56 protein-coding genes, 1 tRNA gene and 1 riboswitch (2 of these 58 cut by a window edge) are annotated in these 56,144 nt (G+C 58.3%); of the genes, 24 read left to right on the top strand and 33 right to left on the bottom strand.

All coding sequences use genetic code 11. From position 1 onward, the window contains the following. The 3 genes from LC334_RS14885 to guaB all read right to left on the bottom strand — a co-directional run. On the bottom strand, positions 1–1,035 hold the 5' end (the start) of the coding sequence (locus tag LC334_RS14885; protein ID WP_442475978.1) for a hybrid sensor histidine kinase/response regulator. The gene continues 1,260 nt to the left of window position 1, outside the view; 1,035 of the gene's 2,295 nt are visible here — the first part of the coding sequence; its start codon is at positions 1,033–1,035; its stop codon lies off the left edge, out of view. Positions 1,036–1,140: 105 nt separating this feature from the next. Then, entirely contained in the window at positions 1,141–2,310 is a 1,170-nt protein-coding gene (locus LC334_RS14880; protein ID WP_085799585.1) for an RsmB/NOP family class I SAM-dependent RNA methyltransferase, read from the bottom strand. A 45-nt stretch (positions 2,311–2,355) separates the two neighbouring features. Then, positions 2,356–3,804, bottom strand: coding sequence for an IMP dehydrogenase (gene guaB, locus LC334_RS14875; protein WP_085799586.1), 1,449 nt, complete (start codon positions 3,802–3,804; stop codon positions 2,356–2,358). A 253-nt stretch (positions 3,805–4,057) separates the two neighbouring features. Here guaB and LC334_RS14870 point away from each other — a divergent pair, with 253 nt between their 5' ends. After that, positions 4,058–6,112, top strand: a complete 2,055-nt coding sequence (locus tag LC334_RS14870) for an ASKHA domain-containing protein (RefSeq protein ID WP_085799587.1) — start codon at positions 4,058–4,060, stop codon at positions 6,110–6,112. A 70-nt stretch (positions 6,113–6,182) separates the two neighbouring features. Here the strand turns inward: LC334_RS14870 and LC334_RS14865 are convergent, their stop codons facing one another. Further along, complete coding sequence (locus LC334_RS14865; RefSeq protein WP_085799792.1) at positions 6,183–6,905, bottom strand: GntR family transcriptional regulator; 723 nt, start codon at positions 6,903–6,905, stop codon at positions 6,183–6,185. 218 nt (positions 6,906–7,123) lie between these two features. Here LC334_RS14865 and LC334_RS14860 point away from each other — a divergent pair, with 218 nt between their 5' ends. From LC334_RS14860 to LC334_RS14835, 6 genes are all read left to right on the top strand, one after another. Then, positions 7,124–8,311 (top strand): ABC transporter substrate-binding protein, encoded by a 1,188-nt coding sequence (locus LC334_RS14860; RefSeq protein WP_085799588.1) that lies wholly within the window; start codon positions 7,124–7,126, stop codon positions 8,309–8,311. A gap of 87 nt (positions 8,312–8,398) precedes the next feature. Beyond that, the gene (locus tag LC334_RS14855; RefSeq protein WP_085799589.1) at positions 8,399–9,268 is read left to right on the top strand and encodes a branched-chain amino acid ABC transporter permease; all 870 of its coding nucleotides are present in this window, start codon (positions 8,399–8,401) and stop codon (positions 9,266–9,268) included. A gap of 7 nt (positions 9,269–9,275) precedes the next feature. Beyond that, the gene (locus tag LC334_RS14850) at positions 9,276–10,253 is read left to right on the top strand and encodes a branched-chain amino acid ABC transporter permease (RefSeq protein WP_085799590.1); all 978 of its coding nucleotides are present in this window, start codon (positions 9,276–9,278) and stop codon (positions 10,251–10,253) included. Next, a complete protein-coding gene (locus LC334_RS14845) occupies positions 10,250–11,032 on the top strand; it encodes an ABC transporter ATP-binding protein (protein ID WP_085799591.1) in 783 nt (260 codons plus the stop codon). Before LC334_RS14850 ends, LC334_RS14845 begins: the two co-directional genes overlap by 4 nt. 3 nt (positions 11,033–11,035) lie before the next feature. Beyond that, complete coding sequence (locus LC334_RS14840; protein WP_085799592.1) at positions 11,036–11,758, top strand: ABC transporter ATP-binding protein; 723 nt, start codon at positions 11,036–11,038, stop codon at positions 11,756–11,758. Positions 11,759–11,764: 6 nt separating this feature from the next. Beyond that, on the top strand, positions 11,765–12,448 hold the full coding sequence (locus LC334_RS14835) for an aspartate/glutamate racemase family protein (protein WP_085799593.1): 684 nt from the start codon (positions 11,765–11,767) through the stop codon (positions 12,446–12,448). A 149-nt stretch (positions 12,449–12,597) separates the two neighbouring features. Here LC334_RS14835 and LC334_RS14830 read toward each other — a convergent pair whose 3' ends face one another. The 4 genes from LC334_RS14830 to LC334_RS14815 form a co-directional block, all read right to left on the bottom strand. Continuing rightward, entirely contained in the window at positions 12,598–13,197 is a 600-nt protein-coding gene (locus tag LC334_RS14830; RefSeq protein WP_085799594.1) for a helix-turn-helix domain-containing protein, read from the bottom strand. A gap of 8 nt (positions 13,198–13,205) precedes the next feature. Continuing rightward, positions 13,206–14,183 carry an isopenicillin N synthase family dioxygenase gene (locus LC334_RS14825; RefSeq protein ID WP_085799595.1) on the bottom strand — a complete coding sequence of 326 codons (978 nt, stop codon included), beginning with the start codon at positions 14,181–14,183 and terminating at the stop codon, positions 13,206–13,208. Between the two features lie 46 nt (positions 14,184–14,229). Continuing rightward, positions 14,230–14,805 (bottom strand): carboxymuconolactone decarboxylase family protein, encoded by a 576-nt coding sequence (locus LC334_RS14820; RefSeq protein WP_085799596.1) that lies wholly within the window; start codon positions 14,803–14,805, stop codon positions 14,230–14,232. A 206-nt stretch (positions 14,806–15,011) separates the two neighbouring features. After that, a complete protein-coding gene (locus LC334_RS14815) occupies positions 15,012–15,638 on the bottom strand; it encodes a response regulator transcription factor (RefSeq protein ID WP_085799597.1) in 627 nt (208 codons plus the stop codon). A gap of 244 nt (positions 15,639–15,882) precedes the next feature. Between LC334_RS14815 and LC334_RS14810 the strand changes: the two genes are divergently transcribed. From LC334_RS14810 to sucD, 6 genes are all read left to right on the top strand, one after another. Then, complete coding sequence (locus LC334_RS14810; protein WP_085799598.1) at positions 15,883–17,055, top strand: aminotransferase class V-fold PLP-dependent enzyme; 1,173 nt, start codon at positions 15,883–15,885, stop codon at positions 17,053–17,055. Positions 17,056–17,065: 10 nt separating this feature from the next. Beyond that, positions 17,066–18,040 carry a 2-hydroxyacid dehydrogenase gene (locus LC334_RS14805; protein ID WP_085799793.1) on the top strand — a complete coding sequence of 325 codons (975 nt, stop codon included), beginning with the start codon at positions 17,066–17,068 and terminating at the stop codon, positions 18,038–18,040. Between the two features lie 133 nt (positions 18,041–18,173). After that, complete coding sequence (ggt, locus tag LC334_RS14800) at positions 18,174–19,919, top strand: gamma-glutamyltransferase (RefSeq protein WP_085799599.1); 1,746 nt, start codon at positions 18,174–18,176, stop codon at positions 19,917–19,919. 258 nt (positions 19,920–20,177) lie between these two features. Then, complete coding sequence (locus LC334_RS14795; protein WP_085799600.1) at positions 20,178–21,119, top strand: HpcH/HpaI aldolase/citrate lyase family protein; 942 nt, start codon at positions 20,178–20,180, stop codon at positions 21,117–21,119. An 11-nt stretch (positions 21,120–21,130) separates the two neighbouring features. After that, entirely contained in the window at positions 21,131–22,321 is a 1,191-nt protein-coding gene (locus LC334_RS14790) for a malate--CoA ligase subunit beta (RefSeq protein ID WP_085799601.1), read from the top strand. Then, on the top strand, positions 22,321–23,202 hold the full coding sequence (gene sucD, locus LC334_RS14785; protein ID WP_139836331.1) for a succinate--CoA ligase subunit alpha: 882 nt from the start codon (positions 22,321–22,323) through the stop codon (positions 23,200–23,202). Before LC334_RS14790 ends, sucD begins: the two co-directional genes overlap by 1 nt. Positions 23,203–23,270: 68 nt before the next feature. Here sucD and LC334_RS14780 read toward each other — a convergent pair whose 3' ends face one another. The 4 genes from LC334_RS14780 to LC334_RS14765 all read right to left on the bottom strand — a co-directional run bounded on the left by LC334_RS14780 (position 23,271) and on the right by LC334_RS14765 (position 27,118). Then, positions 23,271–25,010, bottom strand: a complete 1,740-nt coding sequence (locus LC334_RS14780) for an ankyrin repeat domain-containing protein (protein WP_085799603.1) — start codon at positions 25,008–25,010, stop codon at positions 23,271–23,273. A 207-nt stretch (positions 25,011–25,217) separates the two neighbouring features. Continuing rightward, positions 25,218–26,051, bottom strand: coding sequence for a lysophospholipid acyltransferase family protein (locus LC334_RS14775; protein ID WP_085799604.1), 834 nt, complete (start codon positions 26,049–26,051; stop codon positions 25,218–25,220). Beyond that, entirely contained in the window at positions 26,048–26,815 is a 768-nt protein-coding gene (locus tag LC334_RS14770; protein WP_085799605.1) for a GNAT family N-acetyltransferase, read from the bottom strand. The genes LC334_RS14775 and LC334_RS14770 overlap by 4 nt, the downstream gene beginning before the upstream one ends. A gap of 99 nt (positions 26,816–26,914) precedes the next feature. Next, complete coding sequence (locus tag LC334_RS14765) at positions 26,915–27,118, bottom strand: DUF3553 domain-containing protein (RefSeq protein WP_085799606.1); 204 nt, start codon at positions 27,116–27,118, stop codon at positions 26,915–26,917. Between the two features lie 27 nt (positions 27,119–27,145). Here LC334_RS14765 and LC334_RS14760 point away from each other — a divergent pair, with 27 nt between their 5' ends. After that, positions 27,146–27,745, top strand: coding sequence for a histidine phosphotransferase family protein (locus tag LC334_RS14760; RefSeq protein ID WP_085799607.1), 600 nt, complete (start codon positions 27,146–27,148; stop codon positions 27,743–27,745). On the opposite strand, the gene LC334_RS14755 is transcribed toward LC334_RS14760, so the two are convergent. From LC334_RS14755 to LC334_RS14705, 11 genes are all read right to left on the bottom strand, one after another. Beyond that, positions 27,742–29,007, bottom strand: a complete 1,266-nt coding sequence (locus LC334_RS14755; protein WP_085799608.1) for a glutamate-5-semialdehyde dehydrogenase — start codon at positions 29,005–29,007, stop codon at positions 27,742–27,744. The genes LC334_RS14760 and LC334_RS14755 overlap by 4 nt on opposite strands. Before the next feature lie 48 nt (positions 29,008–29,055). Beyond that, the gene (gene proB, locus LC334_RS14750) at positions 29,056–30,162 is read right to left on the bottom strand and encodes a glutamate 5-kinase (protein ID WP_085799609.1); all 1,107 of its coding nucleotides are present in this window, start codon (positions 30,160–30,162) and stop codon (positions 29,056–29,058) included. Next, positions 30,150–31,187: a GTPase ObgE gene (obgE, locus tag LC334_RS14745; RefSeq protein WP_085799610.1), complete on the bottom strand. Its 1,038-nt coding sequence runs from the start codon at positions 31,185–31,187 to the stop codon at positions 30,150–30,152. Before obgE ends, proB begins: the two co-directional genes overlap by 13 nt. 53 nt (positions 31,188–31,240) lie before the next feature. Next, on the bottom strand, positions 31,241–31,747 hold the full coding sequence (locus LC334_RS14740) for a GNAT family N-acetyltransferase (protein WP_176237647.1): 507 nt from the start codon (positions 31,745–31,747) through the stop codon (positions 31,241–31,243). A gap of 4 nt (positions 31,748–31,751) precedes the next feature. Then, positions 31,752–32,291: a GNAT family N-acetyltransferase gene (locus LC334_RS14735; RefSeq protein WP_085799612.1), complete on the bottom strand. Its 540-nt coding sequence runs from the start codon at positions 32,289–32,291 to the stop codon at positions 31,752–31,754. Further along, the gene (locus LC334_RS14730; protein ID WP_085799613.1) at positions 32,288–32,893 is read right to left on the bottom strand and encodes a LysE family translocator; all 606 of its coding nucleotides are present in this window, start codon (positions 32,891–32,893) and stop codon (positions 32,288–32,290) included. Before LC334_RS14730 ends, LC334_RS14735 begins: the two co-directional genes overlap by 4 nt. Beyond that, the gene (locus LC334_RS14725; RefSeq protein WP_085799614.1) at positions 32,890–33,393 is read right to left on the bottom strand and encodes a GNAT family N-acetyltransferase; all 504 of its coding nucleotides are present in this window, start codon (positions 33,391–33,393) and stop codon (positions 32,890–32,892) included. The genes LC334_RS14730 and LC334_RS14725 overlap by 4 nt, the downstream gene beginning before the upstream one ends. Before the next feature lie 77 nt (positions 33,394–33,470). Further along, positions 33,471–33,740 carry a 50S ribosomal protein L27 gene (gene rpmA, locus LC334_RS14720; RefSeq protein WP_085799615.1) on the bottom strand — a complete coding sequence of 90 codons (270 nt, stop codon included), beginning with the start codon at positions 33,738–33,740 and terminating at the stop codon, positions 33,471–33,473. 11 nt (positions 33,741–33,751) lie between these two features. Next, positions 33,752–34,453, bottom strand: coding sequence for a 50S ribosomal protein L21 (locus tag LC334_RS14715; protein ID WP_085799794.1), 702 nt, complete (start codon positions 34,451–34,453; stop codon positions 33,752–33,754). A 212-nt stretch (positions 34,454–34,665) separates the two neighbouring features. Continuing rightward, positions 34,666–35,496, bottom strand: a complete 831-nt coding sequence (locus LC334_RS14710; RefSeq protein ID WP_085799616.1) for a hypothetical protein — start codon at positions 35,494–35,496, stop codon at positions 34,666–34,668. Then, positions 35,493–36,332: a DUF2059 domain-containing protein gene (locus LC334_RS14705; RefSeq protein ID WP_085799617.1), complete on the bottom strand. Its 840-nt coding sequence runs from the start codon at positions 36,330–36,332 to the stop codon at positions 35,493–35,495. Before LC334_RS14705 ends, LC334_RS14710 begins: the two co-directional genes overlap by 4 nt. A gap of 119 nt (positions 36,333–36,451) precedes the next feature. On the opposite strand from LC334_RS14705, the gene LC334_RS14700 reads away from it, so the two are divergent. Further along, positions 36,452–36,541 (top strand) — tRNA-Ser (locus LC334_RS14700). A 194-nt stretch (positions 36,542–36,735) separates the two neighbouring features. Here the strand turns inward: LC334_RS14700 and LC334_RS14695 are convergent. The 3 genes from LC334_RS14695 to LC334_RS14685 all read right to left on the bottom strand — a co-directional run bounded on the left by LC334_RS14695 (position 36,736) and on the right by LC334_RS14685 (position 41,078). Continuing rightward, entirely contained in the window at positions 36,736–38,136 is a 1,401-nt protein-coding gene (locus LC334_RS14695) for an FAD-binding oxidoreductase (protein ID WP_085799618.1), read from the bottom strand. A 337-nt stretch (positions 38,137–38,473) separates the two neighbouring features. Continuing rightward, a complete protein-coding gene (locus tag LC334_RS14690; RefSeq protein WP_223413017.1) occupies positions 38,474–40,006 on the bottom strand; it encodes an ABC transporter substrate-binding protein in 1,533 nt (510 codons plus the stop codon). Positions 40,007–40,184: 178 nt separating this feature from the next. Continuing rightward, entirely contained in the window at positions 40,185–41,078 is an 894-nt protein-coding gene (locus LC334_RS14685; RefSeq protein ID WP_223413016.1) for a dimethylarginine dimethylaminohydrolase family protein, read from the bottom strand. 104 nt (positions 41,079–41,182) lie between these two features. Between LC334_RS14685 and LC334_RS14680 the strand changes: the two genes are divergently transcribed. Continuing rightward, on the top strand, positions 41,183–42,130 hold the full coding sequence (locus LC334_RS14680) for a LysR family transcriptional regulator (RefSeq protein WP_085799621.1): 948 nt from the start codon (positions 41,183–41,185) through the stop codon (positions 42,128–42,130). A 130-nt stretch (positions 42,131–42,260) separates the two neighbouring features. Here LC334_RS14680 and LC334_RS14675 read toward each other — a convergent pair whose 3' ends face one another. The 5 genes from LC334_RS14675 to LC334_RS14655 form a co-directional block, all read right to left on the bottom strand. Next, the gene (locus tag LC334_RS14675; protein ID WP_085799622.1) at positions 42,261–43,085 is read right to left on the bottom strand and encodes an ABC transporter permease; all 825 of its coding nucleotides are present in this window, start codon (positions 43,083–43,085) and stop codon (positions 42,261–42,263) included. Beyond that, on the bottom strand, positions 43,085–43,954 hold the full coding sequence (locus LC334_RS14670) for an ABC transporter permease (RefSeq protein WP_085799623.1): 870 nt from the start codon (positions 43,952–43,954) through the stop codon (positions 43,085–43,087). Before LC334_RS14670 ends, LC334_RS14675 begins: the two co-directional genes overlap by 1 nt. 11 nt (positions 43,955–43,965) lie before the next feature. Continuing rightward, complete coding sequence (locus LC334_RS14665) at positions 43,966–45,054, bottom strand: ABC transporter ATP-binding protein (protein ID WP_085799624.1); 1,089 nt, start codon at positions 45,052–45,054, stop codon at positions 43,966–43,968. Positions 45,055–45,124: 70 nt separating this feature from the next. Then, a complete protein-coding gene (locus LC334_RS14660; protein WP_085799625.1) occupies positions 45,125–46,165 on the bottom strand; it encodes a polyamine ABC transporter substrate-binding protein in 1,041 nt (346 codons plus the stop codon). A 101-nt stretch (positions 46,166–46,266) separates the two neighbouring features. After that, entirely contained in the window at positions 46,267–47,610 is a 1,344-nt protein-coding gene (locus LC334_RS14655; protein ID WP_223413015.1) for an NAD(P)/FAD-dependent oxidoreductase, read from the bottom strand. 160 nt (positions 47,611–47,770) lie between these two features. Between LC334_RS14655 and LC334_RS14650 the strand changes: the two genes are divergently transcribed. The 8 genes from LC334_RS14650 to thiD all read left to right on the top strand — a co-directional run bounded on the left by LC334_RS14650 (position 47,771) and on the right by thiD (position 55,173). Next, positions 47,771–48,697: a LysR family transcriptional regulator gene (locus tag LC334_RS14650; protein WP_085799626.1), complete on the top strand. Its 927-nt coding sequence runs from the start codon at positions 47,771–47,773 to the stop codon at positions 48,695–48,697. 244 nt (positions 48,698–48,941) lie between these two features. Continuing rightward, a riboswitch (TPP riboswitch) is annotated at positions 48,942–49,063 on the top strand. A gap of 107 nt (positions 49,064–49,170) precedes the next feature. Then, positions 49,171–50,982: a phosphomethylpyrimidine synthase ThiC gene (gene thiC / locus LC334_RS14645; RefSeq protein WP_085799627.1), complete on the top strand. Its 1,812-nt coding sequence runs from the start codon at positions 49,171–49,173 to the stop codon at positions 50,980–50,982. Further along, on the top strand, positions 50,979–51,947 hold the full coding sequence (locus LC334_RS14640; protein WP_085799628.1) for an FAD-dependent oxidoreductase: 969 nt from the start codon (positions 50,979–50,981) through the stop codon (positions 51,945–51,947). Before thiC ends, LC334_RS14640 begins: the two co-directional genes overlap by 4 nt. Beyond that, on the top strand, positions 51,916–52,113 hold the full coding sequence (gene thiS / locus LC334_RS14635) for a sulfur carrier protein ThiS (RefSeq protein WP_085799629.1): 198 nt from the start codon (positions 51,916–51,918) through the stop codon (positions 52,111–52,113). Before LC334_RS14640 ends, thiS begins: the two co-directional genes overlap by 32 nt. A 3-nt stretch (positions 52,114–52,116) precedes the next feature. Further along, positions 52,117–52,884, top strand: coding sequence for a thiazole synthase (locus LC334_RS14630; RefSeq protein ID WP_085799630.1), 768 nt, complete (start codon positions 52,117–52,119; stop codon positions 52,882–52,884). Next, complete coding sequence (locus LC334_RS14625) at positions 52,884–53,477, top strand: thiamine phosphate synthase (RefSeq protein WP_085799631.1); 594 nt, start codon at positions 52,884–52,886, stop codon at positions 53,475–53,477. The genes LC334_RS14630 and LC334_RS14625 overlap by 1 nt, the downstream gene beginning before the upstream one ends. After that, positions 53,474–54,445, top strand: coding sequence for a HesA/MoeB/ThiF family protein (locus LC334_RS14620; protein ID WP_085799796.1), 972 nt, complete (start codon positions 53,474–53,476; stop codon positions 54,443–54,445). The genes LC334_RS14625 and LC334_RS14620 overlap by 4 nt, the downstream gene beginning before the upstream one ends. After that, on the top strand, positions 54,442–55,173 hold the full coding sequence (gene thiD, locus LC334_RS14615; protein ID WP_085799632.1) for a bifunctional hydroxymethylpyrimidine kinase/phosphomethylpyrimidine kinase: 732 nt from the start codon (positions 54,442–54,444) through the stop codon (positions 55,171–55,173). The genes LC334_RS14620 and thiD overlap by 4 nt, the downstream gene beginning before the upstream one ends. A gap of 24 nt (positions 55,174–55,197) precedes the next feature. Here thiD and LC334_RS14610 read toward each other — a convergent pair whose 3' ends face one another. Then, a complete protein-coding gene (locus LC334_RS14610) occupies positions 55,198–55,827 on the bottom strand; it encodes a pyridoxamine 5'-phosphate oxidase family protein (protein WP_085799633.1) in 630 nt (209 codons plus the stop codon). A 9-nt stretch (positions 55,828–55,836) separates the two neighbouring features. Beyond that, positions 55,837–56,144: the 3' portion of a nuclear transport factor 2 family protein gene (locus LC334_RS14605; protein ID WP_085799634.1), read on the bottom strand. Its footprint extends 157 nt past the window's final position; the window shows 308 of its 465 coding nt (coding positions 158–465); its start codon lies beyond the right edge, outside the window — the gene reads right to left on this strand; its stop codon occupies positions 55,837–55,839.

Raw genomic sequence — 56,144 nt, 5'->3', positions numbered from 1 at the left:
ACGCAGAAACTCAGAATGTATCATGCCGCGACCCTCGGCGGCATCTTCAAGCCAGTCCGCGATCGAACGCCCCAGGCCCTCCATCAAATCGCCAAGAACCTTGTCGTCGCAGTTTTCGACGCCCAGCAACTCGCGCGCCAACCGGTTCGACAACTGAACCTCACCACCGCGTGTCAACTTCAACAGCGGTACCGGCATCTCATCAAAGAACGCCCATCCGTCCAGTGGACGCTCGGTATCAGTTACACTTGGCAGCAGGAATATCTCGCGCCGCCCGGCAGTACCCTCTAGCTCGACCATGAGGCAGGACATCTTCCCGGTCGATGTATTGATATCGTTGAGCTGTCCCGAGCGAACCGGCAGGTTGGGACAGACGCGTTCCATATTACGCGCGCGCTCCCCAACCAGTTCCCGTGCCGCGGTGTTCATGAACAAAATAGCGTCGTTGCGGCCAACCGTCAGCATCGGTAGCGGTACCGGATCACTGCCCGCCTGGGGGCGGTCGGCTGATTTTTCGATCCGCCACAAAAGCTTGTCATCGCCAACCCGATGGACGCCCAGCCTGAGGTGCCCCTGCCGTGTGACCAGGTCTTCCTGCGCCGATCCAGCCGATTCTGTGCGTGTTTCCATCCTGAACAGGATCGCGCCCGGACTGGCCAGCACGGATTGCAATGCACCGGTCAGTGTTGCGGCTTCATCTGCGCCATAGGCTTGCGCGGCCGCGGGATTATGGCAAATGATCCTGCCATCCCGCCCGGTCACAATCGTCGGCGCCGTGTCTTCCTCGATCAGCCGCAATAGCGCATTGGCCGTTCCGAGTGTTGTACCCGAGAGATTTGTCGCAAGCCAGCTCCAGACCACGACAAACCCCAATGTACCCGCGACGGCAGCCATGGTTGTGCGGTAGATGCCCGGCGGCAAAAACCAAGCCGCAGCCGCGAATAATAATGCAGCGACGAAAATAACAACGGCGCGAGACCGAAACTGAACTGCCGCGCGCCGGATAGGTCCTATCGAGGTTGTTGTGAAGGCCAAATGTTGTGTTCCGGTTGTAGCGTCAATATCATGTTAATGTCCGAAAAGGCTTAACTCAGACTTAACGGGAACCGGCAAAACACGTCAAGGTTGTATTCTACATGTTCACGCCATCTTTAGCTGCGCCAGAAAAAACCCATCGCCCGCCTCCGACACAGGCCAGCGCTTCTGGAACGTCACACGCCACATCGGGTTATGTGCCGTAAAGCCTTCAAGACGCTCTTCATTTTCCTGACGCAGAACAGAACATGTTGCATAGGCCAGGCAACCTCCGGGACGCACCAACGCGGAGGCGCGTTCCAGAATCTGATCCTGAACTGCTGTCAGTTTCTCAAGATCGGCCGATGTTAGCCGCCATTTGGCATCCGGATTACGGCGCCAAGTACCGCTGCCTGAACAGGGAACATCGCACAATACCAGATCAAAATCATGGTCGGGCAAATCGTCAGAGCCAACGATGGCAACATTGACACCCGCACGCCGCGCCCGCTCGGGCAGGTCCTTCAGGCGCTGCGGCAATGCGTCATGGGCATACCACTGCGCGTCAGCCCGAGCGGCAAGTGCCAGCACCTTCCCACCACCCCCCGCGCAATAATCCAAAACGCGCGCGTCTGGTGTGATTTCAAGCACCTCCATCGCTGCCTGGCTCGATCCGTCTTGCAATTCAACAAGGCCATCGAGATATGCTGCTGAAGACGCCACGCGCCGGGCATCGTCGGTGACGGTCAGGGCATGCATCGCGGTGGAGCTGGGAACAGCGGTGACACCATTTTCCGCCAACAGCTCTGCGGCCTGCGCGACCGACGCCTTTCGGGCATTCACCCGCAACATCACCGGCGCGCGTTGTTGCAGGAGGTGCGCCACCCGATTAGCTTCAGCTTCACCCCCCAATGCACTAATAAAATCAGGTATTATCCAATCTGGAAGATCCATCCGATCGCCCGCATCGCGCGGATCGAAACCCGCATCCTGTTCTGTTGCCGTCAGCGGCGATGGCGCATACCCGAGACCTGTGAACATCCCGGCAAGATCGACCTTCGCCGCCCCCAGGGCCCCGATCATTACGCCACGTCCGGTCGCAGCACCACCAAGACAGGCATAGGACCGCAGGCAGCGCAGAGCTTGAAATACATGATCACGCACCGCAGCGCGATCTTTGGATCCTGCAAATCTGGAGCGTCTTGCCCAACCCGTGATCGCTCGTTCAGCCGGGGTGCCGCCTTGGATATCATCAAGGATCTCAATCGCGGCCTGGACGCGCGCCCCGGGTGTCATCTCTATACCTTAACGATACGTCGTACGATGTTAATATTATTTGATTTATCCAACACGGTAGTTCGGGCTTTCACGGGTGATCTGAACATCATGCACATGGCTTTCACGCAGACCTGCGCCGGTGATCCTGACGAACTCACACTGCGTGCGCATCGCTTCGACCGTAGCACACCCGGTATAGCCCATGGCGGCCCGCAACCCGCCAACGAGTTGGTGAATGACACCACCCGCAGCGCCTTTATAGGGCACCTGCCCCTCGATGCCTTCCGGCACCAGTTTGTCGCTGGCCGCATCCTTCTGGAAGTAACGGTCGGCACTGCCCCGGGCCATCGCGCCCAAAGAGCCCATGCCGCGATAGGACTTGAAAGACCGGCCCTGATAAAGGATCACCTCGCCGGGAGACTCGTCGGTGCCCGCCAGCATCGAGCCGACCATTGCGCAGGACGCCCCCGCCGCGATCGCCTTGGCAAAATCGCCGGAAAACTTGATGCCGCCATCGGCGATCACCGGCACATCGCCAGCGCCGCTGGCACAATCGAGGATCGCGGTCAGCTGTGGCACACCCACACCCGCCACCATCCGCGTCGTGCAGATGCTGCCCGGCCCGATCCCAACCTTGACCGCATCGGCACCTGCACCGATCAGCGCTCGCGTCGCCTCGGCCGTGGCCACGTTACCGGCAACGATCTGAACCTCGTTTGATAATCTTTTGGCACGTTCAACCGCCAGCGCCACGCCTTCGGAATGGCCATGCGCCGTGTCGATCACGATCATATCGACCCCGGCATCCACCAGCGCCTCCGAGCGTTCGAACCCCGCATCACCGACAGTCGAGGCCGCTGCGACCCGCAGCCGCCCCAGCCCATCCTTGCAGGCCTGCGGGTTCAGTACCGCCTGTTCGCTGTCCTTCAGCGTCAGCAGGCCGGTCAGCTTGCCCTTGCCATCGGTCACCAGCAGCTTCTCGATCCGGCGCGCCTTCATCAGGCTTTTCGCCTCATCCAGATCAGCCGGTTCCTGCAACATCGCCAGATTGTCGCTGGTCATCATCACGCGCACCGGCGTGGCATCATCCTCGGCAAAGCGCATGTCGCGATTGGTCACGATGCCCACGACCCGGCCGTCACCGTCAACCACCGGAAAGCCACTGACGCGGTAGCGTGCCTGCAATTCCTTGGCATCGGCCAGCGTCTGATCGGCTGTCAGGGTGATAGGATTGTAGACGATGCCCGACTCGAACCGTTTGACCAACCGCACCTGCCGTGCCTGTTCCTCGACATCCAGATTTCGGTGCACGACACCCATGCCGCCCGCCTGCGCCATGCAGATCGCCATCTGCGACTCGGTGACCGTATCCATGGCCGAACTCAGAAGCGGAATATTGAGATCAATCAGGCGCGTGGCCCGTGTCCGTGTATCTGCCGTGTTTGGCAGCACACTGGATGCAGCAGGTACCAGCAAAACATCATCGAAGGTCAGTGCCTCACGAATCTCCATCACGTTTCTCCATGAACAGATCGTTTGACGCCTCCCTATTACATGGCCCGCCGGGAATGGAAAGAGCCCGCGTGACACCCGCACCGAAATGCCCGGATACCTGCCTGAAAACGCAAGCAGAACCCCGACCCGGCCACCCGCGGACAAAACATGACGCTGAGATGATATTTTGTGCCGGTTGCGGCCTTTCTTGCGTTGCCCCGCGAACTATGCTTTGCGCGTGGATGAAACACCCGCTGAAAGGCACCTGTCGATGAGCACTGATCCCCTTGTCGTTTTCACCCCCTCGGGCAAACGCGGTCACTTCCCCAAAGGCACGCCGGTTCTGACCGCCGCGCGCCAACTTGGGGTCGATCTGGATTCGGTTTGTGGCGGGCGGGGCATCTGCTCGAAATGTCAGATCACGCCCAGCTACGGCGAATTCTCGAAACACGGGGTGACCGTTGCCAATGATGCCCTGTCGGAATGGAATTCAGTCGAACAACGTTATGACGACAAGCGCGGGTTGAAAAAGGGCCGCCGTCTGGGCTGTCAGGCGCAGGTCATGGGTGATGTGGTGATCGACGTGCCGGCCGAAAGCCAGGTCCACAAACAGGTGGTGCGCAAACGCGCCGAGGCGCGCGATATTGTCATGAACCCCTCGACACGGCTTTACTATGTCGAGGTGGAAGAGCCTGACATGCACGAGCCGTCCGGCGATCTGGAACGTCTGGTCCGTGCGCTGAAAGAGCAGTGGCAGTTGGAAGGCGTGCGTGCCGATCTGCATATCCTGCACATGATGCAGCCAGCCCTGCGCAAGGGCGATTGGAAAGTCACCGTGGCGATCCATCATGGCGATGACACCCACGCCCCCAAGATCATGCATATCTGGCCGGGCTATTACGAGGGCACGATTTATGGCCTCGCGGTCGATCTCGGCTCCACCACCATTGCCGCGCATCTCTGCGATCTGGCCAGTGGCGAGGTCGTAGCCTCGTCGGGCATCATGAACCCGCAGATCCGCTTCGGTGAAGACCTGATGAGCCGGGTCAGCTATTCGATGATGAACAAGGACGGTGCAACCGAGATGACCCGTGCCGTGCGCGACGGCATGAACGCGCTTTTTGTCCAGATCGCCGCCGAGGCCGAGATCGACCGGACGCTGATCGTCGATGCGGTCTTCGTCTGCAACCCGGTGATGCATCACCTTTTTCTGGGCGTCGATCCGTTCGAACTGGGACAGGCACCCTTTGCGCTGGCTACCTCCTCGTCACTGCAACTGCGCGCGGTCGAGCTGGATCTGGAAATCCACCCCGGCGCCCGGATCTACATCCTGCCCTGCATCGCCGGTCATGTCGGTGCGGACGCTGCCGCCGTGGCGCTGTCCGAGGCCCCGGACAAATCCGAGGATCTGGTGCTGGTTGTCGATGTGGGCACCAATGCCGAGATCCTGCTTGGGAACAAGGACAAGGTGCTGGCCTGCTCTTCGCCCACTGGTCCTGCCTTCGAGGGCGCGCAGATCAGTTCCGGCCAGCGCGCTGCTCCCGGCGCCATCGAGCGGGTTGAAATCAACCCCGAAACCAAAGTCGCTCGGTTCAAGGTCATCGGCTGCGACCTTTGGTCTGATGACGAAGAGTTCGAGGCCCAGACCGGCGCTACCGGCATCACCGGCATTTGCGGCTCGGGCATTATCGAGATGGTGGCCGAGATGCGTATCCACGGCATCCTTGACGGCCCCGGCCTGATCGGCTCCCCGGAACAGACCGGCACGGATCGTTGTTTCCGCGATGGCCGCACCTATTCCTACATGGTCTGGGATGGCAGCGCCGATGGCGGGCCGGTGATCACGGTGACCAATCGCGACATCCGCGAGATCCAGATGGCCAAGGCGGCGCTCTATTCAGGTGCGCGGTTGCTGATGGACAAGTTTGGCGTGGATAAAGTGGACCGCATCGTGCTGGCCGGGGCGTTTGGTGCTCATATCAGCCCGAAACACGCGATGGTGCTGGGCATGATCCCAGACGCTCCGCTGGAAAAAGTCACCAGCGCCGGGAACGCGGCAGGCACCGGCGCACGAATTGCTCTGCTCAATACCGAAGCGCGCACCGAGATCGAACAGACCGTGCATAACATCCATAAGATCGAGACCGCCATTGAACCGCGCTTTCAGGAGCATTTCGTCAACGCCTCGAATATTCCAAACGCGGTCGAGCCGTTTCCCATCCTTGGGACCGTAGTCACTCTGCCGGACGTGAATTTCAACACCGGAGGGCGCGATGGTGGTGGCGAGGGAGAGGGCGGCGGTCGCAGGCGCAGGCGGCGCGGTTAAGAACGGCTTGCACTCCAAGCCTGGATCAACGCTCCTTTTAAAAGATACCACACAGCGCCCGTCCGCCCGCTCAGGGTGATCCCAGAATAGTGATCAGATCGTCCTGAGGTTGCTGACGCGCCTCCATATCAAGACCGCTTTGAATGTGATCCAGGTGCGCTACCAGCAGCTGCTCGGCCCGTTCCGGATTCTGCGACTGGATGGCCTCCAGGATATTGCTGTGTTCGTCGTCAGGGCAGCTGGCATTTTCTGATGATCCGAAAAGCCCAACAATCAACGACGTACGTGTGACCAGCTCGCGCATCATGCGAGAGATGAACTTGTTCCCGGTCGCCTGGGCGAGCTTGGTGTGATATTCGCCGGACAGACGAATGATCTCGGTACGTTCGCTCTTTTCGCGCGCGGCATCTTCCAGCGCAATGTGATCGGTAAGAATACTCAGATCAATATCGCCTGAGCTTTGAGCCAACTGTCGAACCAGCGGCGGTTCGATCAGCATGCGTGCCGCGAAAACGTCATTCGCTTCGGACTTGTCAGGACAGGCGACATAGGCCCCGCGATTCGACTGCAATTCGATGATTCCCTGGCTTGAAAGCAGCAACAGCGCCCGCCGGACACGCATTCGACCGACGCCGAATATCTCGCACAGGCGGGCTTCGCTCAGCTTCGTATTAGGCGCCAGGCGCTGCTCCATGACGGCCTTGTAGATGCGCTCGACGATGAAATTTTCATCGGGTTCCGGTTGAGTATCCGTTTCATCTTGGCTGTTTAGCCGAGGATTGAGGGGCGCCATGTGGATTCCGAGAGTTGTTGATTTCGCGGCCTGTGCCATCTGACATTGCCTAAACTCCTGTCAATGTAAAACCAAGCATCAGAGTTTGTCGACTAAATATGTTGACAAAGATTGTTAACAATCGTGAAATTGATCTGCGGCATGAATGGAATTCCCATCTAACTGCCGGCCAAGAATGGCGCTCAAGGCGTCGAAATTGATTTCAACGGGAGTTAAGAATGCAACGTAGAACACTTATGAAAGCAGCCCTGACCGCTGCGGCCCTAACGGCCTTCCAAGGCAGCGCAGCCTTTGCTGAAAACCCGGTTCTGAAAGTCGGCTTTGTTGGTGTGACCAGCGGCCCGGCGGCGGCCTGGGGCATTTCCAACCAACGCTCGATGGAGGCCCGCGCAGCGTGGATCAACGAAACCGGCGGCTACACGATCGGCGATACCACCTATGATATCGAGATTGTTTCCTTCGACGATCAAAAGGACCCCAAGCGTGCGATTGCGGGCATGGAAAAGATGGCCCAGGAAGGCATTCACTATGTCGTCGGACCGAATGTCGATGATGGCGCGGCGGCGGTCCGTCCGGTCGCCGAATCCAATGGCATCATGTATTTCCCCTACGCCTTTCCCAAATCGCTTTATCAGGCGCCAGCGTCCAACGCCGTACTCGGCATGGTTGCCAACTATCAGTCCGGCCCCGCGATCTACAAATATCTGATGAAGGAAAAAGGTGTCAAAACCGTCGCCTTCATCGCCGCCAACGAATCCGACCCTCTAAGCCAACGTGACGGTGGGGTGGCAGCCGCTGAAGCTTTAGGCTTAGAAGTCGTGTCTTCAAACGTAACCTACCAGGTTGATACCACGGACTTCACCCCGGTGCTGACACCGATCATGCGTACGCAGCCCGACTTGCTTGTTCTGTCCGGTGTCTCGCCCGCGAACGCACCGCAGTTGATCCGGTCCGCACGCGAATTGGGATTCGAAGGTGTGATTTCGACAGAGACAGCACAGGATGCCGGTGTTCTGGCTGAAGGTGCCGGAGATCTGGCAAACGGTTTCATCTCAGTCGGTGGCGCGTCCACGCCCGAACTGGCCTCGCCGATGATGAACGAATTCGTTGACCGCTATACCAAGATGTTCGGCGAGTATAACGACGAGTCGAATACCAAAGTCTACGCTCTGGAATATATCCTGGAAACGCTCAAGGCTGATCCTTCGGCTATCGATAACGTAGATGCGTTCAAGGCAAAGATGGACACGTTTGAAGCGCCAAACCCCTATATGAACGGTGATGCAAAACTGCGTTATGTGGGCATGTCATCCTTCGGCCAGCGGCGTCAGGTCGCGGTTCCTCTGGTGGTGAATGTCTATCAGGACGGCGCCTTCGAGACGCTGTTCGTCGCTGAGGTCGACTAAAGCCAACCACCGGTTTTCAGGCGTTGCCTGAACATCAGCAGCCCGAGCCTCGTGGCTCGGGTTCCCCCTCCCCGAAAGGCGGCATAGATGGAACAGATATTGGCCAATGGCGTCTATCTTGGGTCTCAATACGCAATGATTGCGCTTGGCCTGACCCTGATCTTCGCATTGATGAACGTTCTTAACTTTGCCCACGGGCAGATGTATGTGATCGGCGGTTTCGTCACCTACACTTTCTATGGCCAATGGGGCGTGCCGTTTGTCCTGGCGCTTTTCATGTCATGTGTCACCCTGGCAATCCTTGGCGCATTGATCGAGAAGTTCCTCTTCGCGCCGGTGATCAAGGGATCGGCCCGCGAAGAAAGCACCATGCTTCTGGCGGCAGGTATTGCGTTCCTGCTGGATGCTCTGATCCTGATCATATTCGGCGAAAAACAACGCGGTGTTCCAAAGATCGTGGACGGTGTCTTCAACTATGATTTCAGGTTGATCATGCCCTATGACCGCATACTCATCTGCGGGCTGGCGATCCTGTCTATCGTCGCGTTCATCGGCCTGATGCAATACACCAAAACAGGCCGTGCCCTGCGGGCGCTGGCACAGGACCGAACTGCTGCCCAGTTGATGGGTGTGAATGTTGATCGCTACTCCATGATAGGTTTTGCGCTAGGTGCGATGCTTGCGGGTCTCGTTGGCGGTTTGCTGGTCACGATTACCGGGGTGAACCTCGGGATGGGCGGGCCAACATCGATCAAGGCGTTTATGATGGTCATGATTGGTGGCGCCGGGGTGATCTCGGGTGCGATCTGGGGCGGAATAATCCTAGGCTTCATGGAGGCCATCGGCCTTGCGGTGCTTTCCCAATACGGTGACATCACTTATCTGCTGATCTTTATCTCGCTGATGATCTTCCTCGCCATCCGGCCGCAGGGCCTGATGGGCAAGCCGTGGGGTTGACCCTGTGATGAACATTTCCGCTAAACAAACACTTGGCGTCGGCATCTTCCTCTTTGCCATATTCATCGGCGTGCCGCTCATCATCGGGGCGACAGGACGCTGGGATTTCTACTTTACGCTGACATCAGTGGCGCTTTTGGCCATCGCAAGCGCGGGCGTCTGGCTGACCTTTTACATCGGCAGGATCAATATCGGCCAAGGGGCATTTGCGCTCATCGGAGCGTATGTTTCAGCCATTCTGGTAGTCAAAGCAGGCTGGTCCTTCTGGATATCGCTGCCCGCTGCGGGGCTCTTTGCAGCGCTGGTCGCGGTGCTGATCGGCCTGCCAATCCTGCGGTTGCGCGGCGTGTATTTCGCAATGATCACACTGGTGTTGACCCAGGTCGTGACATTGACGGCGCTTGCCCTTCCCATCACCAACGGCGCAAAAGGTATTTCAAACATCCCCTTGCCATCGGGCGCGTCTGTGTTCGGCATTCCGCTGCTCCCTGATTTCGCGGCGATGGCGAATACCAAGTTGGCCTTTTACTACACGGCCTGCATCCTGATGGTCGTGACCTATGCCGCGCTTTACCGGCTGGTTAATTCCCGTCTTGGGCATCTTTGTCGTTCGATGCAACAGAACGAAGAGCTTGCCAGTTCCATCGGCGTGAATATCGCTTACATCCGCATCGTCATATTCTCGATTTCCAGCTTTTTCGGCGGTATCGGGGGCGCCATGTTCGGATCCATCGCGCAATCGGTCTACCCCTCCAGCTTTCAGGTCGCGGATTCGGTGAACTTCATGCTGAACTGCTTTCTTGGCGGGTTGGGTTACGTCTTCGGGCCGATGCTTGGTACGCTCGTGCTCTACTTCGGGTGGGACCTTCTGTTCGAACTCGGCAAATACCAGATGCTGGTTTATGCGATCATCCTCATCGGTGTGATCCGCTTCCTTCCCAACGGACTACTCAGCGTTCGTCTTGGTAAAGGGGGCAGGAAATGAGCGCGCTTCTTCAGGTCAAGAATGTCACCAAAAAATATGGCGGCCTTATCGCGAATAATGATGTCAGCTTTGACGTGGCCGAAAATGAAATCCTGTCCGTAATTGGTCCCAACGGGGCGGGGAAATCGACGCTGTTCAAGATGATCTCCTCTTTCACGCCGACCACTTCGGGTGAAGTGCTTTATCGCGGCGAACGTATTTCCAATCTGAAGCCACATATCGTGGCGCGCAAAGGCATCGTCCGCACGTTTCAGGAGACCACGATCTTCAAAAGCATGACCGTGCGTGAAAGCGTTGTCGTGGCCCAACACCTGCGGGCGAAGGCCTCTCTTGCCGGATATTTCTGGGGGTCAAAAACCGCAATAAAAGACGTTGCAGCCTTTGGTCGATATGCTGATGAGTTGCTGGAATTTCTGGGCATGTCCGAGATTGCCGATGAATTGGCCAGCAATCTGCCGCAGGGCAATCTGCGCGCGCTTGGCATCGCGATCGGGTTGGCGACCGGCCCAAAGGTGCTGCTGCTGGACGAACCCTTCGCCGGCATGAACCACGATGAGACCATGAATATGGTCGATCTGGTGCGATCAGTGCGCGACGAACGCGGCGTGACCGTCATGCTGGTCGAACACGATATGCCCGCGGTCATGAACATTTCCGACAGGATTGTCGTGCTGAACTTTGGGGAAAAAATCGCCGAAGGCACGCCGTCTGAAATCCAGAACAACGAAAAAGTCATCGAGGCCTATCTGGGCAGCGCCGACGACGAGATCGGGATGTAGACCATGACAGCCATGTTGGATTTCAAAGACGTCGAACTTTACTACGACCATGTCTACGCACTGAAAGGTGTTTCGCTGTGCGTCAACCAAGGGGAAACCGTCGCCCTGATCGGCGCAAATGGTGCGGGAAAATCGTCCATCCTGCGCGCCATTACCGGTCTGGCAAGACCGGTCAAGGGATCGGTGACATTCGAAGGGGAACGGGTCGATGGCACCGACCCGTCAAGCATTGTCAAACGCGGGATCGCGATGGTACCCGAGGGCCGCCGCGTCTTTCCGTTCATGTCCGTTAAAGACAACCTGATGATGGGAGCCTTCACCCGCACCCACAAGGCGGCCATTCAGACGACCCTCGACAGCATACTGTCCCGTTTCCCGCGTCTTAAAGAACGGTACGGTCAGGCGGCTGGAACACTGTCAGGCGGGGAGCAGCAAATGATGGTGATCGGCCGCGCCCTGATGGCCAAGCCCAAGCTGTTGCTGCTGGATGAACCCAGCCTGGGGATCGCGCCAAAACTGGTGCAAGACATTGCCCGTTCGATCGTCGCCATTAATCGCGACGAAGGCGTGTCGGTATTGCTGGTCGAACAGAACTCGCGGATGGCGCTGAGTATTTCTCACCGCGCCTATGCCATGGCGACCGGGAATGTGGTGATCGAGGGCAACTCCAAAGAGCTGCTGAACGATGATCGGATCAAGGCAGCGTATCTTGGTGGCGAGGTCTGATCAGACATGAAAATCCTTGTCATAAACCCCAATACGACCGCCTCGATGACCCGGAAAATCGGTGCAGCCGCCCGTTCAGTGGCACGCCCGGACACCCAGATCGTTGCAACCAATTCGCAGGATGGCCCGGCCAGCATTCAGGGGTTTCTGGACGTCGCCACATGTGTGCCGGGCTTACTGGAAGAAGTGGCGCACCACCCGGATGTCGATGCGATTGTCATCGCCTGTTTTGACGATACCGGGCTGGATGCGGTGCGCAGTTTGGTTTCGGTGCCCGTTCTGGGTATCGGCGAAGCGGCCTATCACGCGGCCAGCATGATTGCGAATAAGTTCGGCGTCATAACAACCTTGTCCCGCTCGGTTCCGGGGCTCGAACATAACCTGCTGCGCTATGGGTTGGCGCAAAAATGCAGTGGTGTCCGGGCGACAGAAATTCCTGTCCTCAAGCTCGAAGAGGGTGATCCGGCCACCTTGGACAAAATTCGCACCGAGATCCGGGCAGCGATAGATCAGGACAAGGCAGAAGCAATCGTTCTCGGATGCGCCGGAATGGCGGATCTCATGGCGCAACTAAGCGCAGAGTTTGGCCTGCCGGTTATCGACGGCGTGGCCGCCGGTGTCACTTTTGCCGAAGCGCTGGTGAGCATCAAGCTGGGCACGTCGAAAATAGGGGCTTATTCGACGCAATAGATCACCAAACCTTCAGGTTAAAGCTTGCCGGCGAACGCTATTTCGCCTGCGCAGATATATTCCGGCCAGAGCGTTGGCGCGCGACAAAGATTGCCCCCTGAATGTCCACGACTCCGGACGGGTCTTGAACATCAGTGAACGTTGGGGGGCTAGCCCCGATTCTCGGCCTGAACCGTCAGAAAGACAAATTCAGCCGTCAAAACCTTGACAAAGCCATGGCGAAGCTCTGCATCAATGCTGATGCTGTCCCCGGCTTCCATTTCAAACTCCTGATTGCCATAACTATATAGTGCTGTGCCACTGACCGCGTAGATAAACACGACACCATGACCACAATAGATCGGCGGTTGGGCATCCTGCTTTTTGAGGGTCACCCGACGCGCCCCGAAACACAGATCGCGGCGTGGATGCAGGGCAAGATTGACAAAATCATGTCGGTGGTCATTCACCAGACGCGTGGATTTCAATCCCTCGCCGGCCTTCACAAACGTATAGTCCGAATGATCGCTGGTTGTTTCACGAAACAGGCTGACCAGCGGGACTTTCAACGCATCCGCAAGCGCACTTAATGTGGAAATAGAAGGCGAAACCTGCCCGTTTTCGATCCGGCTGACCATTGCGGCCGATACCCCGGAAGCCTCGGCCAGTTGCCGCGCCGAAAGTTCTGACTTGCTGCGCAGATCGCGCAGCGCAAGACCGATCGCCTTGTCGGTGCTGGCATTCTTCACCTGTATCTCACCGCTACCCATGCCCTCTCCTATTTCCGGTATGAGAACGCTTTTGCGAACCGCCACTCCAGGTATTCCCCGCAAGTAATCGGCTCGTTTCTTACAACATGACCGTCCCCAAACACCTCTCGGGCATCAATAGCCGTTTCCGGGTTGGGATCATAAGCAACCACCAGAGAAAGACGCTCTTTCCCGGAACTGTTGACGACACGGTGAGGGGTAGATTTGTACTCGCCATCCGTCCATCGCGCCAGCAAATCGCCGACGTTCACGACCAACGTGCCCTCGATCGGTGGCGCATGAACCCATTCTCCATTGGCATCTTCCACCTGCAATCCGCCCACCGCGTCCTGGCACAAGACTGTCAGCACGCCGAAGTCCGTATGGGGACCGACGCCGAATTGTTCCTCCCCAAGTGAAGCTGGCTGCGCCGGGTAATAAACGAAGGAGGCCCGACTGATCGGTCTGTCAGATGTGCGCAAAAAGAAGTTTTCAGGCAAATTGAGCCCGATTGCAAAACCCCACATCAGGTGATGCGCGACCTGATGCGCAAGCTGGAAATACTCCTGCGCCACCTCGCGCAGATCCGGTATCGCCGCAGGCCACAGGTTTTGCCCGCGCAGGGGATGGTCATCAGCAGCCCCGTCCGCGCCATTCTCATACCCCCAGATAAAGCTCTCTTTCAGGTCCGCCTTGACGTCGTCCCGCATCTTGGCGCCGCCCCGCGCAAGCCAGCCACGATGTTGTCCTGTGATCCGGACGGTCGCCTTCAACTCCTCGGGTGCGCGAAAGAATTCAAACGCCACCTCGCGTGCGCGTTCAATCACCTCTTCCGGTATGCCGTGCCCTTTAACGTAGATAAACCCAAGGCCCTTGCTTGCAGAATGAAGCTTGCGGGCGACCGAAACCGGATCGGAACCATCTATCAGCGGCGAGATATCAATAACCGGAATCACATCCGCGTCGATTGTCTTTGCCGTGGCATAGCCCATAGCGGCCCCCATCATGATAGATCAATTGCATTATATGCATTTAATTTACTTCAGGGCAAAATTATTTTGCATAGTATCCTACAATATCCCCGTCGGTGGTCACGCCCAGGCCGTTCAGATGACGATTTACATAGTTGAAATACCCTATGATCTGATTGGCCTCCAATATCTGACCATCATCGTATCCTGAATCTTTCAGTCGCTGCACATCCTGCTGCTGCATCTGACCGGGCCGGAGGGTCAGCTTTTCGGTGTAGCGCATCAATTCCAATTCGCCGCCGCCAAAAACCCGCTCTGGCCGGTGCTCTCTGAGGGCCTGCTCAATTTCATCCGCGCGCAGTTCGTCGCCAATCAGGTACCATGCATTCGCCCAATGATTGGCAAAGGAGTATTCGCAGTCATTCAGCGTGGAGACGTAAGAGCTGATCGTCTCCTGCAGCCACATCGGCAGTGTATTCGCTTCATCATGCAATGCCGCACGATAGAGGATCACGTGACCTTTCATCGTGTTGGGGCGCAGGGAGTGCACACGCATGACATTATCGACCGTCCCGTGGGGCGTACGAGCAAGTTTCAGCACATCCAGCAATTCCTCACCGGCTTCCTCATCGCTGAGCATTTTTATCCAGGCTGACATAGTACTCCTCCTTCGTTTACCGTTCATCCGCTGCATTCGTCGTTACACCCAACACGCGCCGCGGATGCGATCAGGATCATAACCAGATATTCAGGCACCATACTGGAGCAGATCTCCAACAACCGTTTATTGCAGCTGGCTTGGCGCCCATGCGTACGTTGCCCCTGAGCTCGAAAGCAAGACGCCGCATGGCAGAAATTTAGAAATCAGTAATTTCCTGCAACGTATTTCGCGATGGCGCCGCCGCGCGAATTGACGTCCAGCTTCTGGTAGATCGCCTTGAGATAATACTTGACCGTATTCTCGCTCAGCCCCAGCCGGGCGGAGATCTGAAAATTTGTCAGGTCGTTGACCAGCAGGCTGAGGATTTCATGCTCGCGCCGGGTCAGAGTATCGGTATTCTCGTTGGTCAGGCGTTTCAGTATCTCGGTCGGCACGATCGAATGACCATCCACCAGCTTGCCCAGGATCTTCGGCAGGCTGACCAGGATCTGGCTCATCATGCAGACCGAATTCGCCCCGGATTTGATCGCCGTGCGGATAAAGGCGAACTCGGTGTCCTCGGCCACCACGACCACCATCGCGCGGGAAAAATCCTTTTGCAGCATGGCCAGCGCCTGCGTCAGGTCACAATCCGTCAGGCGCACGCCCAGGATCACGATCGCCTTGCCGTCCACCGCTGTCAGCGCTTTTCTCAGGCTCGCCTGATCGGTCGCAAAGCTGCCCAGCTTCACTTCGGGGATGCCCGACACAAGCGATCCGATGCCCTGACAGACAATAACCTGTCGGTCGGCAACAATCACTTCCGGTTCTGATCCAATCCGATCCTGCATGTCTACGTTACATCACCTTGCGGGTTAAGCTGACAACCAATTTGCGACAAATACACGGCTGAAACCGATGAAATCAAAGGAAAAATAGGTATGCATCGGCATGCCGTCTCTGACCGTCCCCCGGCCGGGTAGTCAATCCTACCCGTTCGTTGGCAGCAACGCACCGAGGATCACCACCCCCATCTGACCGGGCGTATAAAATCGGCTCAACCTGCCGATACTGGGCAAAAATCAGGAGTCCCTCATGTACGGCAATAATCACCTTTTCATCCCCGGCCCCACCAATGTACCCGAGCCTGTGCGTCAGGCAATGAACATTCCGATGGAGGACATGCGCGCCCCCGATTTCGGCGCTTTCACCAAGCCGCTGCTAGCCGATCTGAAAAAGGTGTACCGGACCGAAACCGGCACAGTTTTCCTCTATCCCTCTTCGGGCACCGGCATGTGGGAAACCGCCATCACCAACACGCTGAACGTCGGTGATCGCGTGCTGATGTCGCGTTTCGGCCAGTTCTCGCTTCTCTGGGTCGACATGGCGACACGTCTGGGCCTCGATGTGGACCTGTGCGAGGTTGAATGGGGCAAGGGCGTTCCGGTCGAAGAATATGCCGAAAAACTGGCCGCCGACAAAGAACACCAGATCAAGGCGGTCTTCGCCACCCAGAACGAAACTGCGACGGGCGTGAAATCCGATATCGCCGCCGTACGCAAAGCGCTTGACGATGCGAACCACCCCGCCCTGCTTTTCGTCGATGGTGTCAGCTCGATTGGCTCGGTCGAGTTTGAGATGGACAAATGGGGCGTCGATTGTGCCGTCTCCGGCTCGCAGAAAGGCTTTATGCTGCCCGCCGGTCTGGGCATCCTGGGCGTCAGCGAAAAGGCATTGGCGATGCGTGAAAACGCCAAGATGCCGCGCTGCTATTTTGACCTGCAGGACATGCTGAACCTCAACGGCGACGGTTATTTCCCCTACACCCCCGCCACCCAGCTTTTCCGAGGCCTGCGCGTCTCGGTTGATATGCTGCTGGAGGCAGGTATGGAGAATGTCTGGGCGCGTCAAAGCTGGCTCGCCGCCGGTGTGCATAAGGCCGTCGCGGCCTGGGACGGCTGCGAATTGGTTGCACGCGGCCCGGAATGGGCGTCCGATACGGTTTCGGCCATCTATGCGCCAGAGGGCGTCGATGCGCGTGACGTGATTTCGGGTGCCTATAACAAGTACCAGACCTCGCTCGGCACCGGCCTCAACAAACTGATGGGCAAAGCCTTCCGCATCGGGCATCTTGGCTCTTTGAACCCGGTGATGCTGTGTGGTGCGATCTCGGCCGCTGAAATGGCCCTGCGCGATGCTGGTGCGAAAATCGAGCCCGGCTCGGGCGTTGCTGCCGCGCAGGAACATTACCGCGAACATGCCGGTTAAGGAGGCCTCCATGAGCACACCAAAAATCCTCATCACCCGCCGCTGGCCCCAGGAAACCCTGGACCGCGTGGCCAAGGTTGGCGATGTCACCTTCCGCGATCCCGACACCACGATGAGCCATGACGAGTTCATGGCCGCCGCGCGCGAGTATGACGTGATCATGCCCACGGTGTCCGACAAGATCCCGGCGGAATTTTACCCTGCCGCGAAAGGCAAGGTGAAGATCCTGGCCAGCTACGGCGTCGGTTACAACCATATCGACGTCGACGCCGCCCGCGCCAATGACATCGCGGTGACCAACACGCCCGACGTGCTGACCGATTGCACCGCCGATCTGGCAATGGGGCTGCTTTTGGCCGCCGCGCGCCGCATTGGCGAAGGCGAGCGTGAGACCCGCGCCGGCAAGTGGGAGGGCTGGCGACCAACCCATATGATCGGCAAGAAGGTCTCGGGCGCGACGCTGGGCATCATCGGTTTTGGCCGCATCGGCCAGGCGATGGCAAAACGCGCGCATTTCGGCTTTGGCATGAAGATCGTGTTTCAGGATGCGTGGCAGGTGCCGGATGATATCAAGGCGGCGGCGGGCAACGCCACGCAACTGAGCAGCATCAACGAGGTCGCGGCGCATTCCGATTTCCTGTCGCTACACTGTCCCGGCGGTGCCGACACGTTCAAGCTGATCAATGCCGAGGTCTTCGGTGCGATGAAAAAAGGCTGCATTCTGGTCAACTCGGCCCGTGGCGACGTGGTTGACGAAGATGCGCTTTTTGATGCGCTCGACAGCGGCAAGCTGACCGCCGCAGGGCTTGATGTATTTATGGGTGAACCGGCGCTTGATCCGCGTTTTCTGAATTACGAAAACCTCGTTCTCGCGCCGCATCTGGGCAGCGCCACCGATGGCACCCGCGACGCCATGGGCCACCGCGCCATCGACAATCTGGAAGCGTTCCTTGCAGGCGAAAAGCCCCGTGATCTGGTGAGCTGACACAGGGCTTGCCAATAGTTTACCTCCGAAACTCAGGCCGTGATCCCCGATCGCGGCCTTTTTCTGCGTGCCTGACTGCCTTGCACTCATGGGCATATAATGCGCTAATCATTGGGTGTTCAGGAGGTTGGCTATGCGCATCACTGGAAAACTCGCCCTTTGTTTCACGTTGGCATTTGCAGGCTCCACCGTAGCACAGGATCCCGCGCCCGAAATCGGCTATGGCTGGGAAGACAAGCACTCGGTCATCGCCGAAAGTTTCATGGTCTCCGCCGCCAATCCAATCGCAGCGCAGGCTGGCTATGACATTCTGGCCGATGGGGGCACCGCCGTTGATGCCATGATCGCCGTGCAGGCCATGCTGGGCCTGGTCGAGCCGCAATCGTCGGGCCTCGGCGGCGGGGCTTTCCTGCTGTACTGGGATGCGTCGTCAAAAACGCTTTCCACTTTCGACGCCCGAGAAACCGCCCCGGCCAGGGCCACGCCCGAACGCTTTATGTTGCCAGATGGCAGCAAGATGCCCTTTGCCGCCGCCATTTCCGGCGGCCAGTCCGTGGGCGTACCCGGGGTGCCGAAACTGTTGGAAATCACCCACGCGCTTTACGGTGGCAAAGAATGGCCATCGTTGTTTCAACCCACCATAGACAAGGCGGAAAACGGATTTATCGTCTCTCCCCGCATGGCAAATTCGATCCTGAGCACGATGGATTGGGGCGCCCCACTGCATGTGTTTCCCAAGACTAAGGAATATTTCTACGATGAAGATAGCAACCCGATAAAAGCCGGAACGCTTCTGAAAAACCCCGTCTACGCGGAAACGCTACGTCTGATGGCCCGTGAAGGCGTGAAACCTTTCTACGAAGGTGAGATTGCCCGCGATATCGTGGCGGCCGTCGATGCCACGTCGAAGGTCGAAAACAACATTACCCTGCAGGACATGGCGAATTATCGCGTCAAGCTGCGCCCGGCGATATGTATCGATTATCGCGGGTATGATGTCTGTGGCATGGGTCCGCCGACCTCTGGCGGGCTGACCGTTGGCCAAATTCTGGGTATCCTCGGCAATTACGACTTGAAATCAATGGGCTGGAATGCGGAATTTATGCATCTTTATGCAGAGGCGGCCAAGCTCGCCTATGCAGATCGCGCGCTCTACATGGCCGATTCCGATTTTATCGATGTGCCTACCAAAGGATTGTTGGATCAGGGGTATTTGGCGGATCGTGCCAGGCTGATCGACCAGACCACCGCAAGCGACATCCGCAGCGCAGGTCAGCCGCCTGAGGATCACACGCAACTGCTGGCGCCGTCGCAAAACCCCGACCGTCCCGGCACCAGTCATATCGTAATCCGCGACAGCTATGGCAACGCGCTGTCGATGACCACGACGATTGAAACCGCCTTTGGTAGCCGTGTGTTTGTGCGGGGCTTTCTGCTGAACAACGAACTGACCGATTTCGACCGCGCGCCGATGGACGGCGACCGTTTGGTCGCTAACCGGGTCGAGGGGGGCAAGCGCCCGCGCAGTTCGATGTCTCCAACCATCGTGATGAAGGGCGAAGCGCCCTATCTTCTCATCGGCTCGCCGGGCGGCAGCCGGATCATCAACTACGTGGCCAAGACCATCATCGCCATCCTCGACTGGGAGATGGACCCGCAGGACGCCATCGAGACCGGCCATTTCCTGCACCGCAATGGCGACACGCTCGATCTGGAGGAAAACACCTCGGCTGCCAGCCATGCGGACGCCCTGAGCGCCAAGGGGCATGAGGTCAACATTCGCGACCTCAACAGCGGGTTACATGCGATTCTCATCCGCGACGGCACGCTCATCGGCGCCGCTGACCCGCGCCGCGAAGGTGTGGCCCTGGGACGATAAGACCGCCTCTGGCACGCATAAGTTTCCTATCGTAAACACCTGTTATCCTTCGGAGACTTTAGCGCACACCACAGTGCCCCACTGCATTCAGAAACCGCCAACCGGGTAGTCACCCCCTACCCGTTCGGTCCGCCGCCCCAACCCCAAGCATGTATTGTTACCCGGGGGAAAGTGTCTGCGATCGGGGTTCCACGCGACACTTATCCCAAACCAGTGCGCGCAATTCCGCGTGGCCGGGTCGCAATAAGGAATTACTGAATGAGCTACACGCTGCACCCTCTGAAAAAGCAACGTCTGCAACGGTCGGAACTGGCTGTACCGGGATCGAACCCGACAATGATCGACAAGGCCGCCGACTCGGATGTCGACTACATCTTTCTTGACCTCGAAGATGCCGTCGCCCCGCCGGAAAAAGTGCAGGCGCGCGCAAACATCATTCAGGCGCTGAACGATATCGACTGGAAGGCCAAGGGCAAAACCATGTCGATCCGGATCAATGGTCTGGACACCCACTATATGTATCGTGATGTGGTCGAGATCGTGGAACAGGCCGGTCAGCATCTCGATACGATCCTGGTCCCGAAAGTGGGCGTGCCCGGTGACCTCTACACAGTCGAAACCATGGTCAGTCAGATCGAAGAAGCCATGGGTTTTACCCACCAGATCGGCATGGAAGCGCTGATCGAAACCGCCCTTGGCATGGCCAATGTCGAAGCCATTGCCGCCGCACCCGGCCGTCTGGAAGCGATGCATTTCGGCGTTGCCGACTATGCCGCGTCGAACCGCGCGCGTACTGTTGTGATCGGCGGTCTGAACCCCGATTACCCCGGTGATCAGTGGCACTTTGCGCTCAGCCGCATGACCGTTGCCTGCCGCGCCTACGGGCTGCGGGCCATCGACGGCCCGTTTGGTGATTTCAGCGATCCCGACAGCTTCATCCTTGCCGCCAAACGTGGCGCTGCACTTGGGATCGAAGGCAAATGGGCGATCCACCCCAGCCAGATCGAACTCGCCAACCAGGTCTTCTCGCCGCCCGAGGCCGAGGTGACCCGCGCCCGCCGGATCATCGAGGAACTGCGCAAGGCTGAAGCCGCAGGTAAAGGCGCTGCCTCGCTCGACGGTAAGATGATCGATGCCGCCAGCGAGCGGATGGCCAACAATGTTCTCACCGTCGCCGACGCAATCGCGGCCAAAGGATAAGGAGCCGGAAGATGGATATCCATGAATATCAGGCCAAGGAACTTCTCAAGAAGTTTGGCGTGAACGTACCACGGGGCGGCATTGCCTATAGCCCCGAACAGGCGGTCTACCGCGCACAGGAACTGTCGGGCGACAAGTGTGTCGTCAAGGCGCAAATTCACTCCGGTGCGCGCGGCAAGGCGGGCGGTGTCCGGGTCTGTTCGTCCGATGATGAGATTGCGGACGCGGCTGGCTGGATGCTGGGCCGTAAACTGGTTACGCATCAGACTGGCCCGCAGGGCAAGCTGGTCAACCGGCTTTACGTCGAAGAGGCCACCGATATCGCACAAGAGCTTTATCTGGGCTTCGTGATGGACCGCACCGAAGAGCGTGTGGTGGTTGTGGCATCGGCCCAGGGCGGCATGGAGATCGAAGATATCTCGGCCAATGAACCCGATTCTATCATCCGCTCGGTGGTTGACCCGGCGGTCGGTATGCAGGCGTTTCAGGCCCGCGAGATCGCCTTCTCGCTCGGGCTTGACGCTGCGCTCATTCCGCAGGCGGTCAAGGCGATCACCGGCTGCTACCGCGCCATGGACGAACTTGACGCCACCATGGTCGAGGTCAACCCGATGGTCGTCACCGGCAGCGGCGAGATCGTGGCGCTCGACGCCAAACTCAGCTTTGATGAAAACGCGCTGTTCCGTCGCCCCGAAATTTCCGAGCTGCGCGACAAGAGCCAGGAAGACCCGCGCGAGACCTATGCCAATGATCGCGGCCTCAACTATATCGGGCTTGAGGGCAAGATCGGCTGCATCGTCAACGGTGCGGGCCTTGCGATGGCGACACTCGACATGATCAAGATGGCCGGGGGCGAGCCTGCGAACTTCCTTGATGTGGGCGGCGGCGCCAGCCCCGAGCGCGTGCTGATGTCCTTCAAGGCGGTTCTGAACGACCCCAATGTCGAGGCGATCCTGGTGAATATCTTCGCCGGTATCAACCGCTGCGACTGGATCGCCGAGGGCGTCGTGCGCGCCGTCGAAGAACTCAATCTGAAAATGCCGTTGGTGGTGCGCTTGTCGGGCACCAATGTCGAAGAGGGTCAGAAAATCCTCAACGAAAGCGGGCTCAATATCACCACCGCGGCGACTCTGGCCGAGGCCGCCGAAAAGGTGGTGGCCCAGTGGAAAACAGCCGAAGCCAAAGAAATGGAGATTGCGTGATGTCTATCCTGATCGACAAAGACACCAAAGTGCTGGTGATGGGCATCACCGGCCGTATCGGAAGCTTCCATGCCCAGGACATGATCAACCACGGCACCAATGTCGTGGGCGGCGTAACCCCCGGCAAGGGCGGCACCGTCCATCATGGGCTGCCGGTCTTCAACACCGTCAAAGGTGCTGTGGCCGAGACCGGCGCGACGTTGGCAATCTGCTTCGTGCCGCCACCCTTCGCGGCGGATGCGATTATGGAAGCGGCGGATGCAGGCATCAAGACCTGTGTCTGCATCGCCGACGGCATCCCCGCGCAGGACATGATCCGCGTCAAACGCTACATGCGCCGCTACAAATCTGAAAAGCGCATGCGTCTGATCGGCCCCAACTGTGCCGGCATCATTACTCCGGGTCAGGCTTTCGCCGGCCTGATGCCGCCGCATATCTACCAGCCCGGGCGCATCGGCATCATCGGCCGCTCGGGTACTCTGGGATACGAGGCCGCCAGCCAGATGAAGGACAAGGGCATCGGCGTGTCCTCCTCGATCGGCATCGGCGGCGATCCGATCAACGGATCGTCGTTCCGCGATATTCTGGAGCTGTTCGAGAATGACCCGGATACCGATGCCGTGGTGCTGGTCGGTGAAATCGGCGGCCCACAAGAGGCCGAAGCCGCCGAATATATCCGCGATCACATGAAAAAACCGGTCGCTGCCTATATCGCGGGCCTCTCAGCGCCCAAGGGCCGCCGCATGGGCCATGCCGGCGCCATCGTCTCGGCCTTCGGCGAATCCGCCCAGGAAAAGGTAGAGATCCTGAAAGAGGCAGGCGTTACCATCGTCCCGACCCCGTCGTCCTTTGGCGAGGTCGTGGAAAAGATGATCGCCTGACCTGCCCCCGACGCGGCCCTGTCCCTCCCCGGGGCCGCGTCATCCAACTGTGGCGTTACCAATTGACCTCAGGGCGTACCTGTCGCGAAACGCGCCAACTCCGCGCGCACCTCTTCACCCGCCTGCTTCTCGGCAATAGTCAAAACCGATGCGCCCTTGCCATCAGCCGCCGACAGGTCCGACCCCGCTTCCAGCAACAATCGTACCGCTTCGGGGTGATCGCCTGCCACAGCAAAGATCAGTGGCGTGGTCCAGCCGTTTTCGGGCGGGTTGTCACCTGTGAAAAGCTCTGCAAAGCGTAGATGCACGCGCGCGCTATCCTCACCCAACCGGGCCTTGAGCTGCTCTAGATTACCCCGCGCGGCGGCGGTGAAAATGTCCATCCTGCACTCATCAAGCAGCGCGATCATCGCCGCGTCTTCAGCATGAAGCGCCCAACCCATCGGCGTCGCGTAATGATTATTGTCCCGAATGGTCGGATCGGCCCCTGCCGCCAGCAACATCTGGGCCAGATCCACGTCCCCCGACAGCGCCGCCTCGTGCAGCGCCGTACAACCGCTCTGCCCGTTCACGTCGAAGCCAAGCTCAATCATCACCTCCAGTGCCTTGCGATTGCCGCGTTTGGCCGCGTCGCGCAGCATGTCTGTCCTGCGTACATCACCTAGCGCATCGCCTGATTGATCCATAATCTCTCGTGCACCCGACAGATCACCGGCCATGCAGGCGACCTGAAACGCATCCTCGGCTGTAAGCGTCCCGGTATCCGCCCCGGCTTCCACTAGCATCTCCGCGATGGTATCCTCGCCCATCAGCAACGCCGTCTGATAGGGTGTCTTGCCTTTGGTGCGGGTATCATAGGTATCGTCAGGTTTGTTCAGATCGACCCCGTGATCCACCAGCAGTCTGACCCGGTCAGCGTAGCCGCGCTTGATCGCACTGATAAGCTGGAAATACATCGTCTCACTGGGGTGCGGCATGCGCCTGTCATCCTCGACAAGCAACCAGTTGTTCTTGTCCGATGCGCTCAACCCGTATTCCAGAAGTAATTCGAGACAGGTGTTGTCGGGCTCAAAACAACGATTGTAGGCGGCCTGGGAATCGTTCGGATTGGCGCCGAGATCCAGGAGCGCCCGCGCAAAGGCGACGCAATCGGGATGTTCCGGCTGATTGATCGGCCCGCCCTCACCTTGCCCGAAGACGCCGGTCAACGCGGTGAACTTATACTGCCCGCCCCACATGTAGTAAGCGTTCGGATCGGCCCCGCGTTCCAGTAACCGCAACCCGGCTCCGAGGGTCGACGTTTCGGGCAACCGCGCATAAGCGGCATACATCAGCGGCTCCCACCCGAAATACCCGCCCCTCTTGTTTATCAGGGTCTCGTCGCGATCCAGCCAGCGGTCAATTTCGCCCACATCGCCAATGGCGGCGGCGGTATAGATACTGTCCTGCCTGATTTCCGGATGCTCGGCTAGCAACTCTGCTGCCTGCCGGAACCGTTCGGGTCCGAAATTGAGCACCGGCCCGTAGGCCATGATCACCAGATCAAGAAACCGGTTGGCAAGCTGGTTGCCACTTTCATCGCGGATACCTTCAATATGCCGCTTCAACCGCGTCCAGCTGGAAAACCCGTAACCGCGCGCGATCACCAATTGCGCCTGTTGCAGGCTGATACTGTCAGGTTTGCCAAAATACGGCCCGACCTGATCCAGCGCGACCGGGTCACCGGCCCGCACGGATTTCAACAGCGTCTTGGCGCGTTTCTTTAGGTTCTCAAGATTCGGAGATGGGGGGAGTGGGGTGATCGCCATGATCGACCTCCTTTCAAACCGTCCGGTATCCGCGCCCTCGGACCTGAAAAGAGGTGGATGAGGTCTTCGTTCATTTATTCAGACGGGCTTGGCCCTTCCCGCGGATCGGATACCTTCTGACAGGCGCCCGAAGTGTCGCATGCCGGAACGGCTTTGGACAAGAGAAAACTGCCTTAGCGCGGCCCGACAATCAGGCAAGTTATCGCTTCAGGTAAGTTGCCGTTCCGATGACATCGCGCTGCGCACGACCGCCTCAAGATGGGCGGCGAGCGCCTTGCGGTCCGGAAAATCATCAACCTTTACCGCGTCATGGTAGATAACCCTGACCGATCCCTGCCGCCCCGCCGCCAGCACTCGCAACAGGTGCGGCCCTAGGTCCATATCACCCCACCAGCCGTAAAAACGAGAGTCGCCAGAGGCAGGTGCCTGATAGATTACCGTAACCGGCTGGATATACATCTTGTGCCGGAGTTCCGGCGTTAAGAAGGCCTGAAAAAGTGTTGTTTTAAAAGGTAGAACGCGCATTCCATCCGTTGACGTACCCTCAGGAAAAAACAGCAGTTTATGGCCAGACAGCAGCCGCTCTTTGAATAGCTCGGTCTGCGCCTTCGCCTTCTTTGGGTCGCGCGCAATGAAGACAGTCCCGGTGATCCGCGCCAGCAGGCCGATACCCGGCCAGTTTGCGACCTCGGCTTTTGACACGAAATAGATCCGCTTGCGCGCATTCAGCGCAAAAATATCCAGCCAGGACGAGTGATTTGCCACCACTGCGCCGGGCTGGTTCATCCGCTCACCCTCAGCGATATGCCCAATGCCCAACACCGCAAAGGCCAAACGGCATACACATTGTGTGATGTAGGGCGTCAGGGGTCGGTTCTGACCGAAAAGCGGGGCCTCGACAACTCTGAGGATCGCGGTGGTCACCACCCCGACCAGCAGAACCAGGATGAGGATGCTCCCACGCATCAATGCCCGCAGAAACCCGATCAGACCAACCTTGGGAAGCGTCGGTTTTTCAGATGGGTTCCACGTTATGTTCATGCAACAACAACTTTAGAATAAATGTTTTTCTGCTTTTCACTAAGGCGCTTAGTATCCATGATCAGACAGACATCTGTGGTGTTGAACGCATGATCCACATAAGCGCCATCGCCCACATACCCGCCCAAGCGCAGATAGGCCTTGATCAGCGCTGGCACCTGCAGCATGGCCGAGCGTCGGTCAAGATTATCATAAGGGACCAGATCAAGCCGTTGATAGTGATCAGATCTGGCCCTCACACGCAGATCATTTGGCGCCAGATGACGATGATATAGCAGCGACAGAGGGTGTGCCAGCGGTGCCGGATCCGTGCCGTGGAAGCTGGCGACACCAAACAGGATTTCGATGCCGTGATCGGCGACATAGCACGCCAATGCATTCCAAAGGTAATACATTGCCGCCCCTCCGCGATATTCGGCATCAACGCAGGATCGACCAAGCTCCATCAACCGCCGACCGGAAGACCTGAGCGGGCCCAGGTCGTATTCTTCCTCGGAGTAATACTGACCGGCCTTCTTGGCCTGATCATCGCGCAACAGACGGTAAACGCCCACGACGGCGCCATTTCGATTGTCATCAAGTAACAGAAGATGATCGAAGAACCGGTCGAACCGGTCGGTCTCAAGCCGGTTGTCATGGTCGACCATCGGCCCACCACCGCCCAACTCTTCGACAAAGACGCGGTAGCGCAATGCCTGAGCGGCGCGCACTTCATCCGTTGAACGGGCAAGTTTCACACGAAAGGCAGGTTCCAGGTTTCGCATTTTCTTTCAGCTCTTCTGTCACAGCTGGCTTTTAGAAAAGCCCGAACGCAAAGGCAATCTTTCGACCACAACGATACTGGCACTCTCCCATAACGTGTGTTAATCTTCTGGTAACTCTGTTGAGGGATGAAGGACAGGCAACAGAACAACGCGGCGGCCATCGAACGCGATTTTTCCGGCATTCGGAAAGTTGACGGTGATCCGGCCCGCGATGTTTGACTGCACCTGCCCGGTTCCCCAATCGGGCTGGTCCGGGTGCTCCACCAGCATGCCGGGTTCTATTAAAGCGTTTAGATCTGCCATGTGCCGATTGCCTGTTGGAGAGAATAATTGACAGACCATACCGCGAATGTAGCTGCGCTGATAGGCTCTCGTATCTGCCATGATCTGATCAGCCCCGTGGGGGCCGTCACCAACGGCCTGGAATTGCTGGCCATGTCCGGCGTCGGTGACAGCCCGGAATTGTCGCTGGTCAACAGTTCTGCCGCCGATGCCAGCGCCCGGATCAAACTGTTCCGGCTGGCTTTCGGCACCGCGTCTGAAGGGCAGACAACCGGCGGTGACGAATTGCAGCGTGTGCTGTCCGATCACTATGACGACGGGCGTATCAACATCGAATGGCAACCGGATGGTGATCTTCCGCGCAAACTGGCAAAGGCCGTCGTTCTGGCGGTGATGTGCGTCGAGCAATCGCTACCTTTTGGCGGCAATCTTCAGATCAAAAAGAGCGGCGATACCTGGTCCGTACTCGGCACATCCGACCGGATCAGAGAGCGGACGGACTTGTGGTCCGGACTGCGCGGGGAAACGTCTCTTGACGATGTCGCCCCCGCAGATGTGCAATATCCGCTTTTGCATGTCCTGCTAAACGCGATGGATCGGCCCTGCAACGTCGCTACAAGCGAAAACGAGGTCTGCGTGAGCTTCTAGCGCCGCACCGTCCCGTCCCCTTCAACGAGATATTTGAAACTGGTCAGTTGCGCCGCGCCGACGGGGCCGCGCGCATGCATCTTGCCGGTTGCGATCCCGATTTCTGCCCCCATCCCGAACTCTCCGCCATCGGCAAACTGGGTAGAGGCGTTACGCATCAGAATGGCACTGTCAAGCTCGGCAAAGAAGCGGTTCGCGGCCACTTCATCCTCGGTCACGATACAATCAGTGTGATCCGAGCCGTAACGCCGGATATGGGCAAGCGCCTCATCAATCGACGACACAACCCGCGCGGCGATGATCATATCGAGGAATTCGCAACCCCAGTCGGATGCGGTCGCCGGGTGCACGCCGTTGATGGATTGCAGGGCCTCGTCCCCGCGCACTTCGACACCGGCATCCAGCAGCGCCCGCACGACACCCTGGCCGATCGTATCAGCGACATCGCGATGGATCAAAAGACATTCCGCCGCGCCGCAAATACCCGTGCGACGGGTCTTTGCGTTCATCACTACCTTCAGGGCCTTTTCCGGGTCGGCATCGGCATCCAGATAGATATGCACGATCCCTTCAAGATGCGCGAATACCGGCACCCGCGCCTCGCGTTGCACCAGGCCGACAAGCCCTTTGCCGCCACGGGGCACAATGACATCGACCGTATCGGTCATGGACAGAAGCTCCTGCACCGCCGCACGGTCACGGGTCGGCACAAGCTGAATCGCATCAGCAGGCAGACCGGCCTTTTCCAGCCCTTCCACCAGACAGGCGTGGATCGCACCGGAGGAGTGGAAACTTTCCGAACCGCCGCGCAGGATCACCGCATTGCCGGATTTCAGGCAAAGCGCCCCAGCATCGGCGGTCACATTGGGGCGGCTTTCATAGATTACACCGATCACGCCAAGCGGCGTACGTACGCGGCGGATATGCAAACCTGATTCCATATCCCACTCGGCCAGAACCTCGCCCACCGGATCGTCCTGCGCAGCCACCGCGCGTAACCCGTCAACGATGCCCTGAATACGCGCCTCGTCCAGCATCAGGCGATCCATCATCGCATCGGACAGCCCCTTGTCACGACCAAAGACAAGATCCTTCTCGTTGGCAGCGATGATGGCTTTGCGATTGCTCCAGACAGCCTCGGCCGCCGCGTCAAGCGCCGCCCGTTTGGTATCAGCGCTGGCGATCGCAAGCACAGCCGAGGCATCCTTGGCGCGCGCACCAATATCGGCCATCAGCGCGGGAATATTATCAAGATCTTTCATCGGCGGCGTCCTCAGTCTTGTCTCGGGGCAATCTAGCATCAAGCGGTGTCAGAACGCCATATCATCGCGATGCATCAGCGGCCCACGGCCGGGATAGCCCAATGCGGTCTCAATTTCCTGCGTGCGCAACCCTTTGATTTTCAGCGCATCCGCCGCATCGTAGCGGGCCAATCCCTGTCCCAGGCTTTGCCCGGTCTCATCCAGCACCTCTACCGCATCACCGCGGGCAAATACGCCGCCTACAGCGGTCACACCTGCGGGCAAAAGGCTGCTGCCCTTGCGCAATGCCCCAGCAGCGCCCGCATCGACGGTCACACTGCCACGCGGCTTCATCGCCGCGATCCAGGCTTTGCGCTTTTGCTGCGGGTCACCCTGAGCCCGAAACCAGGTGCAGGCAGCGCCGTTTTCCAGCGCCTTGATCGGATGCGGCACCGATCCTTCGGTGATTACCATGTCGCACCCGGCGGCGGTTGCTGTCTTGGCCGCCATCAGCTTGGTCTTCATGCCCCCTTTGCTGAGGCCCGAGCCCGCATCGCCGGCCATCGCTTCGATCTCCGGGGTGATGGCTTCGATTACATCGAAACGGCGCGCGGTGGAATCCTGCGCGGGGTTAGCCGAATAGAATCCGTCCACATCGCTGAGCAGGATCAACTGGTCCGCGCCCGCGGTAACCGCGACCTGCGCTGCCATCCTGTCATTATCGCCATAGCGGATTTCGTCGGTGGCGATCGTATCGTTTTCATTGACGATGGGGATCACCCCCAGTTTCAGCAGCTGCTCAAGCGTAGCGCGGGAATTCAGATAGCGGCGGCGATCGGTACTGTCTTCAAGCGTCACCAGAACCTGCGCCGCCTTCAGCCCGTGATCCGCGAGGGCGCGGTCATAGGCCCCGGCCAGTTTGATCTGGCCAACCGCCGCTGCCGCCTGTGACTGCTCAAGCGTCAACTCGCTTGGCGGAAGTCCAAGCGCGTTGCGCCCCATTGCGATCGACCCTGAAGAAACCAGCAAGACGTCAGTACCACGTGCCCGCAGCCGCGCTACATCAGCAGCCAGCGCCGTCAGCCAATCGGCGCGCAGCTGGCCACTTTCACGGTCGACCAACAGTGCCGAGCCGATCTTGATGACCAGCCGTTTTGCGTCACTCAGGGTTGCCACGGTTCTGCTTCCGTCGTGTCGGCCTTATAGCGCAGCTTGTCCTTGTCGATCTGCCCCCGAAGGGCGCGCAGAACCTCGGTTACGCCGTCCCGGGCGACCCCGGACATGGACATAACGGGCTCTCCCACGACCGCCTCAAGCGCGGCCAGTTTCTCGGCGCACTCCTCGTCGCTCAGCGCGTCGATCTTGTTCAGGACCGTTACCCGCGGCTTGCCGCCCAGAATGTCGCCATAGGCCTCGATCTCGTGGATGATGGTCACGTAATCTTCTGCCACCGTCTCGGACGTACCATCGACCAGATGCAAAAGCACCGAGCAGCGTTCGACATGGCCCAAAAACAGATCCCCCAGCCCCCTGCCCTCGGACGCGCCATCAATCAGGCCGGGAATGTCGGCCACGACAAACTCGACATTGTCCACCCCGACAACGCCCAGATTGGGGTGCAGCGTGGTAAAGGGATAATCCGCAATCTTCGGTCGTGCATTCGACGTCGCCGCGAGAAAGGTCGATTTCCCGGCATTGGGCAGCCCCAGCAGGCCCACATCGGCAATCAGCTTGAGCCGCAGCCATATGCTGCGCTCAACGCCTTCCTGCCCCGGATTGGCGCGGCGCGGGGCCTGGTTGGTCGAGGATTTGAAATGCAGGTTGCCGAAACCGCCATTGCCGCCGCGCGCCAGTTGCACGCGCTGGCCCACCTCGGTCAGATCGGCAATCACCGTCTCCTGATCCTCGTCCAGCACTTCGGTACCCACCGGCGCCCGCAGGATGATATCATCGCCATCCTTGCCGGTGCGCTGCTTGCCCATGCCGGGTTGGCCGTTCTTGGCAAAGAAATGCTGCTGATAGCGGAAGTCGATCAGTGTGTTCAGCCCATCGACAACCTCAATCCAGACCGATCCACCCTTGCCGCCATCACCGCCATCCGGCCCGCCGTATTCAATATACTTCTCGCGGCGAAAACTGACGCAGCCACCACCACCGGCACCGGACCGGATATAGACCTTCGCGAGATCAAGGAATTTCATAGCACGGTCCTTTTTGGCATCCGCATTTGCGATAGAGGGAAAAGCTGTTGCACTCAAGCCTGCAGGGCATCAAGCGTGAAGGTGCGGATCGGAAAGTCGCCATCGCGAGAGGTGCAAAAACCGGTGCAGGCGGCGCCTTCGGCAAAGCCCAGTTTCTGCAACACCCGCGCCGAGGCTGGATTGTCGTCAAACACGCAGGCTTTCAGGCCATTCCAGCGCCCCGTTGCAAAGGCATGGTTGATCACGACGCGGCCCATTTCGGTGGCAAATCCCCGTCCCCAGTGATCGCGTGGCAGCATATATCCAAAATCGCTGTCAGGACCGATGCCAACCGTACCGACAAGATCCGACCCGGCATGGGCGACCAGCCAGCCACCGTTATCCCCAAACCCCACCGAGCAGCGTTTTTTGGTGAAAGCAGGATCAGCGGGCCAGGGCCATGTGCCGGTATGGCGCACAACTTCAAAATCGCCAACCATGGTGGACATGTCGTCAGCATCTCCAGCCTCAACCGGGCGCAAAACCAACCGTTCGGTCCGCAGGATCTCTTCCCTGGCCATATCGCTATTCAAACCGCCGGCTATAGGTCCAGGTCGGTACCGTGGTCCCACGCGCGACCGCGTAGCTTTCGGCATCGCCCAGATACTGGAACCCGCAATTGGTCAACACACGGGCAGAGGCCGCATTGTCCTGAAAAACGCTGGCAAAGATATTGTCGCAGTTCTGCGGATTGGCAGCGACCAATGCGGAAACGGCTGCCGAGGCCACACCCGTATTCCAATAGGCTGGTGCAACCCAATAGCCGATCTCCGACTGATTGCGGTCAAGGCGCGTCAGGCTGATAAGCCCCATCACCTCGTCACGCCCGATTTTGCTGCCGTCCATGGCCCAGAAATCCTCAATCCGGTCCTCGGCCGTGGCACGCACGATCATCGCCTCGGTCAGGCCCGGCGGCAGCGGGTGCGGAATCGACGTGGTGTTCATCGCCACCCGCGCATCGCCCGCATTCATTGCTATCAGCCCAGCATCGGAATCCCTGAGAGGGCGCAGATCGAAATGGACCGTTTCGACAACCGGTTGGTTTACAATCGCATCATGCTTCATATGCTCTCTCCTCCGAACAGTACAAACAGAACCGAGGCAACGGTCAGTGTCGCCAGTGCCCACATCAAATATTTCTCAGCCGGTTTCCCGGCCACAGTCTGCGCGATCCGGTCCCCGCTATAGGACCAGATCGGGTGCAGCACCGCCTGCAGCGCCAGAAAAGACATGGCCACAGCAAAGGTCGCCTGCAAGGCCGGGGTGCCGGGGCTCACGAAATTGGTAAATCCCGCGACGATCATTGCCCAGGCCTTGGGATTGAGCGGATGCACAAGCAGCCCCGCACGAAAACCCGGTGCCTTCTCCACCGCGCGTCCCGCATCAAGCCGCATGTTCGCGACCTTCCAGGCGAGCCAGCAGATATAGGTGGCCGAGACCCATTTAAGAGCGGTAAATACACCGGGCGCCTGCTCGGCCAATTCCATCAGGCCGAACCCTACCGGCCAGATGACCAGTTGCTTGCTCAGGATCACGCCCGCGACGAACGGCAGTGCCGCCTTGAAGCCAAACCGCGCCCCGGTGGCCAGCAGTGCCATGTTCGCCGGTCCCGGTGTGCCGACCTGGCTGGCACCGAAGATCAGCAATGATCCCAAGGCAATGCTCATGGCTGCGCCTCCCAATCAGCGAAAGTCAGTTCCATGTCCTGCATCGCGACATTCGCGGCTTCGGCATGGCAAAATGCCTGACGTTGAACCGTGTCGCGAAACCCAAGCTTAGTCAGAACACGGCGGGATCGTTTGTTCTCCAGGCGATGGCCGGAGCGCATCGGTGATTGATCTTTCTCGAACCTGATTTTTAACAACGCTTGCGACGCTTCGGTGGCAAAACCCCTGCCCCAGGCGGATCGCATGAACCAATAGCCGAGCTGGCCGTTGATCCCGACGGCACCAACAAGCGCGCCATCAAGCTCTGCCGCATAAGTCGCACGCAAAGCGGGAGCGGTTTTGGTAACGAATTCACGCGCATCGCTTTCCTGATACGGCCACGGCATTGTCGGGATCATTCTTGCAATGCCCCGGTCCTGCAACGTTGCTGAGATCGCGACGATATCATCCTCACGAAATCGTCGCAGTAATAAGCGCTCGGTTTTTATCTGGTCAGTCATCAGACTGTCCTCGCAAAAATAAAAAAGGGACCGGCGGTATCGCCGATCCCTAAATGTTCATAACCTTTCAGGTCGGCTTATTCAGCGGCCTCCGCCACTGGCAGGACCGAAATAAAGGTGCGGCCCTTGAGGCCTTTATGGAATTTAATGGCGCCTTCTGCGGTGGCAAAGATCGTATGATCCTTGCCCTGCCCCACGCCTTCACCCGGCCAGAACTTGTTACCGCGCTGACGCACGATGATGTTTCCGGGGATGACGGCCTGGCCGCCGTAGAGTTTTACACCAAGGCGGCGACCGGCTGAGTCGCGGCCGTTACGGGATGAACCGCCTGCTTTCTTATGTGCCATCTCGTCTCTCCTTAGCCTTTAGCCAGTTCTTTAGCCTGTTCGATCCAGCCTTCGCGCTCGATCCGGCCTTTGAACGACAGTTTCTCGTCCATAGCAGCAACATCCGCTTCCGTCCATGCTGCGATCTGGGCAAATGTGGTTACGCCTGCTTCCAAAAGTTTTTTCTCAAGCGCCGGGCCTACACCGCTAAGTTGCTTGAGATCATCCGCACCCGCGTCGGCCTTTGCAGCTTTCTTGGGGGCAGCTTTTTTGGGTTCAGCCTTGGGCGCTTCTGCCTGGGCTTCGGCCTTTTTCGGCGCGGCTTTCTTGGGCTCGGCTTTTTGGGCGGGCGCTGTCGATACCGCAGCGGCCGAAACCGAACCGGCACCCATCGCGGCTTTCACGCCGGATTTATCGCCACCTTTTTCAAGGATATCAGTCACCCGCAGCAGCGTCAGTTGCTGGCGGTGGCCCTTGGTGCGCTGGCTGCCGTGCTTCCGGCGGCGCTTGACGAAATGGATGACCTTGTCACCCTTGATCTGATCGACGACCTCGGCCTGAACCGCGGCACCATCAACCAGAGGCGCGCCGACAACGGGCTTGTCGCCGCCCAGCATCAGAATCTCATTGAATTGAACTTTTTCACCGGCATCCGCTGCAAGTTTTTCAACACGAAGCATGTCACCTGAGGACACCTTGTATTGCTTGCCACCGGTCTTGAGGACCGCAAACATATGCTTTTCCTTCACATTTTCGCGTCCGGCGGTCCCCCGCATCGGGGTGTTCCGGCCCTAAGGCCACCTAGAACAGCGCGCACTCTCGAGCGATATTTCCATAACCCGCACAGGGACCACCCCTGCCGAGATGCGCGCTTATCCAGCCAAAGCGGTATTAAGTCAAGCCCCGAGTTCGCTATGCGTTGCGGGTGGAATTGCTGATTTCTCCGCTAGAGTGGTTCGCTTGTCAGATGCTCCGCCACCGCCAGGCCCATCAGATAGGACAGCTCTTCATACATGCCGTCGAAAGCAGCAAAAATCGCCCGGTTCAATTCACGCCCTTCCGGTGTCCGGAAAAACGCCGCATAGGCTTCGAGCTTAGCGGTGTCCAGCGGCTGATAGGCCAGCAAAAGAAACGCACCCAGCCACTCTTCCGAGTTGCGGCGCGTGGCCTCTTCCTGCGACCAGACATCGGACAATATCTCTGACTCACTCAGGTCATACGCACCACCTTCGCTCAGCCCACGGTAAAACATCAGGCTCGAATTGAGGGTGCCCATGACGTTGAATTCGACCAGATCGCTGTCGGTTATCACCTGGTCAACCAACCCGATCAGCGCCGTATCCTCACCCCGCTCAGCTTGATACTGCGCGATTGCTGCCTCTTCGGCTTCTGGGTCGAGAAAAACCTGCCGTGCCGACAATTCCATCGCCACGATCTCGCGCCCGTCCTCGCTGTCGAAATAGTCCAGCAACGGGGCCAGATTGGCATCGGCTAACTCATCACGGAAATCCGTGCTGATCAGCGCGAGCATCTTGTCTTCATCATAAATTCGCGAGACTGTGGCAGTCCAGCTTTGCCGATCCGCATCAGGCAGCATTTCATCCGCAAGTTCACCGCCGTAACGCAGCCCCTCGTCATGCATGATTCCAATCGTCTCTTCGAACCGTAGCAGGTCAACAAGGCGATCAAGGTCTTGCGCCTGATCGGCGATAGCGGCGTTGCCCGCCGGGATCAGCCAAAGCGTCAGACAACAGCGCCGGACAAGGCGTGCAATCACAGTTCCTGCCCCAGTGTTAGCCCGGCCATCCGTCCCGCCAATACCTCGAACCGATTGGCCATAATCTCGTATTGAACTGCGTTCATCAGCACATAAACTTCTTTCATGTCCGGATGTTCCAGCGCGTCGGCATAAGCCTCAAGTTCATCGTCGCTCAGATCGCGATAAGCATAGGCCGCCGACACCAGCCCCGACGTTTTCAGGGTTTTGCGCAATTCATCCTCGGTCTCTTTCAGCAAAGCCCGCAGCGCGCCCTCATCAATCTGCTGCTCCAGCACTCCCGCGTTCGAGGCCGCCATCAGAAAGCGTATCTGGATTTCGTGCACCCCTTTCACCGCCGTTCCGGCGCTGTCGATCGCCTCGTTCATCCGGCGCAGATAAGCAACTCGATCCCCACCGGCGTCGACAACCGAGCTGCCGATTTCCTGTCGGGCCTCTTCGTCCTGATCCAGATGAGCGATGTTCTCGACCTCGACCAGCCGTTGCCCCAACGGGGATGCGTAGAACCCGGCCGCATGCGTCAGAAGTTCGTCGCTGAGGGTCTGCGACAGGATATCCAGCGCGGTTTCCCGCATCTTGTCTGTGTCGAAAACATCTTCCGAGACGCGCGACCATTCGGTCCCGAAGGCGCTGGCATCCATGCCCAGCATGGCCGGCGCGTCCGAGGCCGACAGCGCAATACTGTCCAGCGCCACATCAAAGCCGGTGACCTCAAGAAAGGCTTGCAAGCGGTCACGATCAGCCGCAACCACAATCGATAGTGGCACAAATGCGAGCAAGACGGCGGCAAGCAGTGGCAGAAATCGCCGGACGGCAAGAGAATGAGAGACTGACATATGCCATAGAACCTTATGTTGGAGCGCTCTTCCCTAAACCTAGGCAAATTCTGCCGCCAAACAATGCAAAACCCCTTGTCTCGGCTTGCAAAGGCAATTACACGCCCCGGGACCCCCGCGGAGAGGTGCCGGAGTGGTCGAACGGGGCGGTCTCGAAAACCGTTGTGGGTGCAAGCCTACCCAGGGTTCGAATCCCTGTCTCTCCGCCAGCTAACTTATTTATCGAAACCCTTGCGCTGCGACCTGACCATCGGCCACTGCGAGCCACCGTTCTTCGCAATTCTCAAAACGCCATACCCGTGTCGCGAAGATTGCTGCCATCTTCCGGGCGTCTGGGCAAGCGATTTAAATTCGGTCAGGTAGCGCGCATGCACCGCCGTCGCAAATTGCCAGGTCCGGGACCTTAAACCAAATCTCGCTCGGCGCTTTGCCGGCACATCAGCTTGCCCGGATTCATGATGTTTTGTGGATCGATGGCGTTTTTGATTGCACCCATCAAGGCCAGTTTGGCCGGATCACCAAACTTCGCAAGCGCCTCGCGTTTCTCGACACCTATGCCGTGTTCTGCGGAAAATGACCCACCTATTTCAGAAAGCCCCTGGTAAAGCGCGGCCGAAATTTCGGTATAGCGATGATTGACGGGGGTATCTTTGGCGATTGAGTAGTGCAGGTTGCCGTCGCCAAGATGTCCCATGACGTAGATGCCAAGTTTGGGATCAAGGGCATGCAGGCGAGCGCTGCTTTCGCGAACAAACGCATCAAGCTTGTTCAGGGGTATCGAGATGTCAAACCAGCACCCGCCGGGAAACATCTTGTCGATCAGGAACGTTTCCTCGCGCACAGCCCAGATATCAATTCGTTCCTGTTCATTTTTGGCAAGCAAGGCATCAGAAATCTCTTCCGCCTCAAGGCTCTGGCTTAATATCTCCAGCAAAGCGTCTTCGTCTTCAATGTTGTCGAACTCGAAGATAACCAGCACTTCGCCTACGAGGTTTCCAAATCGTCGCTCGAAATTCAGCGCTTTGAGCGTGTTTTGGAAATAGTCGCGCCACATTATTTCCGCGGTTAATAACTTCGTGCCGTATGCGTGGTGCAGACGTTGAAAAAAGGATAACGCAGATGATGCATCGGGGGCTGCGGCAAGAATTGTCTTACGCGCGCCGGTCGCGGCCTCCAGCTTCAACACAACGCCAGTCACAATGCCCAGTGTGCCTTCCGACCCGATGAAGAGATGCTTGATGTCATAGCCTTCATTGGCTTTGATAACTCTTTTCAGGTCACTCATGACCGATCCATCGGGCATTACAACTTCAAGTCCAAGAATCCGCTGTCGCATCACACCATTACGAAACGCTTCGCTGCCCCCGGCATTCGTGGCAACCATGCCGCCAATGGTGCAAGAACCACGCGCGGCCAAATCTATACCGACCGTAAGCCCGTGCTTCCCTACTTCTTCTTCCAATTGAGAGAGGGTCACGCCCGCATCCACGACAGCGAGACAGGATGCGGCGTCAATCTCGCGGATGACGTTCATCTTATCCATCATCACAACAAGCTGACCTGGAGAGGATTCAGCCCCACCGGCCAAACCTGTACGTCCGCCATGCGGGACGATGCTGATCCCCTTCGCAGCACAGCACGCTACGATAGCTACAACATCTGCGGTGGATTTAGGACAAACAGCAATGCCTGCATCAAAATTCCCGGGATCGAAACCAGGATCACGACCCTTAAGATCTTCCGCCCGCATCAGTCTTAAATCGAGCTTAGCCAAGTCGGCTACGTCACTGGCTGACAGCGTCATTCAACTTTTTCCAAATCACTTCCCGCCGGCACAAAATACCACCCGGCCCCACGAGCACAATCCATGTATCAACTCAAAACACGTCAGATAATCTGGCCCGACTCCAGTGCTTAGACATTTGCCCCGATATACGATGCAAAAAGCCTGGCGGGCCGCCAAATGCCGATACTCACCACCCGCCAATCAAAGCGGTGCGTTTTGCCTGAGATGGGTGCCCTGTACTCGGTAGGGTTTGCCTGCACATCTCTACCGTAAAAAGCGCCGACACGGGGCCGGCGCTTCGGTTAGGCATCGTATCGGAAGATGTCCCGACAGACCAAAATCGTGTCGGAAGAGCCTACTTAAGCCACCAGCGCTCCATAAAACGCTCACCGTCGAGATCCCAGTTCGTCGCGACCTGATCGGGCATACCGACATCGTCGGTCACACCAAAGACGTAGGAGGCGAACATCGGGATGGCCGAGCCACCTTCCTCGTTCAGGATCTTCTGCATTTCGAAGTACATGTCGCGCCGCTTGGTCTCGTCCAGTTCGGCCCGTGCCTCGATCAGGAGCTTATCGAAACGCTCGTGCGACCAGCGGGACTCGTTCCAGGAAACACCAGTCTGATAGGTGGTCGAGAACATCTGGTCCTCAACCGGTCGACCGCTCCAGTAGCTGGTGATGAAGGGTGACTTGATCCAGTGATCGGACCAGAAACCGTCATTCGGCTCTCGGCTGACCTTCAGGTCGATCCCGGCACCTTTGGCAGAGTTCTGGATCAGGACCGCGGCGTCCAGCGCCCCGGCAAAAGCAGCATCGGACGCGTGCAGTGTAAGAGCGATCGAATCCAGACCAGATTCCTTGAGATAGAATTTTGCCTTGTCGGGATCATATTCACGCTGTTCCAACTCATTGTTGAAGAACCGTTGCCCCGATCCGATCGGATGGTCATTGCCGACTTCGCCATAGCCGAACAGGATCTTTTCAACCAGCTCCTGACGGTTGATCGCGTGTTTCACCGCAAGACGCACATTGTTGTCGGTATAAGGCTCCGTATCGCACAGCATCGGGAAGGAATAGTGCAGCGTGCCGGTGGCGTTCTTGAGATTGACGCCCGGTTTACGCTCCAGCAGCGCTGCGGTCTTCAGATCAACCCGGTCAATGACATGCACATCGCCCGAAACAAGCGCCGTGGTGCGGGCGTTCTGATCGATGATCGCCAGTACCTCGACAGTGTCGAAATGCGCCACCTCGTCAGTCCAGTGGTTTTCGTGGCGCGACAGGGTCGCAGTGATACCCGGCTGGAAACCGTCAATCTTGTAAGAGCCGCAGCCGATATGATCCTTCCAGTTCATGCTGCCGTCCTCGTTGGCGGGCATGATCGCCAGGTGATAGTCGCTCAGAATGAACGGGAAGTCGGCATTACCCGCTTCGAGGTCGAAGGTGATCGTGGATTTGCCGTCGGCGCGCATCTCTGAGATGGCTGAGACCAGCGGTTTCGCCGCCGAGGTCGAATCTTCGGCGCGGTGATGGTTGATCGAGGTGATGACATCATCAGCCGTGACCGAGCGCCCGTTATGGAACTCCGCCCCTTCGCGCAACTTAAAAGTCCAGGATTTTGCGTCAGGCGTTGCCTCCCAGGATTCGCCAAGCGACGCCTCAAGGCTGCCATCGGCGCCGATCTGCGTGAGGTAGCCCTGATAGCCCCCCAATGCGAGACCTATCGTGTAGCCGTTTTCGATAACGCCGGGATCAAGGATATCGGTCGAGGCACCATGCCCGCGGGCCACACGCAGATGGCCGCCTTTCTTGGGCGTAGCGGCATAGACCCTGTCGGCAGCAACCGTCAGCGCCGACACGCTCACCCCGGCCGCGAGACCTTGCTGCATGAAGCTGCGCCTGGATATGCGCTTGCTTCTCAATTGATTCTTCAGATGGCTAAGTGGTTCCATTTCAGTCTCCCTGGTTATTCTTGAAAAGTACCCGCCCGATTCCCCGTTATTTCGATAGCGTAGCATAATTTTTCATTTTTCATCTTCGGCTTCTAGCAGCCACTTGGCGCGTTGGTCATGCCGCCTCGCGACACAGTGCCTGGCTAAGGCAATGCACGCCGCCACCACCTAAGGTGAACATCGACATGTCGGGGTCATAGACCTCAAAGCCAAGCGCACGCATCTTGGCGTTCAGGTCCTCAGCGCCCGCCATCGACAACACCTTGCCATCCCCGAGCGCCACGAGGTTCACGCCTAGGTTCTTGGCCTCGCGATATTCAACTTCTACAATGTCGATACCCCAACCCCGCACAACCTCGACCAGCCAGGGCTCCATCGCATCGATGCAGGCCACCGCAAGCTTCTCAGCCAGAGGCACAATCAACCCATCCATATGCACAAATTCGCGGCTGATCGGTGCCACCACGGCCTCCCAGCCTTCGGCACGCACGAACTCGGCCACCTGTTCGCTACCTTCTTTCTCGGACCGCTCACCGCAATAACCGATCAACACCCGCCCCGGTTCGATAATGTTGAAATCGCCACCTTCGAAGTGCCCGGCAGTGGCAAATTTCCAGATCGGCACATCGTGGTCCTGATAGAACTGGATCACCGTCGCATAATCCGCCCGGCGGCACTTGAGTTGCATATGGCAAATGAGCGGCCCCCAGGGCGTCATGGCCGAGCTATCACGGGCAAAGAAATTCCGGTGCAACGCCTCGTCCGCTGGCAGATAATGGCATTTGACCCCGTTTTCTTCATAGATCGAGACCATTTCGGCATGCTGTTTCATCGCCAGTTGCAGATCGAAGCGATGGCCGGTCTTTTCGGCATTGGCCAGCGTCCTACCGATAAGCGGCCCGGCCTCGACCCATCTGTAATATTCGGGCTTTCCCAACAAGACGCCATGCAGTTTCGCGTAGTCGTTGTTGATGCCCCAATTGGAAAAGTGCGTCGCGCGATCTTTCACAATTTGCCTCCCTGGATTGCGTTGTCGCATCCAGCTTGACGCAGAACATTTTTGCAATAAATTACAAAAGATAAAACTTTAGTTGCACAAATATACATATAACAATGCTGCCCCCCTCTCTCACAAAGGCTGATCTGCATCTTCTTCATGTGTTCATGACCGTTGTCGAAACTCGCGGTTTTTCCACCGCACAAATCGAACTGAATGTTTCAGCCTCGACCATCTCGCGGCAAATCACAAATCTGGAAACAAGATTTGGCATGAAGCTATGTCAGCGCGGCAGGTCCGGTTTTCGCCTGACCGAGAACGGTGAGGTGGTTTATCGCGCGACCCAGCGACTATTTGCATCCGTCCAGGAATTTGGAGAAACGATTGATGGGTCTCGTGGAAGACTGGTGGGTAATCTTGCCCTGGCCATTGTTGACAACTGGGTTTTCAACGACGCGTCACCCTTTGCGAACGCCTTGCGCAGATTCACTGACATGGCACCGGACGTCACGGTCGAGCTGTTCTCGCTGGCGCCCGATGATATCGAGTTGGCAGTGCAGGACGCACGGGTATCGCTTGGCATCGGTGTCTTTCACAAGCACAAGCCGGGCCTGATTTACGAACCCGTCGGCTTTGAGAAGATGGACTTATATTGCGCCAGGGGCCATCCATTGTTCGATGAGGATGATCCGTCGAAAATACGCGAAATCTTGCAGCATTCCCAATATGCCAAACGCGCCTACCTGAGGGAACGCGAGGTGGCCCCCATTTCACGTGATCTGAAAACCGGCGCGTTCGCGCATCAGATCGAAGGCATTGCCCACCTGATCCTGACCGGCAAGTTCATCGGCTATCTCCCCGAACACTTCGCGAAAGTCTGGGTGCGGGAAGAGAAGATGAAGTCGGTCGGCGCAGGAGCATTCAACCAACCCTCTGAAATCAAACTTGTCAGAAAACGCGGCGTAGACCTTAATCTGGTATCGAATACCTTCAAAAACCTCGTTTACGCATCTGTTATGCCCGAGAGCTCGATCTCAGGTTCAGACAGAAAATCCGGGACCTGATAAGACTATTCAAAGCCCGAAGGCGCGCGAGATCACGATAGATTTGCGGCGAAGCTCGTTATCGCACCCGTTCACACGTAACTTCCTGTTCAGATCGTTTGCCCTGACGACAATAGTCGAATGTCATGCCTCAGTCGTCAGATTTTCCGCGACCGAAGATCTGCGCCAGCGCCATCATCAGTGTCGTCACCACGATCATGATGGTCGAGATCGACGCAATGGTGGGGTCGATCTGGTCGCGCAGGGCGTTGAACATGTTGCGGGTCAGCGTCGGGTTGTCGCCGCCCGAGATGAACATGGCCACAACAACCTCATCAAAAGACGTCAGAAATGACAAGAGCGCGCTGGTGACAACCGCGAACCTGATCTGAGGCAGGGTGATCGTCAGAAACGCCTTCCATCGCGGCGCCCCCAGCGAACGCGCGGCAAGTTCCTGGTTCATGTCATAGCTTTTCAGCGCCGATCCGGTCACGATCAGCACCAGCGGGATCGCCAGCATCGTATGGGCCAGCACCAGCCCGGTCATGGTATAAAGGATCTGCAACTTCACGTAGGCATAAAAAGCCCCGATCGCGACCAGCACCACCGGCACCATCATCGGTGTGATCAGCAATACGAATGCCGCGCGGATATAGGGGAGTTTCGATGCGTGCAGCCCGTACGCCGCCAACACGCCAATCGGCGTAGCAACCAGCATCGTCAGGATCGCGGCTGTGAACGATGTACGCGTCGCCCGCATCCATTCTTCTGAGCCAAAATAGTGACCGTACCAACGGGTTGACCATTTCTCGGGCGGGAATTCGAGGTATTGCGAGTCCGAGAAGGACATTGGAATGACGATCAGCGTCGGTGTCACCAAGAGCAGCATGGTGATCCCGGCAAAGATATAAAGCCACAGCCGCTGGCCGTGGGTGACCTGGGTTTCCGAGGCGGGGCTGCGTAGCCAATTCAGCATCAATGCCCGCCTCCCGTCATCTGTTCGAGTTTTAGAAACCGCGACGCCACCCACAGGACCGCAACTGTCAGCACCAGGAGCACCACGCCAAGCGCGCTGGCCGCACCCCAGTTTACGAAAAGCTCGATGTTCGACACGATCTTCATCGACACCATGATGACTTTGCCCCCGCCCAGCACTGCCGGCGTCACGAAGAAGCCCAGGCACAGGACGAAGACCATCAGTGCCCCGGCGAACAACCCCGGTGTGGAGAGCGGAAAGAACACCGTCCAGAACGCCCGCGCCGGGCTCGCCCCCATATTGGCTGCGGCCTTCAGATAATCCCGGTCAATCGCCTTCATCGCGCCATAGGTGGGCAGCACCAGGAAAGGCAGCATGATATGCACCATCCCGATCAGCGTCCCGTTGAGGTTATGCACGATCTTGATCGGCTCGTCCCAAAGGCCCAGCGAAATCGCCCAATTGTTCACCAGCCCGTTTTTCTGCAACAGCACTAGCCACGCATAGGTCCGGACCAGAAGCGACGTCCAGAAGGGTAACAGAACGGTGATCAGGCACAGGTTGGCCACGCGGGTGGGCAGCTGCGACATGAAATAGGCAAGCGGATAGCCAATCAGGATGCACAGGCCGGTGGTCAGCAGGCTGACTTGGAACGTGGTGCTGAATATGCGCGCGTAGGATTTGCGCTTGATCATCCGCTCGTAGTTTTCCATCGAAAACGTGCCATCCGCCCCGATGAACGAGACATAGAACAGCCAGCCGACCGGGATAACCAAAATGATCAGCACAATCAGGACAGCGGGCGAACTCAGGCCAAAGAGCTTCAGCCGCTCCAACCGTTCATCCCGCCGCAGACCGGCGGCGTTCATGTCTGTTGCGCTCACGGCCGCTGCTCCTCACCCACCAGGATCACCGTATCGGCGCTGTCGAGGCCAAGACGCACAGCGTCGCCCGGTTTTGGCAGGCGATCGAAGGAGCCGCTGCGAATGGCGCCGCGCACGGCCATTTCCGTGCCGTCCTGAAGGCGGGCATAAAGCAGGAAGCTTTCGCCCTGATAGACGACCTCGCTGACTGTGGCGGCAAATTCATTCACATCGTCGCCGGCCGCACCTTCCAGCAGCCGCACCCGTTCGGGCCGCATCATCAGCGACAGCGCGTTTGCGTCCGGTATCGGGCGTATGGTTTTCAGAACCGTGCCACCGGCGGCGATGTCCCGGCCAGTACGCTCAACATCCAGAAAACTCGAATCGCCGATGAAATCGGCCACAAACCTGTTTTCCGGCTGATCATAAAGTTGCTGTGGCGTCGCAAGCTGCATGATCCGACCGAAGTTAACAACCGCGATACGATCCGACATCGTCAGCGCCTCGCGCTGGTCATGGGTCACGTAAACCGTTGTCATGCCAAGTTTTTCATGCAAGTGGCGCAGTTCGATCTGCATCCGGTCGCGTAGCTTTTTATCAAGCGCAGAAAGCGGCTCGTCCATCAGCAGGATGCGCGGCTCAAAAACAATGGCGCGGGCCAGCGCGACACGCTGCTTTTGCCCACCCGACAGCTGATCGATGCACCGTTCACCATACCCGCCCAGTTGCACTGTCTCCAGCGCGCGCTCAACCCGCTCAGCCAGTTCGGGTTTGGATACGCGACGCAGACGCAGCGGGTAGCCCACATTCCCGGCCACGGTCATATGCGGAAAGAGGGCGTAATTCTGAAAGACCATGCCCACGTCGCGCAGGTGCGGCGGTTTGCGGACCACCTCGTCCGCACCGAACTTTAGGCTGCCACGATCTGGACGCGTAAAGCCAGCCAACACCATCAGAAGTGTTGTTTTGCCAGAACCCGACGGCCCCAGAAGGGTCAGGAATTCACCGCTTTTCACGTCGAGCGAAACATCGTCCAGCGCGTGAACGTCGCCATAGGTTTTGGTTACGTTGCGCACGCCGATCGGAAGCGCATCCTGCTTTGTCATTGTCACTTGCCTGTTCAATTTATGTGCCACGGGCATACCCCTGCCCGTGACTTTGTTTTTCGCGGGCCGCCTATTCCGTCAGCATTTCCTGGTACATCTCCGCCGCAATGGTTTCCCACTCGGCATACCAGTCCAGCGATACCGGTACCTGCTTCGCGGCATTGTCCGGCGATGACGGCAGGCCAGCGGCGACATCGGCGGTAATTTCGCCCGTGTCATAAGCAGCCTTGTTGGTCGGGCCGTAGGTGATATATTTCGGTAGGTCGTCCTGATACTCCGGTTTGGAAATTTCGTTCAGGAATTCCATCGCCACGTCCTTGTTGGGCGCGCCTTTCGGGATGGCGAAACAGTCATAATCCAGCAATGCCTGATTGAAGCTGTAGGCGACCTTTGCGCCGTCCTTCTTGGCATTGTCGAAACGGCCATTCCAGCCAGTGGTCATATCGACCTCACCATCTTTCATCAACTGCGCGTGCTGTGCGCCCGAGGTCCAGAACACGTCGATATGTGGCTTCAATTCCCGGATCTTATTGAGCGCACGCTCAATCCCCTCTTCAGAACCGAGCACCTCATAGACATCTTCCGGGGCGACTCCATCCGCGAGAATGGCAGGCTCAAGTGCACCGGCGACCTTGCCGCGATAGGCGCGTTTGCCGGGGAATTTTTCCACGTCAAAGAAATCGGCCCAGCTTTGCGGGCCATCCTCGCCGAATGTGTCGGTGTTCCAGGCATAAACGGTCGAGAACACGTCACCGCCCACGCAGTAATCCGAATAAAGCGTCGGGTAAAAATTCGACACATCAATCACGCCGTAATCCAGCTTCTCGAGCAGGCCTTCAGCCGCGGCGCGTGCCGCCGAGCCCGATCCGCTCGCGACAATATCCAGCGTGACCTGGCCAGAACTGACCTGCAAACGCACGTCCGACATGCCACCATAGGTTTCCTGTTTGACCTCGACACCGGTATTGGCGGCGGCGGGTTCGAACAGCGCCTTGCTTTGCGCCTCCTGATACGATCCGCCCCATGAGGCAATCGTCACCGATTTATCCGCGGCCATCGCCGCCGATGCCAGGATACTGGCCACCACGGCTGTTGATATCGTCGTTTTCATGTTCAATCTCCTCCTCTGTTTTAACGGGCTTGCTTGCTTTGCAACCCTTATTCGCCAGGTTGTTGCGCCGGACGGTTTGGCGAAGCCCCGTCCGGGTATTCCTAACTGATTGCCTTCGATTTTTCATATTGCATCCGGTCGCGCCAACGATACCAGGCGACGACCGGTGGCAGGAACCACGGCTTTCCGGTGTATAAAGGTCGCGTCGGAAAGGGCAGTTCGTCAAATGCAGTCTGACCTTCCCTGAGGCCCAGCACCTTCTGCCCTACCCGCATGCCCAGATAGCTCGCCATCGACACACCTGATCCGCAATATCCCATCGCGTAATGAATGCCCTCACGCTGACCAATATGGGCCAGCTCGTCAAAGGTATATGCGACCGTGCCCATCCAGGAATGGGTAATACGGGTGCCACGCAGTTCGGGAAAAATACGGCACATATCGTCATATAAGCGCGGGCCGCTGACGCTGGGATCGGTTTCGTGCGCAGACACGCGGCCCCCGAACAAAATGCGCCTGCGATCCGGCGAGGTGCGGTAGTAATAGACTACCTTGCAGGTGTCGCTGGCGATGCGGTCCTTGGGAAAAAGCCGGTCCACGAGATCAGGTTTCAACGGTTCGGTCGCGATCACGTAACTGCCAATGGGGATGACCCGGCGCTGCAACCAAGGTGTCAGCTTTTCGGTGTAGCCGTTTGTGGCCACGATCACGTCACGCGCCCTGACGCTACCTTTGGCTGTCACAACCTCATGCCCGTCAGCGCTTTGCCGCAACCCGGTTACCCTACACTGGCCGATGACGGTTGCGCCCGCATCAGTCGCGCACATCAATAATCCGCGATGGTATTTCGCAGGATCCAGCGCGGCATGTTTCGGGAAGACTAGGCCACCATGATAGACTGGCGATCCCAGCTCCGAACTCTGATCCTGTCGGGGCACGGGATAGGTTTCGACGCCTTCTTCACGGGCCAATTGCTGCGCGTCGCGGGCCAATTGCTCATAGCTTTCTGCGCTATGCGCGGCATGAAACCGGCCCGCCCGGCGAAAATCACACCTGATACCCTCACTGGCGATACGGTCTTCGATCCAATCAAGCGCGTTTTCCCCTTCGCGACGGATCGCGCGTGCGCGCGCCACGCCATACTTGGCTGAAAGTTTCTGCAACGAGGGTTTCACGCTGGTGCTGATCTGCCCGCCATTTCGCGTACTGCAGCCCCAACCGGGATTTTCAGCGTCAAGCACGAGGGTCGACCGACCGGCGCGTGCAGTCTCAATCGCCGCGTTCAACCCCGTGTAGCCCGAGCCGACAATCACCACATCCGCGGTTTCGGGCAACTGACCGGGCAGGTCAGACTCAGCCGGGCACCCGTCCAGCCAGAACGGGGTCTCCTTCCAGTTGTCGGCCCAGATCGGATCTTTGCTTGTTTGGTCAGCCCGAGCGGTCAAGTTTCCCCCCTGCCAGCGCAGCAGCCTGTTCAGATACCGCCGCCCTCTGAAAATCGCATTGCGTCACCATCCGGTGAGGTTAGTGAGGGGGGGTGAATTAATCAATTCAATATGGATAATATTAGTATACGATAAATTTATACAAAACGGGTGACGAAATATGCGGTTAAAGCTGCGACATCTGGAGGTATTCAGCGCCTTGTTTGACGCAGGCTCGGTGTCTCGGGCGGCGCAGCGGCTCAACTTGTCGCAACCGGCCGTAAGTGTTGCACTGGGAAACTTCGAGGCCGAACTGGGATTCCGCCTGTTCCACCGTGACCGCGGTTTTTTCGCCCCGACAAACGAGGCCATTCTACTGCATGAGGAAGTTCAACAGGGTATTACGGCACTGACCCGGGTCGAACAGCGTGCCGATGAAATCCGTTCAGGCGCGACGGCAGGCATCAGTGTCGCAACCAATGGCGCCATGTCCTATAATTTTCTGCCCAAAGTCATTGCCGAGTTTCAGCGTGACTATCCCGGCACCCATGTAGAGCTACGCGTGCACAGCTCGCGTAGGATCGCCTCTTGGGTCGGCAGCAGGCAAATTGATATCGGGCTTATCGATGCACCTGTACCGGTTGCCGGGCTGAATACAAAACTGGTGCATATGGAATGTGTTTGCATCATGCGCGAGGATGATCCGCTCGCACGGCTGGAAATCATTACCCCGAAGGACCTGAATAACCGTCCGGTCATAGCGATAACCGGGGACCACAGTATCGACCGTCAGCTTGCGGAAATAATGTCGCTTGCAGAAATGTCCCTGATCCACAATGCGTCCAGCTACTTTTACGCCATTGCTAGAAACCTTGTCGCGGCCGGAAACAACATTTCGATCATTGACCCCGTAAACGGAAAGGCGGCCCTTGCAGACGGGGTGGTCTGGCGGCCGTTCGCCCCCAAGATCATTCACGAGCTTGCAGTAATAACCAACAAGGGCCAACCCGTCGGTATCGCAGCGACCCAATTCGAGAAACGCATCGGCGAGACGCTTCAGCAATACGCGATCCCGAAGCGTTCTGGTAAAGCCGACGATTCAAGATGAACCGCAGGCCCCAACCGGGCTTCAGGATATTCTGACCGTATCCAGGCCCGGCATCGCGCACCCCGTCAGTCTCCGGCCCATCATGCCCAAGTAAAAACCCCTCAAATCTCAGCCTCTTGTGGGCCATTCTTTGCGCGCCGGTTCCCTAAAATGATGGTCGCTCCATTCAAGTGAGCAGGTCTGCCGATATTGTGCGATTTTCCTTCCGGTTGTCCTTGTCTCCGATCCCTGTACTGGATAGGAAGGGCGTACGCAGGGGAGTCTCAACCGAGAGACTGAGAGGCGAATAGCAGCAAGGCTGCAGTGTCGCGACCCTTTGAACCTGACCCAGTTGATACTGGCGTAGGAAGCTAAGGGCGCACATCGTGTCTTGTCGTGATGTGCAAACTGACAAGGGCAGTTTTATATCCGCCCGTTTCCCAAGCCGCGGCTCATCTGGTGTCTTTTTGAGTAACTGCTTGAGGAGCACCAAAATGTACGTCCCAAACCCTGAAATCACTACGGGCGAACTGCCTGCGTCACGCAAGATCTATGTGAACGGGTCACTGCATCCCGATCTACGCGTACCAATGCGGGAAATCGCCACCCATCCTACGGCTGGCGAACCGCCGCTTCCGGTTTATGACAGTTCAGGGCCCTATACCGACCCCGACATCCTGATCAATGTCCGGCAAGGCGTCGCACCGCTGCGGCGCGACTGGATCATGGCCCGTGCTGATGTCGAGGAATACGAGGGCCGTGATATCAAACCGGCGGATAACGGGGTTGTCGAGGGCGATCACCTGATCCCTGAATTTCCGATAAAGCCTCGCCCCTTGCGCGCGAAAACCGGCAAGGCGGTGACCCAACTGGCCTATGCACGTGCGGGCATCGTCACGCCCGAAATGGAATTCGTCGCTATTCGCGAAAACCAGTTGCGTGAAGCCGTACCAGAGTCCCGTGACGGCAATGACTGGGGCGCGAATATTCCCGATCACGTGACGCCGGAATTTGTCCGTGATGAAATTGCGGCGGGCCGGGCAATCATCCCAGCCAATATCAACCATCCGGAATCCGAGCCGATGATCATCGGGCGCAATTTTCTGGTCAAGATAAACGCCAATATGGGCACCTCCGCTGTCACCTCTTCGATGGAAGAAGAGGTTGATAAGATGGTCTGGGCCATTCGGTGGGGCGCCGACACGGTCATGGACCTCAGCACAGGGCGCAATATCCACAACACCCGCGAATGGATCATCCGCAACAGCCCGGTCCCCATTGGCACGGTGCCGATTTATCAGGCGCTGGAGAAGGTGAACGGCATCGCCGAGGACCTCACATGGGAGGTGTTCCGCGACACGCTCATCGAACAAGCCGAGCAGGGTGTGGATTATTTCACCATCCACGCGGGTGTGCGTCTGCACATGGTGCCGATGACGGTGGATCGGGTAACCGGGATCGTCAGCCGGGGCGGGTCGATCATGGCCAAATGGTGCCTGCATCATCACCGCGAAAGCTTTCTCTACGAGCATTTTGACGAGATCTGCGACATCTGCCGCGCCTATGACGTGTCGTTCAGCCTTGGTGACGGGCTGCGCCCCGGTTCCATCGCGGATGCCAATGACGAAGCGCAGTTTGCCGAGCTTGAAACGCTGGGTGAACTGACCCGGATCGCCTGGGCCAAGGATTGCCAGGTCATGATCGAGGGGCCGGGCCATGTGGCCATGCACAAGATAAAGGAGAACATGGAGAAGCAACTGGAGTGCTGCCAAGAAGCACCCTTCTACACGCTCGGACCACTTACAACCGACATCGCGCCGGGCTATGACCACATCACCAGCGGCATCGGGGCGGCAATGATTGGCTGGTTTGGCTGCGCGATGCTTTGCTATGTGACGCCCAAGGAACATCTGGGTTTGCCAGACCGCGATGATGTGAAAACCGGGGTAATTACCTACAAGATCGCGGCCCATGCCGCCGATCTGGCCAAGGGCCTGCCCGGCGCGCAGAGGCGTGATGATGCGCTCAGCCGTGCGCGGTTCGAATTCCGGTGGGAAGACCAGTTCAACCTGTCGCTGGACCCGGAAACGGCGCGGGATTTCCACGATCAAACCCTGCCAAAACAGGCCCATAAGGTAGCCCATTTCTGCTCCATGTGCGGGCCCAAATTTTGCTCGATGCGGATTTCACATGACATCCGTGCCGAGGCACAGAAAGCGGGGATGGAGGCCATGGCAGCCAAATTCCGCGAAGGTGGTGATCTCTATGTCCCGGTGGGTGAGCCTGTTACGGAACCGGGCGAATGATCACCATTGCCGGGGCGGGTGTGGCCGGCCTTGCCTGCGCGCTGGAACTGGCGCGCCGTGGCGCACCCGTCACGGTTTATGAGATTGGCAAAGCGCCATCGGACAATCGGTGTTCATGGTTTGCCGGCGGCATGCTGGCCCCCTGGTGCGAAGCCGAGACAGCCGATGCTGAAGTGTCGCGCCTGGCTGCGGGTGCGATCGACTGGTGGGAAAAGATCACCCCGGTGGCACGGCGGGGCACGATGGTTGTAGCCCCGCCGCGTGACCGGGCGGAACTGACGCGTTTTGCACGATGCACCGAGCAGCACAAGCTGCTTGATCGCACCGGCGTGGCCGCACTGGAACCTGCATTGACCGGGCGTTTCAGTCAGGCGCTGTTCTTCGAGGACGAGGCCCATCTCGACCCGCGCAGGGCACTGGCGGATCTAGCGATGGCAGTGCAGACCCTTGGTGTTGATATCCGCTATGGAACACCAGCGCCGGAATCCGTTGATGTTGATTGTCGGGGGATAGCCGCCGCCCTACCCGGCTTGCGCCCGGTCCGGGGTGAAATGGCCATGATCAAGACAACGGACGTTCACTTCACTCGCACCATCCGTTTTTTGCATCCGCGCATACCGCTTTACCTCGTGCCGCGGGAACAGGGCATTTACATGATCGGCGCGACGATGGTCGAAAGCAACGCATCACGGCCAATTACCCTGCGATCGATGCTGGAATTGCTGAGCGCCGCCTTCGCCCTGCATCCGGGGTTGGGCGAGGCAAGCGTGATCGAAACCGGCATCGGCCTGCGGCCCGCTTTTGCCGATAATGTACCGCGGTTGACCCGCGTCGGCGACACCGTCCATGTGAATGGTCTCTATCGGCACGGATTTCTGCTGGCCCCCGCTCTGGCGGGCCAGTTGGCAACCCAATTCTTTCAGGAAAACAAGCATGAAGATCGTAGTGAACGCTGTCACGCATGAGGTGACCAGCGAAATATTGTCCACCGCACTGACCGAACTGGGTTTCACCAGCCCCGCCGTGGCGACCGCCCTGAATGGCAGTTTTGTACCGCGCGAGGCACGCAACACCACCATGTTGCGCGATGGAGATCGGGTGGAAGTTCTCGCCCCAATGCAGGGAGGCTAAGCAATGCAACTTTACGGCACGGAAATTGGCTCTCCCTTGCTGCTGGGCACTGCCCAATACCCGTCACCTGCGGTCCTGACCAAGGCAATAGAGGCAAGCGGAGCTGAGATCATCACCGTCTCGCTGCGCCGGGAAAGCGCAGGTGGGTCGGGCATGGGGTTCTTTGAGATTCTGCAAGAAACCGGCTGCCGCACCCTGCCCAACACCGCCGGATGCCATACGGCGCAAGAAGCCATAACGACCGCGCATATGGCCCGCGATGTGTTCGAAACCGATTGGATCAAATTGGAGGTGATCGGACATTCCGACACGTTGCAGCCTGATGTCTTTGGCTTGGTCGAGGCCGCGCGGGTGCTGTCTGCCGATGGTTTCAAGGTATTTCCCTACACCACCGACGATCTGGTTGTCGGCGAAAAACTGATCGACGCAGGCTGCGAGGTTCTGATGCCCTGGGGCGCGCCTATCGGATCCGGCCAGGGGCTGCGTGCCCCGGAAGCGCTAAAAGCCATGCGCGGGCATTTCCCTGATATTCCGCTAATAATTGATGCCGGAATCGGCCGCCCGTCTGATGCGGCACAAGCCACGGAACTGGGCTTTGACGCGGTGCTGTTGAACACCGCCGTCGCCACCGCGGGTGATCCGGTACAAATGGCGCGGGCTATGGCGTTGGCGGTCCAGGCCGGGCGTGCCGGGTTTCTCGCCACCCCGATGGAGCGGTGCGATATGGCGGTACCTTCAACCCCGATCCTTGGCCTGGCGGAACTGGCATGATGGAAAAGTTCTATCTGATCGTTGGCCATGTCGGTCGCCTTGAACTTCTGGTGCCGCAGGGCGTCAGGCTGGTGCAACTGCGGATCAAGGGCCAGGACGACACGGAGTTACGCCGTCAGATCATCCGCGCCCGCGATTTCTGTGCAGTGCATCGTGCGCAGCTTGTGATCAACGATTACTGGCAGGCGGCGTTGGACCTGCGTTGTGGGTTTGTCCATCTGGGCCAAGAGGATATGGAGAGCGCAGATTTTCCCGCCCTGCGACGCGCGGGGGTCCGTTTTGGCCTTTCGACCCACGATGAGGACGAGCTGGAGCGCGCCTTGTCGCTTGATCCGGATTATGTAGCCCTTGGCCCAGTCTACCCGACGCTGCTGAAGGAAATGAAATGGCCGCCCCAAGGGCTAGACCGAGTCGCCCGTTGGAAACGGATGGCGGGTAATACGCCACTGGTCGCCATTGGCGGGCTCACGACTGATCGAGTGCCCGGCGTTATCGCCGCAGGGGCCGACAGCGTGGCGGTAGTGACCGACATTCAGCAAGCAGACGATCCCGAGGCGCGTACGCGCGAATGGATCAGGGTCTGCGCTTCATGAGCCGCTACCTGCGTCAGATGACACTGCCAGAGGTCGGCGTGGAAGGACAGCGCAGGTTAACAAAGGCCCACGTGCTGGTCGTGGGCGCGGGTGGGTTGGGATGCCCGGTGCTGCAATACCTCGCCGGGGCAGGTGTGGGGCGGATCACGTTGCTGGACCCCGATCATGTCGAGGAAAGCAACCTGCACCGGCAACCGCTCTATCGCATGTCCGATCTGGGGTGCGCCAAGGCCCTGGCGGCCCGTGCGCATCTGCGGGCGGCTAATCCTGAACTGACCATTGATGCCCGGGTTCAGACCCTGCATCCGGGCAATGCACCGCTGCTGGTAGCCGCAGCAGATGTGGTGGTCGATGCCGCTGACAGTTTTGCAGTGTCCTACATGCTGTCCGATACGTGCCACCGTCAGGGCGTGCCCCTGATCTCGGCCAGTGCGCTTGGGCAAAAGGGGTACGCGGGCGGCTTTTGTGGTCACGGCGCGCCCTCATTGCGCGCTGTGTTTCCCAGACTGCCGGATCGCGGTGCAACATGCGCCAGCGCAGGCGTATTAGGCCCGGTCGTCGGCATGATCGGAGCGCTACAGGCGCAGATGACACTGCAAGTCCTCCTGCACCACACCCCCTCGCCGCTGGGTCAGATTGTAACGCTCGACATGCAGCGGCCGCGATTTGACGGATTCGCGTTTCACGCCGCGCCAGAGCCGCAAATAGCCGTGCCCTTTGTGTCACGATCAGAAATTCGCCCAGCGGATCAGGTGATTGAACTACGCAGCGCAGAAGAAGCGCCGGAGATCATAGCGCCGCAAGCGCAGCGCCTAAGCACCCATAGCATCGATGATCTCCAACCAGACCCTGCGCAGCGCGTGGTCTTGTGCTGCGCCTCCGGATTACGCGCCTGGAGGGCAGCCGAGTGTCTGCAGGCTAAGGGTCACGACAACCTGGCCCTTCTGGCAGCGACCGCCTGCGAATGAAACGGGTACTGCTCATCGGCGGCACCGACAGCAGTGGTGGTGCGGGGCTCGCCCGCGATATCGCAGTGACAAACGACTATCGCCACCTCGCCAAACCCGTGGTGACCTGCGTCACTGCACAAACGAACACGGCGGTACGGTTGATCCACGAGGTGCCCGCTGCAGTGATTACCGCGCAGATCAACGCTGCTTTCGCCGATACGCCGCCGGATGCGATCAAGGTCGGGATGGTCGGAACAGGCGCTGCCGGCGATGCCATTGCCGACGCATTGACAAGCCGTAATGTACCCATCGTCTTGGACCCGGTACTGAAATCCAGCTCAGGACGCACACTAAGCGACGCGGGCTCTTTGCAGGGGCTTATCGCAATCGCGACCCTGCTGACACCCAATCTGGAAGAAGCCGCACGCCTGAGCAATCGGACGTTTGCGAATTGTGATGCTGAATTGTCGGTGCAGGCAGAGGCCTTGCGCAAGAAAGGGGCAAAGGCGGTTCTGATAAAGGGTGGGCACGGATGTGGCGACATCTGCTGTGATCACCTGTTTGACACTCTTGACCGCCATCGGTTTTGCCTGCCTCGCCTGACATTGCACAAACGCGGAACGGGCTGTTCACTTGCGACAGCAGTGGCCTGCGAACTGGCTTCTGACCGTCCTCTTCGGGACGCATGCAGACGGGCGAAAAATTACATGCAAAACTGGATCGCGGGTCACGACAGGAATGCGTGACGATGTTCACGCCCCGTGACCGGCTCAGCTTGCTGCTGCAAGCCTGGCCTTCAACGCAGCGTTTTCGGCCTTAAGCGTCGCCAGTTCCGCTTGAAACGGTTCCAGTATGGGCCGCATCTCTTCCATTGTCAGGCGAACCGGCAAATGCTGAGGGCAGTTCCAGTCAAAGCCTTCGACCGTGATGACAACCGCACGCTCGGGACGGCCACGATAGGTTTCATCCTGCAGACGTTCGACCAACAGAGGATCATCGGCAGCCTCAACCAGACGCGCACGACCCAAAACCTTGACCCGGGCGGAGTTCGGGTAATCAACCAGGATCATCGCAATTCTGTCGTCTTTGGTCAGATTGCCCGCGCTGATATACTGACGATTGCCTCGAAAATCGGCATAGGCGATGGTTTGATCATCAAGCACCTTCAGAAAGCCGCGCGGACCACCCCGGAACTGAACATAGGGCCAGCCGGTCTCGGACACGGTTGCCTGGTAAAATCCATCTCGTTGACTGATGAACTGAATCTCGCGCGGACCCAATCTATCGTCGGCTGGCGCCTCGGCGCTCAGAAACCTGTCATAGCTGCGGGCGGATCCCTGCCGTTCCTGAATTTGACGTACTTCTTGGGTGAAGGTCCGTTCTGCGAATGCTTTTGCCATTGTTGCCTCCTATAGACCCAGATCACCTAACCCGGGATGATCAATCGGCCGCCTGCCCTGCGGCCAACGAAATTTGCGGTCTTTTTCGGGAATAGGCAGATCGTTGATGCTGGCATGGCGTGTCGTCATCAACCCGTCGGCGTCAAACTCCCAGTTTTCATTGCCATAAGAGCGGAACCACAGCCCGGCATCGTTGTGCCATTCATAGGCAAAGCGCGCGGCGATGCGATTGCCGTTAAAAGCCCAGAGCTCCTTGATCAGCCGATATTCTTTTTCGTGATGCCACTTCTTGGTCAGGAAGTCCTTGATCTCGGCCA

The organism is Roseovarius aestuarii (assembly GCF_019966515.1).
In the GTDB taxonomy this organism is placed as follows: domain Bacteria; phylum Pseudomonadota; class Alphaproteobacteria; order Rhodobacterales; family Rhodobacteraceae; genus Roseovarius; species Roseovarius aestuarii.
This window is presented reverse-complemented; position numbering and strand designations above follow the sequence as displayed.

What these genes read in the sequence shown, in the direction of transcription:
- guaB (WP_085799586.1), bottom strand. Translation starts at nt 3,804, where the DNA reads ATGGAGATTCGTGAGGCACTGACCTTCGATGATGTTTTGCTGGTACCT.
- thiC (WP_085799627.1), top strand. Translation starts at nt 49,171, where the DNA reads ATGTACGTCCCAAACCCTGAAATCACTACGGGCGAACTGCCTGCGTCA.
- LC334_RS14835 (WP_085799593.1), top strand. Translation starts at nt 11,765, where the DNA reads ATGAAAATCCTTGTCATAAACCCCAATACGACCGCCTCGATGACCCGG.
- LC334_RS14870 (WP_085799587.1), top strand. Translation starts at nt 4,058, where the DNA reads ATGAGCACTGATCCCCTTGTCGTTTTCACCCCCTCGGGCAAACGCGGT.
- LC334_RS14660 (WP_085799625.1), bottom strand. Translation starts at nt 46,165, where the DNA reads ATGAAAACGACGATATCAACAGCCGTGGTGGCCAGTATCCTGGCATCG.
- LC334_RS14670 (WP_085799623.1), bottom strand. Translation starts at nt 43,954, where the DNA reads ATGAACGCCGCCGGTCTGCGGCGGGATGAACGGTTGGAGCGGCTGAAG.
- LC334_RS14805 (WP_085799793.1), top strand. Translation starts at nt 17,066, where the DNA reads ATGAGCACACCAAAAATCCTCATCACCCGCCGCTGGCCCCAGGAAACC.
- LC334_RS14860 (WP_085799588.1), top strand. Translation starts at nt 7,124, where the DNA reads ATGCAACGTAGAACACTTATGAAAGCAGCCCTGACCGCTGCGGCCCTA.
- LC334_RS14855 (WP_085799589.1), top strand. Translation starts at nt 8,399, where the DNA reads ATGGAACAGATATTGGCCAATGGCGTCTATCTTGGGTCTCAATACGCA.
- LC334_RS14830 (WP_085799594.1), bottom strand. Translation starts at nt 13,197, where the DNA reads ATGGGTAGCGGTGAGATACAGGTGAAGAATGCCAGCACCGACAAGGCG.
- thiD (WP_085799632.1), top strand. Translation starts at nt 54,442, where the DNA reads ATGAAACGGGTACTGCTCATCGGCGGCACCGACAGCAGTGGTGGTGCG.
- LC334_RS14690 (WP_223413017.1), bottom strand. Translation starts at nt 40,006, where the DNA reads ATGCAGCAAGGTCTCGCGGCCGGGGTGAGCGTGTCGGCGCTGACGGTT.
- LC334_RS14840 (WP_085799592.1), top strand. Translation starts at nt 11,036, where the DNA reads ATGACAGCCATGTTGGATTTCAAAGACGTCGAACTTTACTACGACCAT.
- LC334_RS14620 (WP_085799796.1), top strand. Translation starts at nt 53,474, where the DNA reads ATGAGCCGCTACCTGCGTCAGATGACACTGCCAGAGGTCGGCGTGGAA.
- LC334_RS14695 (WP_085799618.1), bottom strand. Translation starts at nt 38,136, where the DNA reads ATGACGCTGTCAGCCAGTGACGTAGCCGACTTGGCTAAGCTCGATTTA.
- LC334_RS14850 (WP_085799590.1), top strand. Translation starts at nt 9,276, where the DNA reads ATGAACATTTCCGCTAAACAAACACTTGGCGTCGGCATCTTCCTCTTT.
- LC334_RS14825 (WP_085799595.1), bottom strand. Translation starts at nt 14,183, where the DNA reads ATGATGGGGGCCGCTATGGGCTATGCCACGGCAAAGACAATCGACGCG.
- LC334_RS14675 (WP_085799622.1), bottom strand. Translation starts at nt 43,085, where the DNA reads ATGCTGAATTGGCTACGCAGCCCCGCCTCGGAAACCCAGGTCACCCAC.
- LC334_RS14705 (WP_085799617.1), bottom strand. Translation starts at nt 36,332, where the DNA reads ATGTCAGTCTCTCATTCTCTTGCCGTCCGGCGATTTCTGCCACTGCTT.
- LC334_RS14845 (WP_085799591.1), top strand. Translation starts at nt 10,250, where the DNA reads ATGAGCGCGCTTCTTCAGGTCAAGAATGTCACCAAAAAATATGGCGGC.
- LC334_RS14810 (WP_085799598.1), top strand. Translation starts at nt 15,883, where the DNA reads ATGTACGGCAATAATCACCTTTTCATCCCCGGCCCCACCAATGTACCC.
- LC334_RS14640 (WP_085799628.1), top strand. Translation starts at nt 50,979, where the DNA reads ATGATCACCATTGCCGGGGCGGGTGTGGCCGGCCTTGCCTGCGCGCTG.
- rpmA (WP_085799615.1), bottom strand. Translation starts at nt 33,740, where the DNA reads ATGGCACATAAGAAAGCAGGCGGTTCATCCCGTAACGGCCGCGACTCA.
- LC334_RS14765 (WP_085799606.1), bottom strand. Translation starts at nt 27,118, where the DNA reads ATGGCAGATCTAAACGCTTTAATAGAACCCGGCATGCTGGTGGAGCAC.
- LC334_RS14770 (WP_085799605.1), bottom strand. Translation starts at nt 26,815, where the DNA reads ATGCGAAACCTGGAACCTGCCTTTCGTGTGAAACTTGCCCGTTCAACG.
- LC334_RS14625 (WP_085799631.1), top strand. Translation starts at nt 52,884, where the DNA reads ATGGAAAAGTTCTATCTGATCGTTGGCCATGTCGGTCGCCTTGAACTT.
- LC334_RS14820 (WP_085799596.1), bottom strand. Translation starts at nt 14,805, where the DNA reads ATGTCAGCCTGGATAAAAATGCTCAGCGATGAGGAAGCCGGTGAGGAA.
- LC334_RS14755 (WP_085799608.1), bottom strand. Translation starts at nt 29,007, where the DNA reads ATGAAAGATCTTGATAATATTCCCGCGCTGATGGCCGATATTGGTGCG.
- thiS (WP_085799629.1), top strand. Translation starts at nt 51,916, where the DNA reads ATGAAGATCGTAGTGAACGCTGTCACGCATGAGGTGACCAGCGAAATA.
- LC334_RS14795 (WP_085799600.1), top strand. Translation starts at nt 20,178, where the DNA reads ATGAGCTACACGCTGCACCCTCTGAAAAAGCAACGTCTGCAACGGTCG.
- LC334_RS14865 (WP_085799792.1), bottom strand. Translation starts at nt 6,905, where the DNA reads ATGGCGCCCCTCAATCCTCGGCTAAACAGCCAAGATGAAACGGATACT.
- LC334_RS14790 (WP_085799601.1), top strand. Translation starts at nt 21,131, where the DNA reads ATGGATATCCATGAATATCAGGCCAAGGAACTTCTCAAGAAGTTTGGC.
- LC334_RS14650 (WP_085799626.1), top strand. Translation starts at nt 47,771, where the DNA reads ATGCGGTTAAAGCTGCGACATCTGGAGGTATTCAGCGCCTTGTTTGAC.
- LC334_RS14775 (WP_085799604.1), bottom strand. Translation starts at nt 26,051, where the DNA reads ATGAACATAACGTGGAACCCATCTGAAAAACCGACGCTTCCCAAGGTT.
- sucD (WP_139836331.1), top strand. Translation starts at nt 22,321, where the DNA reads ATGTCTATCCTGATCGACAAAGACACCAAAGTGCTGGTGATGGGCATC.
- LC334_RS14735 (WP_085799612.1), bottom strand. Translation starts at nt 32,291, where the DNA reads ATGAAGCATGATGCGATTGTAAACCAACCGGTTGTCGAAACGGTCCAT.
- LC334_RS14740 (WP_176237647.1), bottom strand. Translation starts at nt 31,747, where the DNA reads ATGGCCAGGGAAGAGATCCTGCGGACCGAACGGTTGGTTTTGCGCCCG.
- LC334_RS14880 (WP_085799585.1), bottom strand. Translation starts at nt 2,310, where the DNA reads ATGACACCCGGGGCGCGCGTCCAGGCCGCGATTGAGATCCTTGATGAT.
- ggt (WP_085799599.1), top strand. Translation starts at nt 18,174, where the DNA reads ATGCGCATCACTGGAAAACTCGCCCTTTGTTTCACGTTGGCATTTGCA.
- LC334_RS14610 (WP_085799633.1), bottom strand. Translation starts at nt 55,827, where the DNA reads ATGGCAAAAGCATTCGCAGAACGGACCTTCACCCAAGAAGTACGTCAA.
- LC334_RS14730 (WP_085799613.1), bottom strand. Translation starts at nt 32,893, where the DNA reads ATGAGCATTGCCTTGGGATCATTGCTGATCTTCGGTGCCAGCCAGGTC.
- obgE (WP_085799610.1), bottom strand. Translation starts at nt 31,187, where the DNA reads ATGAAATTCCTTGATCTCGCGAAGGTCTATATCCGGTCCGGTGCCGGT.
- LC334_RS14715 (WP_085799794.1), bottom strand. Translation starts at nt 34,453, where the DNA reads ATGTTTGCGGTCCTCAAGACCGGTGGCAAGCAATACAAGGTGTCCTCA.
- LC334_RS14665 (WP_085799624.1), bottom strand. Translation starts at nt 45,054, where the DNA reads ATGACAAAGCAGGATGCGCTTCCGATCGGCGTGCGCAACGTAACCAAA.
- LC334_RS14680 (WP_085799621.1), top strand. Translation starts at nt 41,183, where the DNA reads ATGCTGCCCCCCTCTCTCACAAAGGCTGATCTGCATCTTCTTCATGTG.
- LC334_RS14725 (WP_085799614.1), bottom strand. Translation starts at nt 33,393, where the DNA reads ATGACTGACCAGATAAAAACCGAGCGCTTATTACTGCGACGATTTCGT.
- LC334_RS14780 (WP_085799603.1), bottom strand. Translation starts at nt 25,010, where the DNA reads ATGGCGATCACCCCACTCCCCCCATCTCCGAATCTTGAGAACCTAAAG.
- LC334_RS14815 (WP_085799597.1), bottom strand. Translation starts at nt 15,638, where the DNA reads ATGCAGGATCGGATTGGATCAGAACCGGAAGTGATTGTTGCCGACCGA.
- LC334_RS14630 (WP_085799630.1), top strand. Translation starts at nt 52,117, where the DNA reads ATGCAACTTTACGGCACGGAAATTGGCTCTCCCTTGCTGCTGGGCACT.